Source organism: Pseudomonas sp. DF5 (genome assembly GCF_058148225.1).
Genome location: NZ_JBYVYM010000007.1, coordinates 55,511 through 113,181 on the forward strand (window position 1 = coordinate 55,511; position 57,671 = coordinate 113,181).

General features: G+C 57.5%; 53 protein-coding genes (2 of these 53 running past the window's edge). 31 read left to right on the plus strand and 22 right to left on the minus strand.

Features of this window, described 5'->3' with window-relative positions:
• From AC30D7_RS08605 to AC30D7_RS08640, 8 genes are all read left to right on the plus strand, one after another.
• Positions 1 to 517, plus strand: partial view of an RBBP9/YdeN family alpha/beta hydrolase gene (locus AC30D7_RS08605; protein WP_490133732.1) — the 3' portion only. 50 nt of this gene lie to the left of the window's left edge; 517 of the gene's 567 nt are visible here — the last part of the coding sequence; its start codon lies off the left edge, out of view; its stop codon occupies positions 515 to 517.
• Positions 518 to 646: 129 nt separating this feature from the next.
• Complete coding sequence (locus tag AC30D7_RS08610) at positions 647 to 2,659, plus strand: DUF1302 domain-containing protein (protein ID WP_490133733.1); 2,013 nt, start codon at positions 647 to 649, stop codon at positions 2,657 to 2,659.
• 41 nt (positions 2,660 to 2,700) lie between these two features.
• Positions 2,701 to 4,059 carry a DUF1329 domain-containing protein gene (locus AC30D7_RS08615; protein ID WP_490133734.1) on the plus strand — a complete coding sequence of 453 codons (1,359 nt, stop codon included), beginning with the start codon at positions 2,701 to 2,703 and terminating at the stop codon, positions 4,057 to 4,059.
• Positions 4,060 to 4,210: 151 nt separating this feature from the next.
• A complete protein-coding gene (locus tag AC30D7_RS08620) occupies positions 4,211 to 5,284 on the plus strand; it encodes a WD40/YVTN/BNR-like repeat-containing protein (RefSeq protein ID WP_490133735.1) in 1,074 nt (357 codons plus the stop codon).
• A 31-nt stretch (positions 5,285 to 5,315) separates the two neighbouring features.
• Complete coding sequence (locus AC30D7_RS08625; RefSeq protein WP_490133736.1) at positions 5,316 to 7,832, plus strand: efflux RND transporter permease subunit; 2,517 nt, start codon at positions 5,316 to 5,318, stop codon at positions 7,830 to 7,832.
• A gap of 7 nt (positions 7,833 to 7,839) precedes the next feature.
• A complete protein-coding gene (locus tag AC30D7_RS08630; RefSeq protein ID WP_490133737.1) occupies positions 7,840 to 9,618 on the plus strand; it encodes an acyl-CoA dehydrogenase C-terminal domain-containing protein in 1,779 nt (592 codons plus the stop codon).
• A gap of 31 nt (positions 9,619 to 9,649) precedes the next feature.
• Positions 9,650 to 11,293 (plus strand): fatty acid--CoA ligase, encoded by a 1,644-nt coding sequence (locus AC30D7_RS08635; protein ID WP_490133738.1) that lies wholly within the window; start codon positions 9,650 to 9,652, stop codon positions 11,291 to 11,293.
• A gap of 117 nt (positions 11,294 to 11,410) precedes the next feature.
• A complete protein-coding gene (locus tag AC30D7_RS08640) occupies positions 11,411 to 12,418 on the plus strand; it encodes an Ldh family oxidoreductase (RefSeq protein ID WP_490133739.1) in 1,008 nt (335 codons plus the stop codon).
• Between the two features lie 111 nt (positions 12,419 to 12,529).
• On the opposite strand, the gene AC30D7_RS08645 is transcribed toward AC30D7_RS08640, so the two are convergent.
• The 16 genes from AC30D7_RS08645 to AC30D7_RS08720 all read right to left on the minus strand — a co-directional run bounded on the left by AC30D7_RS08645 (position 12,530) and on the right by AC30D7_RS08720 (position 29,076).
• A complete protein-coding gene (locus AC30D7_RS08645) occupies positions 12,530 to 14,110 on the minus strand; it encodes an aldehyde dehydrogenase (NADP(+)) (RefSeq protein WP_490133740.1) in 1,581 nt (526 codons plus the stop codon).
• A gap of 207 nt (positions 14,111 to 14,317) precedes the next feature.
• On the minus strand, positions 14,318 to 15,715 hold the full coding sequence (abaF, locus tag AC30D7_RS08650; protein ID WP_490133741.1) for a fosfomycin efflux MFS transporter AbaF: 1,398 nt from the start codon (positions 15,713 to 15,715) through the stop codon (positions 14,318 to 14,320).
• A gap of 71 nt (positions 15,716 to 15,786) precedes the next feature.
• Positions 15,787 to 16,704 carry a dihydrodipicolinate synthase family protein gene (locus AC30D7_RS08655; protein WP_018928306.1) on the minus strand — a complete coding sequence of 306 codons (918 nt, stop codon included), beginning with the start codon at positions 16,702 to 16,704 and terminating at the stop codon, positions 15,787 to 15,789.
• Between the two features lie 112 nt (positions 16,705 to 16,816).
• Positions 16,817 to 17,845 (minus strand): trans-3-hydroxy-L-proline dehydratase, encoded by a 1,029-nt coding sequence (locus tag AC30D7_RS08660; protein WP_064616853.1) that lies wholly within the window; start codon positions 17,843 to 17,845, stop codon positions 16,817 to 16,819.
• Positions 17,846 to 17,978: 133 nt separating this feature from the next.
• Positions 17,979 to 18,701: an amino acid ABC transporter ATP-binding protein gene (locus AC30D7_RS08665; protein ID WP_019581950.1), complete on the minus strand. Its 723-nt coding sequence runs from the start codon at positions 18,699 to 18,701 to the stop codon at positions 17,979 to 17,981.
• A complete protein-coding gene (locus tag AC30D7_RS08670) occupies positions 18,694 to 19,344 on the minus strand; it encodes an amino acid ABC transporter permease (RefSeq protein WP_205890706.1) in 651 nt (216 codons plus the stop codon). Before AC30D7_RS08670 ends, AC30D7_RS08665 begins: the two co-directional genes overlap by 8 nt.
• Positions 19,345 to 19,354: 10 nt before the next feature.
• Positions 19,355 to 20,020 (minus strand): amino acid ABC transporter permease, encoded by a 666-nt coding sequence (locus AC30D7_RS08675; RefSeq protein ID WP_018928302.1) that lies wholly within the window; start codon positions 20,018 to 20,020, stop codon positions 19,355 to 19,357.
• Entirely contained in the window at positions 20,013 to 21,791 is a 1,779-nt protein-coding gene (gene lhpI / locus AC30D7_RS08680) for a cis-3-hydroxy-L-proline dehydratase (RefSeq protein ID WP_490133742.1), read from the minus strand. The genes AC30D7_RS08675 and lhpI overlap by 8 nt, the downstream gene beginning before the upstream one ends.
• A gap of 10 nt (positions 21,792 to 21,801) precedes the next feature.
• Positions 21,802 to 22,620 carry an ABC transporter substrate-binding protein gene (locus AC30D7_RS08685; RefSeq protein WP_433785829.1) on the minus strand — a complete coding sequence of 273 codons (819 nt, stop codon included), beginning with the start codon at positions 22,618 to 22,620 and terminating at the stop codon, positions 21,802 to 21,804.
• 457 nt (positions 22,621 to 23,077) lie between these two features.
• The gene (locus AC30D7_RS08690) at positions 23,078 to 23,437 is read right to left on the minus strand and encodes a DUF6124 family protein (protein ID WP_064616857.1); all 360 of its coding nucleotides are present in this window, start codon (positions 23,435 to 23,437) and stop codon (positions 23,078 to 23,080) included.
• Positions 23,438 to 23,945: 508 nt separating this feature from the next.
• On the minus strand, positions 23,946 to 24,695 hold the full coding sequence (locus AC30D7_RS08695) for an AraC family transcriptional regulator (protein ID WP_105347244.1): 750 nt from the start codon (positions 24,693 to 24,695) through the stop codon (positions 23,946 to 23,948).
• Between the two features lie 71 nt (positions 24,696 to 24,766).
• The gene (locus AC30D7_RS08700; RefSeq protein ID WP_490133846.1) at positions 24,767 to 26,020 is read right to left on the minus strand and encodes an FAD-dependent oxidoreductase; all 1,254 of its coding nucleotides are present in this window, start codon (positions 26,018 to 26,020) and stop codon (positions 24,767 to 24,769) included.
• A complete protein-coding gene (locus AC30D7_RS08705; protein WP_008074690.1) occupies positions 26,017 to 26,253 on the minus strand; it encodes a (2Fe-2S)-binding protein in 237 nt (78 codons plus the stop codon). The genes AC30D7_RS08700 and AC30D7_RS08705 overlap by 4 nt, the downstream gene beginning before the upstream one ends.
• The gene (locus tag AC30D7_RS08710; protein ID WP_477746003.1) at positions 26,246 to 27,361 is read right to left on the minus strand and encodes an NAD(P)/FAD-dependent oxidoreductase; all 1,116 of its coding nucleotides are present in this window, start codon (positions 27,359 to 27,361) and stop codon (positions 26,246 to 26,248) included. The genes AC30D7_RS08705 and AC30D7_RS08710 overlap by 8 nt, the downstream gene beginning before the upstream one ends.
• Complete coding sequence (locus AC30D7_RS08715; RefSeq protein WP_490133743.1) at positions 27,358 to 28,290, minus strand: 4-hydroxyproline epimerase; 933 nt, start codon at positions 28,288 to 28,290, stop codon at positions 27,358 to 27,360. The genes AC30D7_RS08710 and AC30D7_RS08715 overlap by 4 nt, the downstream gene beginning before the upstream one ends.
• 114 nt (positions 28,291 to 28,404) lie before the next feature.
• Entirely contained in the window at positions 28,405 to 29,076 is a 672-nt protein-coding gene (locus tag AC30D7_RS08720) for a GntR family transcriptional regulator (protein WP_007935506.1), read from the minus strand.
• A gap of 222 nt (positions 29,077 to 29,298) precedes the next feature.
• Between AC30D7_RS08720 and AC30D7_RS08725 the strand changes: the two genes are divergently transcribed.
• The 4 genes from AC30D7_RS08725 to AC30D7_RS08740 all read left to right on the plus strand — a co-directional run bounded on the left by AC30D7_RS08725 (position 29,299) and on the right by AC30D7_RS08740 (position 32,878).
• Positions 29,299 to 29,661 (plus strand): metalloregulator ArsR/SmtB family transcription factor, encoded by a 363-nt coding sequence (locus tag AC30D7_RS08725; RefSeq protein ID WP_490133744.1) that lies wholly within the window; start codon positions 29,299 to 29,301, stop codon positions 29,659 to 29,661.
• Between the two features lie 43 nt (positions 29,662 to 29,704).
• Positions 29,705 to 30,709, plus strand: coding sequence for an ArsJ-associated glyceraldehyde-3-phosphate dehydrogenase (locus AC30D7_RS08730; RefSeq protein WP_490133745.1), 1,005 nt, complete (start codon positions 29,705 to 29,707; stop codon positions 30,707 to 30,709).
• Between the two features lie 9 nt (positions 30,710 to 30,718).
• On the plus strand, positions 30,719 to 31,939 hold the full coding sequence (gene arsJ, locus AC30D7_RS08735; protein WP_490133746.1) for an organoarsenical effux MFS transporter ArsJ: 1,221 nt from the start codon (positions 30,719 to 30,721) through the stop codon (positions 31,937 to 31,939).
• 339 nt (positions 31,940 to 32,278) lie between these two features.
• Entirely contained in the window at positions 32,279 to 32,878 is a 600-nt protein-coding gene (locus tag AC30D7_RS08740; RefSeq protein ID WP_490133847.1) for a trypsin-like peptidase domain-containing protein, read from the plus strand.
• Between the two features lie 195 nt (positions 32,879 to 33,073).
• Here AC30D7_RS08740 and AC30D7_RS08745 read toward each other — a convergent pair whose 3' ends face one another.
• Complete coding sequence (locus tag AC30D7_RS08745) at positions 33,074 to 33,490, minus strand: hypothetical protein (RefSeq protein ID WP_490133747.1); 417 nt, start codon at positions 33,488 to 33,490, stop codon at positions 33,074 to 33,076.
• A 113-nt stretch (positions 33,491 to 33,603) separates the two neighbouring features.
• The gene (locus tag AC30D7_RS08750) at positions 33,604 to 33,840 is read right to left on the minus strand and encodes a hypothetical protein (RefSeq protein ID WP_490133748.1); all 237 of its coding nucleotides are present in this window, start codon (positions 33,838 to 33,840) and stop codon (positions 33,604 to 33,606) included.
• A gap of 193 nt (positions 33,841 to 34,033) precedes the next feature.
• Here AC30D7_RS08750 and AC30D7_RS08755 point away from each other — a divergent pair, with 193 nt between their 5' ends.
• On the plus strand, positions 34,034 to 34,870 hold the full coding sequence (locus tag AC30D7_RS08755) for an undecaprenyl-diphosphate phosphatase (RefSeq protein ID WP_019581965.1): 837 nt from the start codon (positions 34,034 to 34,036) through the stop codon (positions 34,868 to 34,870).
• Positions 34,871 to 34,943: 73 nt separating this feature from the next.
• Here the strand turns inward: AC30D7_RS08755 and rfaH are convergent, their stop codons facing one another.
• Genes rfaH through galU form a run of 3 tightly spaced genes read right to left on the minus strand, consistent with a single transcriptional unit; the run spans position 34,944 to position 36,761 of the window.
• The gene (gene rfaH, locus AC30D7_RS08760; protein WP_490133749.1) at positions 34,944 to 35,450 is read right to left on the minus strand and encodes a transcription/translation regulatory transformer protein RfaH; all 507 of its coding nucleotides are present in this window, start codon (positions 35,448 to 35,450) and stop codon (positions 34,944 to 34,946) included.
• The gene (locus AC30D7_RS08765) at positions 35,447 to 35,878 is read right to left on the minus strand and encodes a phosphomannomutase (protein ID WP_490133750.1); all 432 of its coding nucleotides are present in this window, start codon (positions 35,876 to 35,878) and stop codon (positions 35,447 to 35,449) included. Before AC30D7_RS08765 ends, rfaH begins: the two co-directional genes overlap by 4 nt.
• A 49-nt stretch (positions 35,879 to 35,927) precedes the next feature.
• Positions 35,928 to 36,761 (minus strand): UTP--glucose-1-phosphate uridylyltransferase GalU, encoded by an 834-nt coding sequence (gene galU, locus AC30D7_RS08770; RefSeq protein ID WP_490133751.1) that lies wholly within the window; start codon positions 36,759 to 36,761, stop codon positions 35,928 to 35,930.
• 510 nt (positions 36,762 to 37,271) lie between these two features.
• Here galU and AC30D7_RS08775 point away from each other — a divergent pair.
• From AC30D7_RS08775 to AC30D7_RS08860, 18 genes are all read left to right on the plus strand, one after another.
• Positions 37,272 to 37,766, plus strand: a complete 495-nt coding sequence (locus tag AC30D7_RS08775) for a low molecular weight protein-tyrosine-phosphatase (protein ID WP_490133752.1) — start codon at positions 37,272 to 37,274, stop codon at positions 37,764 to 37,766.
• 45 nt (positions 37,767 to 37,811) lie between these two features.
• Positions 37,812 to 40,037, plus strand: a complete 2,226-nt coding sequence (locus AC30D7_RS08780; protein ID WP_490133753.1) for a polysaccharide biosynthesis tyrosine autokinase — start codon at positions 37,812 to 37,814, stop codon at positions 40,035 to 40,037.
• Between the two features lie 211 nt (positions 40,038 to 40,248).
• Positions 40,249 to 41,520 (plus strand): DUF6369 family protein, encoded by a 1,272-nt coding sequence (locus AC30D7_RS08785; protein WP_490133754.1) that lies wholly within the window; start codon positions 40,249 to 40,251, stop codon positions 41,518 to 41,520.
• On the plus strand, positions 41,517 to 42,977 hold the full coding sequence (locus AC30D7_RS08790) for an oligosaccharide flippase family protein (protein ID WP_490133755.1): 1,461 nt from the start codon (positions 41,517 to 41,519) through the stop codon (positions 42,975 to 42,977). The genes AC30D7_RS08785 and AC30D7_RS08790 overlap by 4 nt, the downstream gene beginning before the upstream one ends.
• Positions 42,974 to 44,125, plus strand: a complete 1,152-nt coding sequence (locus AC30D7_RS08795; protein ID WP_490133756.1) for a polysaccharide pyruvyl transferase family protein — start codon at positions 42,974 to 42,976, stop codon at positions 44,123 to 44,125. Before AC30D7_RS08790 ends, AC30D7_RS08795 begins: the two co-directional genes overlap by 4 nt.
• A gap of 19 nt (positions 44,126 to 44,144) precedes the next feature.
• The gene (locus AC30D7_RS08800; RefSeq protein ID WP_490133757.1) at positions 44,145 to 45,008 is read left to right on the plus strand and encodes a polysaccharide lyase; all 864 of its coding nucleotides are present in this window, start codon (positions 44,145 to 44,147) and stop codon (positions 45,006 to 45,008) included.
• Entirely contained in the window at positions 45,009 to 45,551 is a 543-nt protein-coding gene (locus AC30D7_RS08805) for an acyltransferase (RefSeq protein ID WP_490133758.1), read from the plus strand. It abuts the gene before it with no gap.
• Between the two features lie 40 nt (positions 45,552 to 45,591).
• Positions 45,592 to 46,566, plus strand: a complete 975-nt coding sequence (locus AC30D7_RS08810; protein WP_490133759.1) for a glycosyltransferase family protein — start codon at positions 45,592 to 45,594, stop codon at positions 46,564 to 46,566.
• Between the two features lie 35 nt (positions 46,567 to 46,601).
• A complete protein-coding gene (locus AC30D7_RS08815; protein ID WP_490133760.1) occupies positions 46,602 to 47,057 on the plus strand; it encodes a polysaccharide biosynthesis protein in 456 nt (151 codons plus the stop codon).
• Positions 47,058 to 47,534, plus strand: a complete 477-nt coding sequence (locus AC30D7_RS08820; RefSeq protein ID WP_490133761.1) for a glycosyltransferase — start codon at positions 47,058 to 47,060, stop codon at positions 47,532 to 47,534.
• A gap of 54 nt (positions 47,535 to 47,588) precedes the next feature.
• A complete protein-coding gene (locus AC30D7_RS08825) occupies positions 47,589 to 49,016 on the plus strand; it encodes a mannose-1-phosphate guanylyltransferase/mannose-6-phosphate isomerase (RefSeq protein ID WP_490133762.1) in 1,428 nt (475 codons plus the stop codon).
• A 12-nt stretch (positions 49,017 to 49,028) separates the two neighbouring features.
• Positions 49,029 to 50,372 (plus strand): UDP-glucose dehydrogenase family protein, encoded by a 1,344-nt coding sequence (locus AC30D7_RS08830; RefSeq protein ID WP_490133763.1) that lies wholly within the window; start codon positions 49,029 to 49,031, stop codon positions 50,370 to 50,372.
• 414 nt (positions 50,373 to 50,786) lie between these two features.
• Complete coding sequence (locus tag AC30D7_RS08835; RefSeq protein ID WP_490133764.1) at positions 50,787 to 51,065, plus strand: hypothetical protein; 279 nt, start codon at positions 50,787 to 50,789, stop codon at positions 51,063 to 51,065.
• 86 nt (positions 51,066 to 51,151) lie between these two features.
• Positions 51,152 to 52,264, plus strand: coding sequence for a polysaccharide biosynthesis/export family protein (locus AC30D7_RS08840; protein WP_490133765.1), 1,113 nt, complete (start codon positions 51,152 to 51,154; stop codon positions 52,262 to 52,264).
• Positions 52,265 to 52,278: 14 nt separating this feature from the next.
• A complete protein-coding gene (locus tag AC30D7_RS08845) occupies positions 52,279 to 52,938 on the plus strand; it encodes a YjbF family lipoprotein (protein ID WP_490133766.1) in 660 nt (219 codons plus the stop codon).
• Positions 52,935 to 53,702 (plus strand): capsule biosynthesis GfcC family protein, encoded by a 768-nt coding sequence (locus tag AC30D7_RS08850; protein WP_490133767.1) that lies wholly within the window; start codon positions 52,935 to 52,937, stop codon positions 53,700 to 53,702. Before AC30D7_RS08845 ends, AC30D7_RS08850 begins: the two co-directional genes overlap by 4 nt.
• Positions 53,703 to 53,710: 8 nt before the next feature.
• Positions 53,711 to 55,801 (plus strand): YjbH domain-containing protein, encoded by a 2,091-nt coding sequence (locus tag AC30D7_RS08855; RefSeq protein WP_490133768.1) that lies wholly within the window; start codon positions 53,711 to 53,713, stop codon positions 55,799 to 55,801.
• Positions 55,798 to 56,157, plus strand: coding sequence for a VanZ family protein (locus AC30D7_RS08860; protein ID WP_490133769.1), 360 nt, complete (start codon positions 55,798 to 55,800; stop codon positions 56,155 to 56,157). The genes AC30D7_RS08855 and AC30D7_RS08860 overlap by 4 nt, the downstream gene beginning before the upstream one ends.
• 418 nt (positions 56,158 to 56,575) lie before the next feature.
• On the opposite strand, the gene AC30D7_RS08865 is transcribed toward AC30D7_RS08860, so the two are convergent.
• Positions 56,576 to 57,671, minus strand: partial view of an undecaprenyl-phosphate glucose phosphotransferase gene (locus tag AC30D7_RS08865; RefSeq protein WP_490133770.1) — the 3' portion only. 299 nt of this gene lie beyond the right edge of the window; only the last 1,096 of its 1,395 coding nucleotides appear in the window; its start codon lies beyond the right edge, outside the window — the gene reads right to left on this strand; the stop codon is at positions 56,576 to 56,578.

Genomic DNA, 57,671 nt, shown 5'->3' on the forward strand with positions numbered 1-57,671 from the left:
CGAGCACGTTGCCGAGCATTGGCAAACGCTGCTTGAAGCCAGGTTGTGCAAGGTGCGCAGTGTGCCGCCGCAGGCAACCGACAAGCTCGATTGCGCCAAGCGGGTCGAAGCGATTCAACACCAGCTGGAGCAGATCGATGGGCCGGTGATTCTGGTGGCCCACAGCGCGGGCGTGTTGATGGTCGCACACTGGGCTGCGCAACACAGCCGGCCGATCAAGGGCGCGCTGCTGGCCACGCCTCCGGATCTCGATGCTGATTGGCCGCAAGGCTACCCATCCGCTGAAACCCTGCGTACCCAGGGTTGGAACCCTCTGCCAAAAGGCCCACTGCCGTTCCGCAGCCTGGTGGCCGCCAGTACCAACGACCACCTTGCCAGCCTGGCCGCCGTCACTCGGCTGGCTGAAGGCTGGGGCAGTGAACTGCTCTACGTGGGCGATGCAGGTCATCTCAATCCGGCTGCAGGCTTTGGCCACTGGCCGCAAGCCGAAGCACTGATCCTGGAGCTGGATCGCTAGTTCAGGCACCGGTTGGCCCTCAGTCACCCGGCATTTGCCCTCACTCCTGAAAAACGCAAACCCCTGGAACAAGGGGAGGCGCGAGGGCGGCTGCGCTTAAAACAAATACAAAAAGGCGGAGACAACGCAATGCACAACAATAAGAGTCACGGGTTCGCACCCTCGCGATACACCTTGTTGGCCTCGGCCATCCTGGCCGCGGCCGTGCCGGTCGCCCAGGCGGTCGAGCTCGATACGGGTAACCCGGACTGGACCGCGCGCCTGGATAACACCGTCAAGTACAACTACGGCGTGCGCACCGAAAGCGCCGACAAGCGCCTGTTGGCGACGCCGAACAACAACGATGGCGACTACAACTTCCGCAAGGCCGGAACCAACATCACCAACCGCATTGACCTGTTGACCGAAATGGATGTGGTCTACAAGGACCACATGGGCTTTCGCGTCAGCGCCGCCAGTTGGTATGACAAGGCCTACGAGAACACCGGCTCCAATTCCAACCCGTTCGTCAATGGCAATGACGCAAGGTCGGGTCTGGTGGCCAACGATCCGCGCCTGGCCGGAGTCACCGGGGACAATGTCGGCAATGGCAGCCCCCACCTGAGCCACTACGCCGAGCGTTACTACACCGGTCCTTCCGGCGAAATCCTCGATGCCTTCGTGTTCTACAGCACCGAAGTGGGCGAGGAGTCGCTGTTAAGCGTCAAGGCCGGTCAGCACAACGTGTTCTGGGGCGAGACCATCCTCAACCCGGTGCACTCGATCAGCTACGGCCAGTCCGGGCTGGACCTGGCCAAACTGGCCGCCTCGCCGGGAACTGAAGCCAAGGAATTGTTCGTTCCGCGCAACCAGCTGTCGATGTCGTTCACCGTCAATCCCGAGTTGACTGTGGCCGCTCAGTATTTCCTCGATTGGGATGCCGCCCGCCTGCCTGAAGCCGGTACTTACTATGGCGGCTCCGATCTGGTCGGCTTCGGTGCGCAGTCGTTCCTGCTGGGCAACACCAATGGCGTGGTGCCGGGCAGCCCGTTGGGTTGTGGTCTGGCGCCCTGCAACAGTTTGACCAATGTGCGTCGCGGTCATGACCTGACGCCGGACAAGCGCGGCGACTGGGGGGTAATGGCCAAGTGGTCGCCGGCCTGGCTGGATGGCACCCTCGGTGTTTATTACCGCAATACCTCGGAAATCCTGCCGCAAGCCTGGCTGAACGCCACCGGGCTGACGTCGGCCAATCCCAACGGCACCCCGCCTGCCGGCATGGTACCGGCGGTGGTCAACACCCTCAATTCGTTGAGCACCAGCACCTATCAACTGGCCTATGCCGACAACATTCAGATCTTCGGCCTGAGCCTGTCCAAGGATGTGGGCGGTATCAGTGTGGGGTCGGACCTGAACATTCGTCACAACATGCCGTTGGCCAGTATTCCGGCGATTGTCAGCTCGACCGGGCCGCAGGGTTTCGGCGCCGGTCTGGGCCTGCTGCCGGCCCGTACGGCGGCCACCGGTGTGATCTATGACACCCCGCAAAAGGGCGACAGCCTGAGTGCCACCGGTGACACGTTGCACTGGACGCTCAACGGCCTGATGACATTCCCGAAAACACCAGTGTTTGATTCGGCCAGCCTGCTCGCCGAGTTGTACTACAGCAACCTGCTCAAGCTCGATAGCAAGAACGAAGCGCTCTACAAGGGCCAGGACACCTATCGCGGCATCGACCAGCCGACCCGGGACAACTGGGGCATCGCGGTCAACTTCACACCGACCTGGTACCAGGTATTCCCGGGGGTCGATCTCAACGCCCCGATGTCCATCAACGTCGGCCTCGCCGGCGTGTCACCGGTGTCCGGTGGCGGTGCCAAAGACACCGGCAACTATGCCGTGGGCGTGGGAGCCGTTGTGTACAACAAATACTTCATCGACCTGAAGTACGTGGACTCCTTCGGCAAGACCGACAAGTGCGACGTCAGTGGCTTGAGCACCGGCGCGGCCAATGCCGGCAGCGGAGACGGTTCCACACCCAATGCCTTTAGCGGCAATGAAAACTACGCGTGTTACGGCGGTGGCTACTCGGCCTTCTCCGGTGGTGGTGCCACGACTGAGGACCGTGGCGCCGTTTACCTGACGATGAAAACCACTTTTTGATTCACCACTGGCTTACGCAAAGTAAGCAGGAGAATAACAAGATGAAATGTGTGCAAACCGTGTTAGCCGCCTCGTTGGCGATGGTTATTGCCAGCCAGGCACAGGCCGCTGTATCGACTCAGGAAGCCGCCAGGCTCGGCACCAGCCTGACCCTGGTCGGGGCTGAAAAGGCCGGGAATGCCGACGGGTCCATCCCCGCCTATGACGGTGGCCTGACCACGCCGCCGGCCAGCTTCAAATCCGGTGACAGCATGCGCCCGGATCCCTTCGCCAACGAAAAGCCGCTGCTGGTGATCGACGGCAAGAACATCGATCAGTACAAGGGCCTGCTCAGTGCAACCACCGCGGAACTGGCCAAGCGTTTCCCAAGTTTCCACGTCAATGTCTACCCAACTCACCGTACCGTCTCTTTGCCCAAGGCGGTGCTGGACAACGGGGTGAAAAATGCCACCGGCGCCAAGTCCCTTGAAGGCGGGTTGGCCGTCGATAACGTACTGCCCGGCGTGCCGTTCCCGATTCCGCAGACGGGTAACGAGGCGATGTGGAACTTCCTGTTGCGTTTTCAGGGCGTCAGCATCAACTCCAAGTACGACTCCTGGAACGTCGACTCCGCAGGCATTCCGAGCCTGGCGACCACCGGGCAGGCGTTCATTTCCTATCCGATCTACGAGAATCTGGCGCAGCCGATCAGCAGTACCGACGTGTACTACCAGATGAAGCTGTCCTACACCGGCCCTGCGCGTCGGGCCGGTGAAGCGGTAATGCTCAAGGACGCCGCCAACCCGCTGCAGCAACCGCGCCGTGCCTGGCAATACTTGCCTGGCCAGCGTCGGGTCAAGCTGGCACCGAACCTGGCTTACGACACGCCCAACCCCGGCACCGCTGGCGCGGGCACCTACGACGATGTTTTCGTGTTCAACGGTGCACTGGACCGCTACGACTGGAAGCTGGTGGGCAAGCAGGAAATGATCGTGCCCTACAACACCTACAAGCTGACCTACGCCCAGGACCCCAAGTCGCTGACCACCGCCAATCACCTGTCACCGGACTACGTACGCTGGGAAAAACACCGGGTCTGGGTGGTGGAGGGCACACTCAAGTCCGGTGCCCGGCACATCTATCAGAAGCGCCGGTTCTACCTGGATGAAGACAGCTGGACCGCTCTGGCCTCCGACCAGTATGACGCCCGTGGTCAGCTGTACCGTGGCTCCTTCGCGTTCCTCAGCCAGAGCTACGACAAGCAGACCCCGGATTCCACGCCCTTCATGATCTACGACCTGGTGGGTGGTTCCTACAACATCAATGGCGTGGTCGGGCCTTACGGCGGGATCAAGTACATCGAGCCGCTCTCCAAGGCGCAGTGGTCGTCGGAATCCCTGGCAGGTAGCGGGATTCGCTAAGCAAACCGTGACAACGCGTCCGTGCGTTCCGTTGCCCGCAAGGCAAGGGAGCGCACGACGGTCGGCGCATGCCGATCGTTTCGCACGCCCAGGTTGGAACGTCAGGCACACGGACGTGTGTCCCGGCGCGGTTATCCGAAGAGGACGCGGTATGTGTTCGTACAAAAATTATCTGCGGCTGGCGCTCGGCGCACTGCTTGCAATGTTGCAGGGCTTGAGCCAGGCCTCCGGTTATGTCGACGTGTTGGATCTGCCGGCCAGGGTCAGCGCCCTGGCTATCAACAGCCCGCTATCGGGCATGGCCCGCGCCGGCGACCGTCTGATTGCAGTCGGGCAGCGTGGGCACATTCTGTATTCCGATGATGCCGGCAAACACTGGCAGCAGGCCGCCGTGCCGGTCAGTGCCGACCTCAATGCCGTCAGTTTTCCTTCCGCCACCCAAGGCTGGGCAGTGGGCGGCGACGGTGTGGTGTTGCACAGCAGTGACGCGGGTGCGACCTGGCGCAAGCAACTGGATGGCCGCGAGATCGGCGCCTTGCTGGTCAAGCATTACGGCGCGTTGGCCGGTGCAGAACCGGGCAATGAACAATGGGCACTGCTGGTCGCCGAAGGTGAACGCCTGGTGGCGCAGGGCGCCGACAAACCGTTGCTCGATGTCTGGTTCGCTAACGACCGCCTCGGCTATGTGGTCGGGGTGTTCAACCTGATCCTGCGTACCGAAGACGGCGGCCAGAGCTGGACGCCGTTTCAGGATCGCACCGACAACCCGCAGGGATTTCACCTCAACGCCATCGCCTCCACCGGCGATGCGTTGTACATCGCCGGTGAGCAGGGCCTGTTGCTCAAATGGAACAGCGCCAATCAGCGCTTCGCCGCCGTACCGACACCCTATCAGGGCAGTTTTTTCGGCGTGCTTGGCAAACCCGGCGAAGTGATTGCCTACGGCTTGCGCGGCAACGTGTTGCGCAGCACCGACGGCGGTCTCAACTGGATCCCGCTGGACAGCGGCCTGCACGTCAGCATCACCGCTGGCCTCGTCGATAGCCGTGGCAACTACCGCTTGTTCACCCAGGGCGGGCAAATGCTGGTCAGCCAGGGCACAGGCGCGCAATTGCACCTGGTTCAGCGACCGGTGCCGACACCGGTGACCGGCGCCACGCAGTCCGTCGACGGTGCGCTGGTGGTGGTTGGCAGCCGTGGTGCACGGACGCTGTCCGTTGAATAAGTCCTCGAACCCTTAGAGCGAGAACCCAGACATGGGCCATACCAAACAAGAAACCATGCCGGTGATCCGCGATCTGCGGGACTTCGACCGCCATTCCGGCAATCGGCTGGAGCGGCTGGTGTTCAACTATCGTCCGCTGTTCATGCTGCTGATGGCGCTGGTCACCCTGATGCTGGGCTACATGGCCGTGACTCGCCTGGAGCTGCGTCCAAGCTTCGAAAAGATGATTCCGCAGAGCCAGCCGTACATCCAGAACTTCCTGGAAAACCGCCAGTCGCTGCGCGGTTTGGGTAACTCGGTACGGGTAGTGGTGGAGAACACTCAGGGCGATATCTTCGACCCCGGTTACCTGGACGTGCTCAAACAGGTCAACGACCGGTTGTTCCTTGCCGAAGGTGTCGACCGTGCCTGGATGAAGTCGTTGTGGAGCCCGGCGGTGCGCTGGACCGAAGTCACCGAGGAAGGTTTCCAGGGCGGCCCGGTGATGCCCGATACCTACCAGGGCAAGCCGGCAGAAATAGAACAGCTGCGCCAGAACATTTCCCGTGCCGGTATCGTCGGCAGTCTGGTGGCCAGCGACTACAAATCGAGCATGCTGATCGTGCCGCTGCTGGACAAGGCCACAGCCAGCGGTCAGCGCATCGACTACCACGCCTTTTCGCAAATGCTCGAAGAGCAGTTGCGCGACCAGATCGAGTTTGCCGGTGACAGTGCTGCACGCAAGGCCGGAGAGGAGGGCAAGGGCCCGTACAAAGTCCGGGTGATCGGTTTCGCCAAACTGATGGGCGACCTGATCGACGGGTTGATCCAGGTGATGATGTTCTTTGGCCTGGCCGTCGTCACTTCGCTGATCATCATTTACGCCTACACCCGATGCGTGCGCAGCACCTTGCTGGTGGTCGGCTGCTCGCTGATCGCGGTGGTCTGGCAGCTGGGCATCGTCGCCTGGCTCGGCTATGCCATCGACCCTTACTCGGTGCTCGTGCCTTTCCTGATCTTCGCCATCGGCGTGTCCCACGCGGCGCAGAAGATGAACGGCATCATGCAAGACATCGCCCGTGGCACCCACAAACTGATCGCCGCACGCTACACCTTCCGCCGCTTGTTCATCGCCGGCGTCACGGCGCTGCTGGCCGACGCCGTCGGCTTCGCGGTGCTGATGCTGATCGATATTCCGGTGATCCGGGATCTGGCGATCACCGCCAGTATCGGTGTGGCGGTGCTGATTTTCACTTCGCTGTTGCTGATGCCGGTGGCGCTGTCCTATGTCGGCGTGGGCGCCAGGGCTGCCGAGCGTGCGCTGAACATCGACACGCGCGCCGAAGGGCACAAAGGCTTCGGCAAACTGTGGGACTTGCTCGACCGCTTCACCACGGCCAAATGGGCCACGGGGGCGGTGGTGGTCGCGGTACTGATGGGCATCGGCGGTTTCATGATCAGCCAGCAGCTGAAGATCGGCGATCTGGAAAGTGGCGCACCGGAGTTGCGTGCCGACTCTCGCTACAACCGTGACAACGCCTACATCACCAGCCACTACGCGTTGTCCAGCGATCTGTTTGCGGTGATGATCAAGACCGCGCCGGAAGGCTGCCTGAGCTACAAGACGCTGATTCTCGCCGATCGCCTGGCCTGGGAGCTGCAGCAGTATCCGGGCGTACAGGCCACGACTTCGCTGGTTAACGCGGTGCGCCAGATCACCGCCGGCACCTATGAAGGCAACCCCAAGCTCAACAGCATCCAGCGCAATCAGGACGTATTGAATTACGCCGCGCAGCAAGCCTCGGTCAACTCCCCGGAGTTGTTCAACACTGATTGTTCGTTGATGCCGGTGATCACGTTCCTCAAGGACCACAAGGCCGAGACCCTCGATGCCGTGGTGGGCATCGCCGAAAAATTCGCCCGGGACAACAACAGCGACGATCGCCAGTTCCTGCTGGCGGCCGGGTCGGCCGGGATTGAGGCGGCGACCAACATTGTGGTGCGCGAGGCCAATCGCACCATGCTGCTTTACGTCTATGCGGCGGTGACGCTGTTCTGTCTGATCACCTTCCGCAGTTGGCGCGCAACCCTGGTCGCCCTGTTGCCATTGGTCCTGACCTCGATCCTGTGCGAGGCGCTGATGGTGGCCATGGGCATAGGCGTGAAGGTCGCGACCCTGCCGGTGATCGCCTTGGGCGTGGGCATCGGCGTGGACTACGCCTTGTACCTGCTCAGCGTGCAGCTGCATTTTCAGCGTCAGGGTCTGCCGCTGAGTCAGGCCTACCGCAGCGCCGTGTCGTTTACCGGCCGGGTGGTGGGCCTGGTGGGCATCACCCTCGCGGCGGGCGTGGTGTGCTGGGTCTGGTCGCCGATCAAGTTCCAGGCCGACATGGGCATCCTGCTGACCTTCATGTTCCTGTGGAACATGCTCGGCGCGCTGATCCTGATCCCGGCCCTGTCGTACTTCTTGCTGCGTCACCCCGTTGCGCAAGCTGATGTGGCGCAAACCGCTGAAACCGATACAACCCAACGTCAGGCCATGTCGCATGCCCTGACCACTTCTGAGTAAGCCAACTATGTCTGATTACAAAGCTCCCTTGCGCGACATGCGCTTCGTACTCAACGAGGTCTTCGAGGTGTCCCGGCTCTGGGCCAGATTGCCTGGCCTGGCCGAGGTGATCGATGAAGAAACGGCTGCCGCGATCCTTGAAGAGGCCGGCAAGATCAGCGCCGAGGTGGTCGCACCGCTGAACCGCAGCAGCGACGAGCAGGGCTGCACCTGGAGCAATGGCATCGTCATCGCTCCCGAAGGTTTTGTCGCGGCTTATCAAGCGTTCGCCGCAGGCGGTTGGGTGGGCGTCGGCGGTGATCCACAGTTCGGTGGCATGGGCATGCCCAAGGCCATTTCGGCTCAGGTCGAGGAGATGGTCAACTCGGCAAGTCTGTCGTTCGGTCTGTACCCGATGCTGACCGCCGGGGCGTGCCTGTCGATCAATGCCCACGCCAGCCAGGAACTCAAGGAGCGCTATCTGCCGAACATGTATGCCGGCACCTGGACCGGCTCCATGTGCCTGACCGAGGCGCATGCCGGCACCGACCTGGGCCTGATTCGCACCCGAGCCGAGCCTCAGGCCGACGGCAGTTTCAAGATCAGTGGCAGCAAGATTTTCATCACCGGCGGCGAGCACGACCTGACCGAAAACATCATTCACCTGGTGTTGGCCAGACTGCCGGATGCACCCGCCGGCCCCAAGGGCATTTCACTGTTCCTGGTGCCCAAGGTGCTGGTGAATGCCGATGGCTCGCTGGGTGAGCGTAACGCGCTGTCCTGCGGTTCAATCGAACACAAGATGGGCATCAAGGCGTCCGCGACCTGCGTGATGAACTTCGACGGGGCCACTGGCTGGATCGTCGATGCGCCGAACAAGGGGCTGGCGGCGATGTTCACCATGATGAACTACGAACGCCTGGGCGTGGGTATCCAGGGCCTGGCGTTGGGTGAGCGCTCGTACCAGAACGCCGTCGCATACGCCCGTGACCGTCTGCAAAGCCGTTCGCCGACGGGCGCGCAGAGCAAGGACAAGTCTGCCGATCCGATCATTGTGCATCCGGATGTACGGCGGATGCTGTTGACCATGAAGGCCTTGAACGAAGGCGGGCGGGCGTTTTCCAGCTACGTGGCCCTGCAACTGGATACCGCCAGGTACAGCGATGACGCGCCAACCCGCACCCGCGCCCAGGAACTGGTGTCGCTGCTGACCCCTGTGGCCAAGGCGTTCCTCACTGACATGGGGCTGGAAACCACGGTGCACGGCCAGCAGATCTTCGGCGGCCACGGCTACATCCGTGAGTGGGGCCAGGAACAATTGGTTCGCGATGTGCGCATCACTCAGATCTACGAAGGCACCAACGGCATCCAGTCACTGGACCTGGCCGGGCGCAAAGTAGTTGCCAGCGGCGGGGCGCTCTACCGTTTGTTCGCCGCCGAAATTCGCAACTTCACCGCCAACGCCGGCGCGGACCTCGGCGAGTTCTGCAAGCCATTGAACGCCGCCGTGGACACCCTCGACGAACTGACTGCGTGGCTGCTGGATCGGGCCATGAACAACCCCAACGAAATCGGCGCCGCCTCGGTCGAGTACCTGCAGGTGTTCGGCTACACCGCTTATGCCTACATGTGGGCACTGATGGCCGAAGTGGCGATGGGCAAACAGGCGGAGGATGACTTCTACGCCAGCAAGCTGGGCACTGCACGTTTCTACTTCGCCCGCCTGCTGCCGCGCATCCACTCGCTGAGCGCGTCGGCCAAGGCTGGCAGCGAATGCCTCTATCAACTGGACGCGGCGCAATTCTGAGCCCACGTAAATAGGACCGGGAACCCCAACCATGATGGCGACAAAAATAATTCCGCCCGCCGATGGCGCCTATGCCTATCCCTTGCTGATCAAGCAATTACTACTGTCCGGCGTGCGCTACGAACCGGGCCGTGAAATCGTCTACGCCGACAAACTGCGCTACAGCTACCAGACCCTCAACCAGCGGATCCGCAAGCTGGCCAACGCCTTGACCGCTGCCGGCGTCAAGGCCGGGGATACGGTGGCCATGCTCGACTGGGACAGCCATCGCTACCTGGAATGCTTCTTTGCCGTACCCATGATCGGCGCGGTACTGCATACCGTGAACATTCGTCTTTCGCCGGATCAGGTGCTCTTCACCATGAACCATGCCGAGGACGATCTGGTGCTGGTGCATGATGATTTCCTGCCGCTGGTTGAACAGATTCAGGGCCGGCTTGAAACCGTCAAAGGTTACCTGCAGCTCACGGACGACACAGCAAATGATACGTCTCTGCCGATGCTGGGGGAGTATGAAAATCTGTTGGCCGGGGCCGCGGACCAATACGACTTTCCCGATTTCGATGAAAATTCGGTGGCGACCCTTTTCTACACCACGGGCACCACTGGCGACCCTAAAGGCGTGTATTTCACCCACCGCCAATTGGTCCTGCACACCTTGAATGCCGTGGGCACTTTGGGCGTCTATCAAGGCCTGCCGTTACTGCGTTCCGATGATGTGTACATGCCCATCACGCCGATGTTTCACGTGCATGCCTGGGGTGTGCCTTATGTCGCCACCCTGATGGGGCTCAAGCAGGTGTACCCCGGCCGCTACGAACCCAACAGCCTGGTCAGGCTGTATCGTGAGGAAAAGGTCACTTTTTCCCATTGCGTGCCGACCATTTTGCAAATGATCCTGAACTGCGAGGAAGCGGCACAGACCCGTTTCGATGGCTGGAAAATGCTTTTGGGTGGCAGCGCACTGACGCTGGGTATTGCCAGCGAAGCGAGCGCCAAGGGTATTCAGGTGCACAGCGGTTACGGCATGTCGGAAACCTGCCCATTGCTGTGCCTGACGTATCTGCGTGACAAAGACCTTGAACAATCCATGCAAGCCCAACTGGCCAAACGCATCAAGACTGGCACACCGGTGCCGATGGTCGACCTGAAAATCATCGATGCCAATGGCAATGACGTAGCCCATGACGGCGAGTCGCTGGGCGAGATCGTGGTGCGCGCACCCTGGCTGACTCAAGGCTATTTGAAGGAGCCCGAAAAGGGGGCCGGGCTTTGGCACAACGGCTGGATGCACACCGGTGATCTGGCCTCTATCGACGCCTTGGGAGGAGTGGAAATCAAAGATCGAATCAAGGACGTCATCAAGACGGGGGGGGAGTGGATCAGCTCCCTGGAACTGGAAAGCCTGATCAGCGAACACGCGGCGGTGATGTCGGTCGCGGTCGTGGGCATTGCCGATGGGCAATGGGGTGAACGGCCGATGGCGCTGGTGGTGTGCGAGCCTGGACACTATCTCGACAGCAAGATCCTGGAGGCGCACCTGCAAGGGTTTGTCGAGCGTGGCCGCATCAACAGATGGGCGATCCCCAAGCAGTTCAAATTCGTCGCGCAGATTCCCAAAACCAGCGTCGGGAAGATTGATAAGAAGCAGATCCGGCAAAGCGAATTGGGGTGAAAGGCGTGGCGTCCTCTTGCCAACCCTGTGCCAATTTCGTCATCCCTCGCGCCCAAACCCATCAAGCCATGCCTCTGCGGATGGACCACCCTGATCGGTCTGTCCAAGGAGATGAGCATGATCCGACTGAACCTGATCGAAGCCCGTGAACTGGCCGAATCGATCCTGTTGCACAACGGTTTTAACCTGGCCCATGCGCAAGCGGTGGCGGCGACAGTGATCGCCGGCGAGCGTGATGGCTGTGCCTCCCACGGTTTGTACCGGATTCTGGGCTGCGTGAATTCCCTGCGGGCCGGCAAGGTGTCGGCCAACGCCGAGCCACGGGTGATCGACCAGGCACCGTCGATTGTGCGGGTGGATGCTGGCGGTGGTTTTTCGCAGTTGGCATTCCAGGCGGGTCTGCCGCTACTGGCGGAGAAAACCCGGGCCAACGGGATTGCGGCGTTGGCGATCAATCGCTGCGTGCATTTCTCGGCGCTGTGGGTGGAGATCGAGCAGTTGACCGCCGCCGGGCTGGTGGCGCTGGCGTGTAATCCGAGTCATGCCTGGGTAGCGCCGGCCGGGGGACGGGTGCCGGTGTTCGGCACCAATCCCATTGCCTTTGGCTGGCCACGCATGGGGCAGGATCCGTTTGTGTTCGACTTCGCCACCAGTGCAATTGCCCGTGGCGATATCGAGTTGCATCGGCGTGCCGGCAAGGCAATTCCCGAAGGTTGGGGCGTGGACGCGGAGGGGCGACCGAGCACCGATGCCAACGTGGTGCTCGATAGCGGCGCGATGCTGACGTTCGGTGGGCACAAGGGCTCGGCGCTGGCGGCGATGGTGGAGTTGATTGCCGGGCCTTTGATTGGAGACCTGACCAGTGCCGAGTCGCTGGCTTACGACGCGGGCAGCAAGTCATCGCCGTACCATGGCGAGCTGATCATTGCGCTCGACCCTCAGCGTTTTCTGGGGGCGGCCACTGAGGAGCACTTGGCCCGGGCCGAAGTGTTGTTTCAGGGAATTGAAGGGCAGGGAGCGCGCTTGCCGTCGCAACGGCGTTATGCGGCGCGGGCACGCAGTGTGGTGGAAGGCGTGCAGATTCCCGAGGCGCTGTACAATGATCTGAAAGCACTGCTGACTTGAATGCGATGAACATCCTGTAGGAGCGAGGCTTGCCCGCGAAGAACGATGACGCGTAATACCTGAAAATCGCGGTGCATTCTTCGCGGGCAAGCCTCGCTCCTACAGATTGTGTTACAGCGAGGCGTGCTGGATGTTGCCATCAACCAGGCGGGCAATGCCCAGCGGGTTGGCGTTTTTCAGGGCGTCGGGCAGCAAGGCATCCGGGCAGTTCTGGTAGCACACCGGGCGCAGGAAACGCTCGATGGCCAGGCTGCCGACCGACGTGCCACGGGCATCGGAGGTCGCTGGATAAGGGCCGCCATGCACCATCGCATCGCACACTTCAACGCCGGTGGGGTAGCCATTGAACAGTACCCGGCCGACCTTTTGTTCCAGCAGCACCAGCAGATCGGCGTGTTCGTGCAGGTCCTGCGCTTCGCCGATCAGGGTGGTGGTGAGTTGCCCGTGCAGGCTGTGCAGTGCCTGTTGCAGCTGCGCCTTGTCGGCCACTTCGACGACGATAGTGGTCGGGCCGAACACTTCTTCCTGCAACAGCGGATCACCCTTCAGCAGCAGGCTGACGTCGGCCTTGAACAGTTGCGGCCGGGCTTGATTGCCGTGCTGGTCCTGGCCTGCCAGATGGCTTATCCCTGGATGGTCGACTAACGCCTGCACACCTTTTTCGTAGCTGGCGAGGGTGCCGGCGTTGAGCATGGTTTGCGCCGGTTGTTCGGCCATCAAGGCGCTGAGTCGCGCGGTGAATGCGCTGAACTGCGGTGAGCGGATACCGATCACCAACCCCGGATTGGTACAGAACTGACCGCACCCCTGAACCACCGACGCCACCAGTTCACCGGCGATTTTTTCGCCCCGTGCGCGCAGGGCTTCAGGCAATACCAGCACCGGGTTGATGCTGCTCATTTCGGCGAATACCGGAATCGGTTGTGGCCGTGCGGCGGCCATGTCGCAGAGGGCGCGACCGCCTTTGAGCGAGCCGGTGAAACCGACGGCCTGGATCGCCGGATGCTTGACCAGCGTTTCACCGACGCCCGCGCCGTAGATCATGTTGAACACGCCTTCAGGCATGTCGGTTTGCTTGGCGGCGCGGATGATTGCATCGGCCACGCACTCGGCGGTCGCCATGTGTCCGCTGTGGGCCTTGAACACTACCGGGCAACCGGCGGCCAGAGCCGCCGCGGTATCACCGCCAGCGGTAGAAAAGGCCAGCGGGAAGTTACTGGCGCCGAACACGGCCACCGGGCCGACGCCGATCCGGTATTGGCGCAAGTCGACCCGTGGCAGTGGCTGACGTTCGGGCAACGCGCGGTCGATACGCGCCCCATAGAAATCGCCCCGGCGCAGCACCTGGGCGAACAGGCGCATCTGGCCGCTGGTACGGCTGCGTTCGCCCTGGATGCGTCCGGTTGGCAGGGCGGTTTCGCGTGTGACCAAGGCGACGAATTCGTCATCCAGGGCATCCAGTTGCGCGGCGATGGCCTCGAGAAATTCTGCACGGCGCGTCGCCGGCAAGTTACGAAAGGCGGGGTAAGCGGCAGCGGCGGCTTGGGCTGCGGCATGCACTTCCTCGGCGGTGGCTTGCATGAACGAATAAGGCAGCGCTGCGCCGGTGCTGGCGTCATGGCTCTGCATCGCGATGTTGCCAGCGGCGCTGCGGGCACCGCCGATGTAGTTGTGGCCGAGGATCTCGGGCATGGGAAAAACTCCTGTCGAAAAAGGTGGGGCAGGACCCTTGTAGGTCAATCAAGGGTATGGAGTCGTGCGCTGTTTTGTGGCGAGCGAGCTTGCTCGCGTTGGGCTGCGTAGCGGCCCCAAAATAGTGGCAACCATTGCCTATTTTGCGAGTGCTGCGCACTCGAACGGGAGCAAGCTCCCTCGCCACAGGGTTTGCAGGTACAGGGCTCAAGCCAGCGAATCACCCCGGCGCGCAGCGGCCGGCACGGCGTTGTCCAGAGCAGCAATACGCGCAGCGGATTCGGCATCCACCTGGTGCAACGATTTGCCACGGGTTTCCCGGGTCAGGCCGACGGCCACGATGGAGATCAACGCGGCGCCCACCAGGTACCAGGCGATCGGTGTCGAGCTGTGGTACTTGTTAAGCAGGGTGATGGCGATCAGCGGCGCGAGGGATCCGGCGAAGATCGGTGCCACCTGGTAGCACAGCGAAAGGGCGGTGTAGCGCACATGGGTCGGGAACATTTCGGCCATCAGCGCCGAGTAGGGCGCATAGGTCATCGACTCGATGGCCAGGCCAAGGGTGATGGCGCCGATGATCAGCCAGTTGTTGCCGGTGTCCATCATCGGAAAGCCTATGAAGCCCCAGAACGCAGTGAGCACCGCGCCGATCAGGTACACCGGTTTGCGGCCCACGATGTCCGACAGATAGCCCATCAACGGGATCAGGAAAAAGTGCAGCAGGTGTGCGCCGAACATCAGCAACAGAATCTCTGAGGTGTCCTTGTGCACCACCAGTTTCAGGTAGGTGATCGAAAAGGTGACCACGGTGTAATAGAGGATGTTCTCGGCAAACCGCGCGCCGATCCCCACCAGCACCGAGCGCCAGTGATGACGCAGCACTTCTACCACGCCCAGTTGTTGCTGCTTGGTCTGCGCTTGCCGGGCCTGGGCCTCCTTGAAAATCGGCGCGTCATCGACGCTGGTGCGAATCCAGTAGCCGATCAGCACCACCACTGCCGAGAACCAGAACGCCACGCGCCAGCCCCAGGCGAGGAATTGTTGTTCCGACAGGTTTGACGACAACAGCAGCAGGGCGACGGTCGCCACCAGGTTGCCGGCCGGCACCCCGGCTTGCGGCCAACTGGCCCAGAACCCCCGGCGATTGTCCGGGCAGTGTTCGGACACCAGCAGAATCGCGCCACCCCATTCGCCACCGAAGGCAAAGCCCTGGATCAGGCGCAGCAGCACCAACAGCACCGGCGCGGCATAGCCGATGCTGTCGAAGCCGGGCAGGCAACCCATCAGGAACGTGGTGACACCGACCACCACCAGGCTCAGTTGCAGCAGGCGCTTGCGGCCGAATTTGTCACCGTAGTGACCGAACACCAGACCGCCCAACGGACGGGCGAGGAAGCCGACGGCGTACAGGGCGAAGGCGGCGATGATGCCGTCGATCGGACTGTCGGTCTGACGGAAGAACAGCTGGCCGAAGACCAATGCCGAAGCGGTGCCGTAGAGAAAGAATTCATACCACTCGGCGACAGTGCCGGCCATGGCGGCGGCCACCACGCGTTTGAGTCCCGAGGGTGTGGTTGCGCTGGAGGTGCTGTGAGGATTGGACATGCTGACGTTTCCTGTAGAGGCGCGAAAACAGGTAGCCGGGCCGGACCCGCAAGGATCCGCCCGGCAATCACTCAGAGACCGACGTCCGGCAACTCCGGACGATTGGCCATGGCCTTGGCCATGATCTGCTCGACGAACTCCCGATCCGCTTGCGGCAGTGCCAGGCGTGGCGGACGGGTCAGGGCGCTGCCGCGACCGGCGATGGCTTCGCAGAGTTTGATGCACTGCACCAGGTCGGCACGGGCATCGAGGTGCAGGATCGGCATCAGCCATTCGTAGATCGGCATGGCTTCGGCGAAGCGACCGGCCTTGGCCAGGCGGAAGATGGTCTCGCCTTCTTTCGGGAATACGTTCGACATGCCCGAGACCCAGCCTTCGGCACCCACCGCGATGCTTTCCAGCACCACGTCATCGAGACCTGCGAACAGCACGAAACGGTCGCCGACTTCATTGCGCACGTCGATGAAACGACGGGTATCGCCGGAGGAATCCTTGAAGCACACCACGTTGTCGCAGTCGGCCAGGGAAATCAGGATGTCCGGGGTGACGTCGTTTTTGTAGATCGGCGGGTTGTTGTAAACCATCAGCGGTACGTCGGCGTTCTTCGCCACGTAGCGGTAATGCTCGGCGGTCTCGAACGGCTTGGAGCCGTAGACCAGCGCCGGCATCAGCATCACGCCGTCGACACCGACCCTGCGCACCGCGTTGGCCACCTTGGCCGCTTGCACGCTGGTGAATTCAGCCACACCGCAAATCACCGGCACGCGGCCGCGAGAGGCGTCGACCGCAACTTCGGTCACGGCGATTTTTTCTTCGGCGGTCAATGAGGTGTTTTCCCCCACCGAACCACACACCACCAGGCCTGATACGCCATCACGGATCACGTTGGAAATCACCTGGTGGGTTTTTTCCAGGTTGATGGAGAAGTCATCGTTGAATTGAGTGGTCACCGCGGGGAAGACGCCACTCCAGTTAATGCGCTTGCTCATTGTTGCCTCCGGTTCGTTTTTGTATTTCGTATACGATATTTTAAATGCCGATACTCGGCCAGTGGTTTTTTCAATCAATCAGGGTTTTGGGTAGCCGTTGGTCTGGGATGTTTCAGGCACCGGGCCAGGTGTCTGACAGGCGATAGCCCTGTGGCCAGGGATCGCTGGGGTCGAGCAGCAATTGGTGGGTGCCGGTGATCCAGGCCCGGCCGGAAATGCACGGGTAGATCGCCGGGCGGCCGGCCACTTCGGTCATCGAATCGATGCGGCAATGGAACTCGGAACCGAGGATCGAACGGCCGATAAAGCGCTCGCCAACCTGCATCAATCCCTTGGCTTGCAACACTGCCATGCGCGCCGAACAACCAGTGCCGGTGGGCGAGCGGTCGATCTTGCCGGGTTGAATCACCACGGCGTTAGCCCCGGTGGCGATGCCGTTTTCAACCACGATGGGCGCGGCAATCTGGCAGAAGGAAATATGCGACCACTCGGGGTTCAGCGGATGGACGAAGCCCAACTGTTCATTGGCCGCGCGGGTGATTTTCAACCCGACCTCAACCAGCTCGGCCGCCTCGTCAGGGCGGATGGAAAAGCCCAGGCTTTTGGCGTCGGCGATGACAAAACTGTCGCCACCGTACGCGGTGTCGACTTGCAACGAGCCGAGGCCTTCGACTTCGATCCAGGCGTCGAGGCGGTCAGCGAAGGAGGGCACGTTCTTGATTTCCACCCGTTCGACCTTGCCGTCGCGGCAATCGGCCACGGCCTCGATCAAGCCGCCGGGCGCTTCGAGCACCAGCCGGGTTTGCGGTTCGGTCATCGGCAGGATGCCGCTGTCGAGCAGCACCGTGGCGACGCACAGCGAGTTGGAGCCGGACATCGGTGGCGTGTCGGCCGGTTCCATGATGATCCAGGCCATTTGCGCCCGAGGGTCCTTGGCCGGCACCAGCAGGTTGACGTGGCGGAACACGCCGCCGCGAGGTTCGTTGAGGACGAAGTTGCGCAGGGTTTCATCCTTCGCGATCCAGCGCGATTGCTCCCAAACGGTGGCGCCGGGCGGTGGGGCGACACCGCCGACGATCACATCGCCGACTTCGCCTTCGGCGTGGCAGCTGACCACATGAATGACTTTCGATGAACGCATTGCCTGCTCCTTGTTTTGTCTGTTCGGGCCTCATCGCGGGCAAGCCCGCTCCCACAGGTATCTGTGTCGGCCACCAATTTTGTGTACACCACAAACCCTGTGGGAGCGGGCTTGCCCGCGATGAGGCCAGTCGTTATTTCACTGATTTGAGAAACGCCGCTGTTTCCGCATGCACCGGATTGCCAATCACCTGATCCGGCGAGCCAATCTCATGCACCAGCCCATTGCGAAAGAACGCCACGCGGTCGGACACATCGCGGGCAAAGCGGATTTCGTGGGTCACCAGCACCATGGTCATGCCGTCTTCGGCGAGCATGCGCATGGTGTCCAGCACCTCGCCCACCAGTTGCGGGTCGAGGGCCGAGGTGGCTTCGTCGAACAGCATGTAGTCCGGCGACATGGCCAGGGCGCGGGCGATGGCCATGCGTTGCTGCTGGCCTCCGGACAACTTGCCGGGGAAGGTCTTGAGCTTGTCGCCAAGGCCCACGTGGGTCAGTTGCTGCACCGCCAGCTCTTCAGCTTCGGCCTTGCTTTTGCCCAGCACTTTGCGCGGCGCCAGCATCACGTTTTCCAGCACGGTCAGGTGCGGGAAGGCATTCCATTGCTGGAACACGATGCCGATTTTCTGCCGCAGGCGGTTGAGGTCGGTGGCGCTGTGATGAACCTCGACGCCATCGACCCGGATGTTGCCTTTCTGGATCGGCTCCAGGCCGTTGATGCACATCAGCAGGGTCGATTTGCCGGAGCCCGAGCCGCCGATGATCGACACCACTTCGCCCTTGTCCACCGTCAGGCTGACACCCTTGACCACGGCCAGATCGCCGAAGGATTTATGTACGTTGTCGATCTCAATCATTTTCTTGCCACCTTCTTTCCAGACGAGCGCCCAGGCGTGCAACCACCAGGCTCATGACGTAATAGATAAGGCCCGCGACGCACAGCACCAGCAACGGTTCCTGAATGCGGGTGACGATGGTTTGCGAGGCGCGCAGCAGTTCGACGATGCCGATCCACATCACCAGCGCAGTGTCTTTCATCACCCCGAGCACCAGGTTCAGCCAGCCGGGGAAGGCCACGCGGGTGGCCATCGGCAGGACGATCCAGCGCAGGTCCTGCAAAAAGCTCAGGCCCAGCGAACGACTGGCCCGCCGCAAGGTGAACGGCACCGACAGCACGCCGCTGCGCACGATCTCGGTGAAGTACGCGGCGGTGTAGACCCCCAGCACAATGCAGCCGACGCTGAAGGCGCTGAGGTTCAAGCCGACGATGCTTTTGAGCGAGTTGAACAGCACGAACTGGATCAACAGCGGCACGCTGCGAAACACGTCCAGCACCCAGGCCAGGGGCAGGCTGGCGCGGGGCAACAGCGCCCGCAGCAGACCAAACAACAGCCCGGCGACGGAGCCGAGGATGATCGACCAGAACGTCAGTTGCAGGGTGACCCAGGCGCCATCGAGCAGGAACAGCAGGTCATTCCAGGAAAAACTGGTGGAAAACATGGTCAAGCCCTCAATAACGGAACAACCGCCAGGCCATCAGCCGGGCTGACGCGACGATCGCCTTGGCAATCAGGTAATACAGCGCGGCGGCGATGGCGAAGTATTCGAAGGTGCGGAACGTTTTGACGTTGTAGTCCTGGGTCACCCCGGTCAGGTCATTGTTCAGTCCGACAATCACCCCCAGCGACGTCATCAGCACCGCCCAGACCATCTGATTGGTCAGCGGGTAGAAGACGATCCGCAACAGCTGCGGGACGATGATCATGCGGTAGGCCTGGAAGGCACTCATGCCCAGCGAACGCGCGGCGCGCACTTGCGTGTCGGGGACGGCCTTGAGGCCGCCGCGAAAGTTCTCCGCCAGATACCCGGCATTGTTGAAGGTGATCCCGGCGAGCAGGGCGAACCATGAGCTGACGTGCAAGCCCAGCGAGCCGAGGCCGAAGTAGAGGACGTAGATCTGGAACAGCGACGGGGTGTTGCGCGCGATCGATACCCAGCCGTTGCCGATACCACGCAGCAGCGGGGTTTTGCTTTCGCGCATCACCGTCAGGGCCAGGGCGATCAGCACGCCGAAGATCATCGACAACGCGGCGGTCTCGAAAGTGACCCAGGCGCCAGCGAGCATGTCCGGCAGGGCGCGCAGGGTGGCGCGCCATTGGAAGGTGTAATCAAACATGCGCGAGCGTCTCCAGAGGGGGGGCAATGTTCAGCCAGGCCGGCAGACGACCGCTGGCCGTGGCACTGCAAGCGGTATCGACACATTCAGCCAGGCTGGCGAAATGCACCTTGCGACCCACCAGGCCGGGTGCGTAATGGGCGTATTTGCCGGAGTTGGTCATCAAGGTTGTTGCACCCGGCGGGATCACCGGTTCGCCGAGCATGCACCAGCAGGTATCGGTGACCAGGGTCGCGCCGAAGGCTTCGATCACGGCGATATGCCCGGCTTCGCGAGCCTGCTCCAGCACGGCGCGGCCGCAAGTAATGGCGAGGACCACGTCGGGGTGTTTGTGCCGACCGAGGCAAAGTCGCGCCAGGTGAGCGAACTCGCTGAGAGAGAAATGCGGGTTACCCAGCGAGACCACATCCACCTGGCTGTCGCGGGCACTGTTGAGTTCGCGCCAACTGACCAATAGATCCTTCAGGCGGATTGTTTCCACGGGTAGGGCTACATCTCCCTCCAGCACCTGCGCCGGGTCGATAGCTTCCGGGGTGATCCCGGCGATATGGAATAACGGGGCGGCGGAGGTGGTGGCAAACGCCGCGCCGAACGCCTTGAGGTCGTCCAGGCTCGGCTTGCGGTTTTCCAACCCGCGCACCAGTGGAATCCGGCTGCCCGCCAGCGCGCCGATGTGGTAACCGAGCAGCGGGTAGAAGGCATCGTCCAGTTCACCCAGGGCGGGCACTTCGACCTGCAATCGGGCCTTGCGTTGTGCGTCCAGGTGGCAGCCGATCAACGGGGCGCGGCCGGTCAGGGCGATGCAGATATCCAGGTAGTCCGGGTACTTCAGGGTGCGTGCACCCAGCACGCTGTTGGCGTAGACCACCGCGTTGGATTCGGCCCAGACGATCTGCTCGCCCGCCTTGGGTGCGCTGTCGAGCAGGTAGGGCGCGCAGGTGAAACTGAGTTGCGCACCCATCGCCATATAGGCATCGCCCAAGGCACTGGCCGGTTCGCCAAGCGCCGGGTCGATGCCCAATTCACGCCAGCGGCGCTGGTCCACGGAAATCGAATTGAGGGTGGTGGGCACCCGCACGTTGGCGCCCCATTGCACCAGTTGTTCGGCAAAGCGCAGGCTCGCAGGTCCGGTGTAGATGCAGCCGTCGATATGTGCCTGGGTGACATCCACCAGGCGGCGGGCACCTTGCAGCTCGGCCATGCGCAGAACAATCTGCATGGCCACTTGCGCAGCCTTGCCATGCTGGCCGTCGAGCAGCGCCCGATCGTGTTCGGTGAGTTCGATCGGGGCGCTTGGGTCTTGCGTTTGCAATGGGCTGTCGAGTGCCTGCCAGGCATCGCCCGGCAGGTGTTCGAACACGCTTACCGAGGCGCCGTCGACCCGAGCGAAGGTCTTGCCGCGCAACGCGGCGAAGGCCTCCCGGCCGATGCACAGCACCGGCAGGGAACGCTCGAAAATGGTCTGCGCCACCAGCACGCCCAAGGTCAGGATCTCATCGGGTTCGGCCAGCACCAGTGCTGCCGGTGCGTGACCGTTGCTGATCAGTTCCATCAACACGCTACTGCCGGTGCACGAGCCGCGACCGCTGGGAATGGCCAGCACGCGGCCGGCCAGGTATTCGCCGCTGAGCGGATGGTGACGGTCAATGATCTCGCCGCTAAACGGATCGACCCCGCCCCAGAAACTCAACCCGATATCGGCGAACAGCAGGGCGCCCTCGGCGGCGCCCGCGACCAAGCTGCGACCGGTCAGAGAAGTGGGCCTAGGCATGCCGGACACCTCAGTAGTAGACCTGTGGCACGGTCAGGTTGGTCGGCGGGATTTCAGTGCCGACCCATTTGACGAACAGCTCTTTGTAACGACCGGTGCGCACCTGTTGGTTGACGAACAGGTTGAGGTAGTTGAGCAGGCCATACTCGTTACGCTTGGCGCCGAGGGAGACGTAGTCGATCACGTACGGCGCGTTACCGGCGACTTTCAGGTTTTTGTATTTGCCCGATTTGAGGGTGGCGGCGGCCACGGTGTTGGTGACCACGGTGGCGTCGATGTGGCCCTGGGCGACGGCCAGTAGGGTGTCGTTCTGCGACTGATAGGCGCGGAAGGTGCCGGTGCCCCAGTTCTTCACGTCTTTCTCCAGGGCAATGGCTTCATAGGTGCCGCTGGTGTTGCCCACGGGTTTGCCCTTGAGGTCATCGAAGTTGTTGATGCCAGTGTCGTCGCGGGTCAGCACCACCATCTGGAAGGCGAAGTAGGGCACGGTGAGGCCCACGGTTTTGGCCCGTTCGAGGGTGTCGGAAGTGGAGGCGACGATCACATCGGCCCGCCCGGAGACCAGTGCCGGAATGCGGTCCGGGAACGGCGTCTCGACCACTTCGGCCTCGACCCCGAGGATTTTCGCCAGGTCACGGCAGTAGTCCACGTCGAAACCGGCCGGGTTGTTACCGGCATCGCGAAAACCCATGGGCGGGAAGTCCAGGGTCACGGCGCAGCGCAGCTTGCCCGAACCGATGATGTCGTCGAGCTTGTCGGCCTGGGCGGTGGCAATGAAGGAGGTACTGAGAACAGCGCTGAGGGCTACGGCAAATGCGGGGTTTTTCATAGAGGCCTCGTTGATGTGAAGTGCTGTTGGATATCGTATTGGGGATTTCGTATACGATATTAAATATAGCAATCAACGTGCCCGTTTCCAGGCCGGGGCGTGAATTTGTTGGCAGGCCTTGGAGTAGAGGTGTTGCGGTGCGTCAGAGTGACGCCGTGAGGGGCGGGGGCCGCGATGGTGGGTGTTACAGATGGGAGCAATGGTTGTGCGGGGCGCCCCTTTAGGGAACATCGGCGCCCTGCGATCACCCCGTGCTCTGACACACCCATGTGGCGAGGGAGCTTGTCGGATCGCCGCACCGTCCCGCTGGGTTGCGAAGCGACCCCAAATCCTGCGACTGCTTTTTTACAGGCACACCGCATAAGCCGGTTTTGCGACTGCTGCGCAGCCGAGCGGGACGGTGCGGCGATCCGACAAGCTCCCTCGCCACAATAAGTGCTCTCACTACAGACTTTCGTCAGCCCTGCGGATCGAGGTTATCCAGCACTCGATTCACCGCCAGCTCCCCGAGCATGACCACCGATTGAATCCCCAACATGATGTTGCGATGGGGCATGTCCATCAACCCGGCGAACTCACTGAGCATCATGCTGGCTGACGCCAGGGATTCGCAGGCGTTGACCAGCAGGGTTTCGTTATCGACCTTCGCACCCACATGGTAAATGGTGCTGGGTTTGCGCTGGGTGTCTTTGGGGGTGGGCGGTTTGAGGTAATGATCGAGGGCGCGGTCGGCGGCTGCGTGGAGCTTTTTCGAATCGAGGGATTCGTAGGGGGAAACGTCGTCGGTTTCCGGTGGATTTGGCGTTGGTTTGAACATAGATAGAACTCCAGATATTAAAAGTGGAGCCATCACCTTCGCTACCAAACGAAGAGGTGGTGGCCATACGCAGGTTGGTAGACCGGTCATCTGGCAACCCGGCGCGCCCGAGAGCGCCCTACGCATAGCCACCATAAAAACAGGAGACGAAAACAGTCTCTGCATTAGGTCGCGCTATGCGCCAGAAAACCGGGCTACCAAACCCGATCGCTGTTTTTCAGCGACAGGGAAACGATATAGCTCCGGTCACAGGCGCACTAGCCGGCGGATTCTGGCGTAGTCGTAGGCAGAGGCGCAAGAATGTGTAGCCTGAGTGAGTGTCTGGAAGTGTCATTTAAACAGTGCTTGTTTAGCGATCTGACACCGAGCCTTGTGGTGGCTGTACCGGCCTCATCGCGGGCAAGCCCGCTCCCACAGTGATTGGTGTCGTTCACAAATTCCTTGGCCAACGCAGATACCTGTGGGAGCGGGCTGCCCGCGATGAGGCCCGAAAGAACACCCACATTCCCTAACGCTGAGTATCGCGATACTGACTCGGTGATAAACCGGTCAACGCACGAAACTGCCGGCTAAACGCACTGTGGTCGGTGTAACCGCAGCGCAGGGCGATCTCGGTGATCGGCAGGTCGCTGTGCAGCAACAGCCGCGAACCTTCTTCCAGGCGCGCCTTGTTGATCATCTGCCGTGGCGTGAGCTGGAACACCCGCTTGCAGTGACGCTCCAGTTGCGCCACGGAGTAACCGGCGATGGCGGTCAGTTCGGCAAGGCTCACGGGGCGGGCGAAGTGGCTGCGGATGTGCGCGTCCACGGCGGCGAGTTTCTGGAATGCGGGGTGATTGGACTGTGGCGATTGCAGGTCGCGGGAGATCCCGGCCAGGCCCACGATGTGACCCTGTTCATCCTTCAAGGCGAGTTTGTGGGTCAGGCACCAGATCGGCTGGTTGCCGTAATACAGGTGCAGCTCCAGTTGGTCAGCCAGTTCGCGGCCGCTGGACAGCACCCGCCGATCCTGTTCGGTGTACAGCGGGCCGAAGCGTTCCGGGAAGACCATTTCAGCGGTGAGCCCCAGCAGATCCTCGCGATGTTTGAAGCCGCAACGCCGGGCCAGGGTCTGGTTGACGAAGGCGTAGCGGGCTTCGCGATCCTTGATGAAAAACACCACGTCCGCCAGGGTGTCGAGCAGCGGCGCAATCGGCTGCAGGCTGTTCAACAGCGTGGGCAGGTCGCAGGGTTTGAAGGTGCTGAGCGAGGGGTACATGGCGCTGGGGTCTGAGGGCGACCCCGGGATCATAGAGGCTCGACAGCGCGGCTGAAACCCCCGAGGGGGTTTCAGGTTGGCGGGGTGTCGTCCAGGCACATCAAGGTCTCGATTCGTGCCGGGCTGAAGGGCGGGCGGGGGGCCGAGGGTTGCCAGCCAAACAGGTGCTGCACCGCGCCACCACACACCCGGCCCTGACAGGCGCCCATGCCACAGCGACTGGCCAGTTTGGCTTCACGCCAGTCGGTGTGCCCGGTCAATGCGCCGTAGGGCACGTCTTCGCAGCGGCAGACCAGGGTGTCGGGGCGGGCCAGGGATTTGAGTTGCGGGTCGAGGGCGAAGGCCTGATTCAGTGCCTTGGCGAAACCCTGCCAGCGCGCCCGACGTGGCCACAACTGGCGTGCCGCTTCAAGGTCACCGACCGCCGCGTGCCCAGCAATGGCACCTTCGACCAAGGCCAGTTCACTGCCACCAAACCCGGTGCATTCACCCGCCGCATAATGATCGACGCGACTGGCCTGCCAGGCATCCACGGCCAACGCCTGACCCTCGATGGCGTAACCCAGTGCCTGGCCCAATTGAATGTTCGGGATCAAGCCGAAACCACAGGCCAGCCGATCACAGGCCAGTTCGATGATTTTGCCCTGCTGTTGCAGGCGCACACCTTCCAGCCGGTCAGTGCCAAGGGCGGCCAGCACATGCGTCGCGGTGCGGTAATGGCGGTCGAACAGGCTGAACGATTGCAGCCATTTGCCAGGCCAGCGGGGCAGTTGCGCGGCAAAACCAGCGACAGCGGTGCGCGAGGCTTGCTCGGCGATGCGCTGGATCTGCGCGCCGTGTTTTTTCGCGGTGGCGGCACTGGCCAGTAACAACGGGCCGCTGCCGGCGATCACCACGTGCTCACCCTGCACCGGCAGGCCCGCCTTGACCAGCGCCTGCAAGCCACCAGCGCCGGTCACGCCGGGCAACGTCCAGCCGGGGAAGGGCAGCAGCAACTCGCGGGCGCCGGTGCACAGAATCAGTTTGTCGTAACTGATCAGCCAACCGGCATCGTCATTTTCGACCAACAGTTGTTTCGGACCGGGACTGGCGATCACCCGGGTGGCGGCGTGACGGCGGATGTTGCTGCACGCCTGCAAACGTTCACGCAGGCGACGGGCCTGATCGGGCACATTGGCTTGCGGACCATCACGCCAGATTTGCCCGCCCGGCAGCGGATTGTCGTCGAGCATGACGATGCGTGCGCCACTGGGGGCAGCGGCAAGAGCAGCGGCCATGCCAGCGGGGCCGGCGCCGATGATCAGCAGATCGGCGTATTCGTTCATGGGCATGTCTGCACCTGCATGCCGTCACGGCACAGTGTCTGGCAGGCCAGGCGTCGCCGGCCGTCGATGGTCACCCGGCATTCCTGGCAAATGCCCATGCCGCACAGCGGTGCGCGGCGTTGGCCACTGACCGAAGTGCGTGTGCATCCGTCGCTGCCCAGCGCCAAGGCTGCGGCGACGCTGGTGCCCTCGGCCACCTTCAAGGCGCGGCCGTCCAGCAATAATTCAGGCATAGACAGGTTCTCCGAGGAAACGCTGGGGCAGATAGGGTTGCGCGGCCAGTGGCGGGGTTTCGTTGAACAGCTGCGCCACCAGCAAGTCGGCCGTGCCGGGGGCCGTGGTGACGCCCAACCCTTCGTGCCCGACCGCCAGCCACAAGCCCTGCTGCTGTGGGTGCTGGCCAACCAGCGGCAGGCCGTCGGGGCTGGCGGCGCGAAAACCGGTCCAGGCGCGGATGCCGTTGAGCCGGGCCAGCCCTGGCATGTACTCGGCGGCACGCTTGAGCATTTTCGCCAGCATCCAGCCTTCGACCTGCGGGTCGGTGGTGCCGAATTGCCGCGAGGCTCCGATGAACAATTGCCCGGTCGGGCGCGGCTGAATATTGCAGGCGGTCGATGGCCCGGTGGCGTTGTGCGCGCTGGTGACGTAACCCAGCTCCACCAAGGTGTGGGTGACGGTGCCGGGGTAGCGGTCGGTAATCAGCAGGTGACCTTTTTTCGGCTCGATGGGTAACTCCGGGCACAGGTCGCTGGCCTGAATGCCGTTGGCCAACACCACCGCTTCGGCCCGCAACCACTGACCGTCGTCAAGGCAGACGCGATTACCATCGACCGCGCTAACCCGCGCCCGATGCTGACGGATGTTCGGTGTGTCGAGCATCCAGCGGGCCGTCGCCGGCGCATACAGAATGCCGTCGCCATTGATCAGCAAGCCGCCTTCCAGATCCTCCCGCAGTTCCGGTTCACGCTGACGCAAGGCGCTGGCACTGACCAGTTCGCACGCCACGCCCTGGGCTTTCAGGTTCAGGTATTTGCTGTGGGCGACTGCCATTTCCTCGGCGTTGGCTGCCAGCCACAGTGTGCCGTTGTTGCGGTAAGCGCAGCCGTCGGGCAGGTCCGGCGCCAGTTCACGCCAGCGTTGCAGGGAATATTGGCTCAGGGCCAGTTCGGCCGGGTTGTCATCGAGCACCAGCAGGTGGCCCATGCCTGCCGCCGTCGCACCGTGCAGGCCGGCGTCCAGCACCAGCACCTGCAAGCCACGACGGGCCAGCGCCTGGGCGCAGGCGGCGCCGATGATGCCGGCGCCGATCACGATCACATCGGCCACCAGGCCCTCGCTCATGGGCGAATGCCCCAGGCGAACGGGTCATCCTGTTCGATGATCAAACTGGCCTCGGCGCTGATAAAGGCACGGCCACGAATGGTCGGCACGATGCGCTCGCCTTGCCATTCATAAGAGCCTTCGAACTCGCTGCCGATGACACTGGCCTGGCGCCAGATCTGCCCCGGTTGCAACTTGTCGTCGGCCGCCAGGCACGCCAGTTTGGCACTGGTGCCGGTGCCGCACGGTGAGCGGTCATAGGCTTTGCCGGGGCATAGGACAAAGTTGCGGCTGTCGGCTTGATCGTCATCGGCGAACAGTTCGATATGGTCGATCAACCCGCCGTCTTCGCCACGAATGCCCTGGGCTTCCAGCGCTTGTTGCACGGCGTAGGTATAAGCGGTCAGCGCGTCGAGGTTGTCGCCGGCGACCCTCAGGCCATGCTCGGCGATCAGGAAAAACCAGTTGCCGCCCCAGGCAATATCGCCGACCACCTGGCCGATGCCCGGCACCTGCAACGCCAGCGCCTTGCGGTAACGGTAAGCCGGCACATTGCGCACGCTCACCGAATGGTCTTCGTGCAGGGTCGCCTGCACCGTGCCCACCGGCGTCTCGATGCGGTGCACGCCGGGGCCGATTTTGCCCAGGTGCGCCAACGACGCCACCAGACCGATGGTGCCGTGGCCGCACATGCCCAGGTAACCGCTGTTGTTGAAGAAAATCACTCCGGCACAGGCGCTCGGGTCTACCGGTGTGCAGAGCAGGGCACCCACCAGCACGTCGCTGCCTCGTGGTTCCAGCACGCAGGCGGCGCGCCATTGATCGTGATGGTCGGCCAGCAACTTACGCCGTTCAGCCATGCTGCCGGTGCCCAGGTCAGGAAAACCGGCGGTCACCAGGCGGGTCGGTTCGCCGCCGGTGTGGGAGTCGATCACGGTGATGCGTTTCATGGGAGGGCCACGTCCGTTCAGATGAGTGAACGCAAGAGTGGCCTGTGCGGCGGGGTGCCGGCTTGATGGATTTATCCTGTGCCGATGACGAAATCGGCACAGCATCCTGAGCCGTCAGTGGGCGTGGGGCAGGTGTTCGAACAGGGTCTTGCAGACCCCGGCTATGTGCTCGTCCAACAGCTTCACCGCCAGCTCCACATCGCCGGCACGGCAGGCTGCGAGGATTTCGCGATGCTCGTGATCGGCCCGTTCCTTGCCGGCCGACAGGCTCATCTGCATGCGCAGGTAGCGCTCCAGCTTGTCGTTGACCGATCGAATCAGGCTGACCAGAAACGGCCGTTGTGCCGGTTCGTAAAGGCAGGCGTGCAGCTCCCAATTGAGCTCGGCCCAGCGGCCCACGTCGTCCTCGCCGATGAATTCCTGACAGATACGCTCGGCGCGGGCGAAAGTTTCTTCGGTCATGTTGGGAATGGCCAGGCGCAGTATTTTGTCTTCCAGCAACATGCGCACTTCGAACATCTGCGCCAACTCGGCATCGGACACCCGCGTGACCATGGCCCCGCGATTGCGCTGGAACATCACCAACCCTTCGGCTTCCAGCCGCTTGAGGGCCTCGCGCACTGGAATCTTGCTGACGTTGAACTGGCGGGCAATGTCGTCCTGGCGAATCGGCTCATCTTCGGCGAAATGCCCGGCGACGATGGCGTCGCGCAGATGGCGGGTGATGATTTCCGAAGTCGAAGGCGTATTGCCAAGGTCGGGAGCGTTGAGTTTGGGTAGGTTCACGGCGGCGATCGTTTGGAGTGAGATAGCGATAGGGTATACGAAATCCTTTCGCTGATCTTCCCGGGACCGCACGAACGTCAGGACGCTGGTTGTGTTGGTCGAAGATTTGCTGCTTTACCGCATATACGGAAAAACATATATTCGGCAAAACGCATATTAATGAGGCTTGCCTGTGTCGCGAAGCCCGTGTTGCTGTATGAAACCCAAACGCCGAGACCCGAAATGGACTCTCTGACGCCGACTACTGTTTTCAAATGCCTGGCTGACGACAACCGGGTCCGCATGATGCTGCTCATCGCCCGCGAGGGAGAGTTGTGTGTCTGTGAGCTGACCTGTGCGTTGGACGAGAGTCAGCCAAAAGTCTCCAGGCACCTGGCGCAATTGCGCACCAGCGGATTGCTGTCGGACCGTCGACAAGGCCAATGGGTCTACTACCGGTTGCACCCGAACCTTCCTGACTGGGTGCTTCAAATGCTGACTGTCGTGCTGGAAACCAACCAGCATTGGCTAAGCGCGGATGCCAAACGTCTTGAAGACATGGGTGAGCGCCCTGAACGGGCAGCCGCCTGCTGTCCGGTTCGATAATTTCAAAAGCCTATCCCTGACAACAGATACAGAGCACACCAACATGACTATCAAAGTGGGCATCAATGGTTTTGGCCGCATCGGTCGTCTCGCCATGCGCGCCGCCTGGCACTGGCCGGAGTTTGAGTTCGTGCAGATCAACGACCCGGCAGGCGACGCGGCGACGCATGCGCACCTGCTGAACTTCGATTCGGTGCATGGTCGCTGGAATGATCAAGCCAGCGCCGAGGGCAACTGCATTGTCATCGACGGCAAGCGCATCAAGGTTTCTGCCAACAAGGCGATTGCCGATACCGATTGGTCGGGCTGCGATCTGGTGATTGAAGCCAGCGGCAAGATGAAGACTGTCGCGGTGCTTCAGGCGTACCTCGACCAGGGCGTCAAGCGCGTGGTGGTCAGTGCTCCGGTGAAAGAAGAGGGCGCGCTGAACATCGTCATGGGCGTCAACCATCAACTGTTCAATCCGGCGGAACATCGCATCGTTACCGCGGCGTCGTGCACCACCAATTGCCTCGCGCCAGTGGTCAAGGTGATCCATGAAGCGCTAGGCATTCGCCACGGCTCGATCACCACCATTCACGACTTGACCAACACCCAAAGCATTCTTGACCAACCCCACAAGGATCTGCGCCGTGCGCGGGCTTCGGGCATGAGCCTGATCCCGACCAGCACCGGTTCGGCCACCGCCATCGCGGAAATTTTCCCGGAGCTGCGCGGGCGTCTCAATGGTCACGCAGTGCGCGTACCGTTGGCCAATGCTTCGCTGACTGATTGTGTGTTCGAGGTCGATCGCGTCACTACGGTTGACGAAGTGAATCGGTTTCTCAAGGACGCGTCCGAGAACGAACTCAAAGGTATTCTCGGTTTCGAGGAGCGTCCGCTGGTGTCCATCGACTACCGCACCGACCCGCGCTCATCGATCATCGATGCGCTGTCGACCATGGTCATCAACGGCACCCAGGTCAAAATCTATGCCTGGTACGACAACGAATGGGCTTACGCGAACCGCACCGTCGAATTGGCCAGGATGGTCGGTCTGGCCGTTTAAGGAGCGTTGATGAAAGCCTTGTCAGCCCTCGCGCCGTCAGTGCGGCAATACCTGCTTGTTACGGGCAATTACTGGGCTTTTACCCTCACCGACGGTGCCTTGCGCATGTTGGTGGTGCTGCACTTTCACGGGTTGGGCTACAGCCCGTTGCAAATCGCGGCGTTGTTTCTGTTCTACGAACTCTTTGGCGTGATCACCAACCTGCTGGGCGGTTATCTCGGCGCGCGACTGGGGCTGAACCGGACCATGAACATCGGGCTGGGAATGCAGGTTGTGGCGCTGTTGATGCTGACGGTGCCGGTGGCCTGGCTGACGATTCCTTGGGTGATGGGGGCGCAGGCACTGTCGGGGATCGCCAAAGACCTGAACAAGATGAGCGCCAAAAGCTCGATCAAGCTTCTGGTGCCCGACGGGCAACAGGGCACGCTTTATCAATGGATAGCCATCCTCACCGGCTCGAAGAATGCCCTCAAGGGCGTCGGTTTCTTTCTCGGCGGGGCATTGCTCGCCCTGATTGGTTTCAGAGGGGCGCTGCTGGCCATGGCCGGCGTTCTTTCGCTGATCTGGCTCGGCAGCTTGATCCTGTTGAAAAAGGACCTGGGCAAGGCGAAAGCCAAGCCCAGGTTCCGCGACATTCTCTCCAAGAGCCGGGCCATCAACATTCTGTCGGCAGCACGGATGTTTCTGTTCGGTGCCCGGGATGTGTGGTTCGTCGTAGCTTTGCCGGTGTACCTGAGCAGCGTGTTTGGCTGGGACTTCTGGAAGGTCGGTGGATTCCTGGCGGCCTGGGTGATTGGCTACGGCATTGTGCAATCGCTCGCGCCGCGGATCACCGGCAAGCAACGAGGGCATGTCCCGGATGGCCGCGCGGCGTTTCTTTGGGCGCTTGCCTTGGCAGGCCTGCCAGCGGCAATCGCGCTGGGGCTGAACACCGGGTTGTCGCCGCAGTGGGTGCTGTTGGGCGGATTGATGGTCTTTGGTGCGTTGTTCGCGGTGAATTCCTCGCTGCACAGCTACCTGATCGTGTCCTACGCCAAGGAAGACGGCGTATCGCTGGATGTGGGCTTTTACTACATGTCCAACGCCATGGGACGGTTGATCGGCACCGTGCTCTCCGGTTGGGTTTTTCAGGTCTTCGGGCTGGAAGCGTGCCTTTGGATATCCAGCGCATTTGTTATTTTCGCGGCGCTGATTTCTGTTAGGTTGCCGAGGCATTCCAACGTGATCTAAATCGCTCTAAATGTGCTGTTTCACGGGTTTTACGCTTATTAAGCGCAACTTCCAATTTTGTTTATGTTGATGTGGCTGACATTTTTCAGGCGCCAAATATTTGAAGTTCTTTATATGTAACGAAAAGCGATTGTTCTTAGCACAATTCATTCATACACACGCTTGCAACCTAAGCCATACATTACCCACCAGACCAGGCGGCGAGGAAACACTACAACAACCTGATCACTAAAGAACTGACACAACAAAAACTAAAAACCTCCTTATAAGTCGGTGAACATCATGATTAAAATCATGACCTACTTTTTAATAGGAGCTGGTATTGCAGGATGCAACGGTATGGTAAAACCCGACTTGTCGGGACCTGCCAACGATTCATATTTCTCAGTCTTCTCAGGCTTTCCCTTGCCTTATCTGTACACAGCCTCGGCTGTGCAATGGAACGAAGACTATGCCGTCACCACCCGCCACACCCCACTCATCCGCAACGTGAAATACAGCTGCAGCACCGGTTGCGACCTGGTCTTCATCAAGCACAAGGCCGACGGCCACTATCCGTCATGGCGCGCACCGCGCGTGGGTGAGCACATCACTGCCGTGGGGACGAGTCCGTATATGACAACGGTCACCGGGCAAGGCAAGGTGTATCCGGCGCCTTTCATCAACAGCGACGAAGGCAGCGGCGAACGCTATGCCATCCATGATGCCCCGATGATCAAGGGGATGTCGGGTGGGCCTGTCATCGCCAATGATGGCAGCATTGTCGGTATTAATGTCGGCTACTTTTCCACCACACTTCACGATGTGAGTTTTCACCCTGGGTTAAAAGGCGCTGAGCGGATCAGTATCTTTATTCCTTACTCGATCATTCAACGTGAGTGGGGGCTGATGCAGGCACAGCTTAATGATCAGCACAATGCGAAATATGCCCAGAAGTAGTGTTGGGTTGTAATGCAAAGCGGAACTGCACCTGCTGCACGCCTGTGATCTATCACAGACGGATATATCCGATGAGGCGCAGGTGCAGTAACGATGCCAGGCTTGAATAGTAACGTGTGCAAATGTCTACATAAGTCATTCATCGCACTGGCCGACCACTTTGGGCAAAATTTTCGCAGTCACGGAGCCAGCGGATCAGTGAATCGATTCATTGTTAAATGACTCGGAAGGGACGTTTCGGCGACCGTGCCGGGACTTTTTGAGGGCGCGTGCCGAGATATCCTGGAAGGTGTCGCAATCGGTTGCTGCCAAGAGTTTGCCCCCGTCCTTCAAGGTGGCCATGAAGGTCACCTCAGTGTTCTTGCCGGCGAGCAGATAGCCGGCGATGGCTCCGACCGGACCCAGCAACATAGCGCCGGCAAGGCCCAGGCCTATGGCGCTCTTGATGTTTTTATTGCAGTCGGTGTTCTGGACCGTCAGATCTTTAAATTCCGAGACCGAGAAACTCCTCCCCAGTCGTGGTTTAAGGGCGGTTTTTAGCGTGATGGTTCCCGAGTGATATTCCCCGTTGCCCTGAGGGAAATCGCCGGCGAGCACTATGATCTTTGCCATGTGGAGGATTCTCTGGGCGATCATTTTTTGGGGTAGACATTGCGCGCGCCGAACCCCAAAACGTCAACGATCCGACGATGAGTGGCAACCCTGGGCGCCGAGAGGCGCAAGTATCAATCTTCCGGGTCAATTTCTTCTTCGGGCGTCCATCGGGCGATGAGGTCAGCCATCAGCCCGGCAATGGCGTCGGTGTTGCCTTCCAGCACTTTAAGCTGATCGGCTATCCGGTCTGACACGTCAGTCGCACCGCTCTTGGCAATCCAGATACCAATCTCATTAATCGCACCGCCCAGAGCGGTGATGTTCTGATTGACGCGGTCGAACAGGGCGGGGGTAGGATCGTCCGGCATGATTATTCCTCCAGGCATGAAAACAAAGCGTAGCAGGCGTGTGGGGTCGTAGCGGTGGTGGTGGCACTGGTCATGGACGTTTTATAACGTTTGGTTCAAGCAAGCGGGTAATGCGTTTTAATTCTCCGTTGACCCGACAGATGCTCGGAACCAACAACGGACCTTTCAGTCGAGAGGGGCTAACGGGGGATTAATGGACTTCTGGACCACCACACAAGTATCGATTCTAGGGCTGGTTGAAGGACTCACGGAGTTTTTGCCGATCTCCAGTACCGGTCACCAGATTATTGCCGCGGACTTGCTCGACTTTGGCGGTGAGCGAGCGATGGCGTTCAATATCATTATTCAGTTGGGAGCGATTCTGGCGGTCGTCTGGGAGTTCCGTCGCAAGATTCTGGACATCACCACCGGCTTGCCGACCCAGCGTAATGCGCAACGTTTCACTCTGAATTTGTTGATCGGTTTCTTGCCGGCGGTGGTCCTGGGGGTAATGTTCGCCGACAAAATCCATCAGTATCTGTTTAACCCGATCACCGTGGCCGTGGCGCTGGTGATCGGCGGAATCATCATGTTGTGGGCTGAACAACGCGAGCATGTGGTAGTGGTCGATCACGTGGACGAGATGCGCTGGACCGATGCCTTGAAAGTCGGTTGCGCACAATGCCTGGCGATGATTCCCGGCACTTCGCGTTCGGGATCGACGATTATCGGCGGGTTGCTGTTTGGACTGTCACGCAAGACGGCTACCGAGTTTTCGTTCTTCCTGGCGATGCCGACCATGGTGGGCGCCGCGGTGTACTCGGGCTATAAATATCGTGACCTGTTCCAGGCTGCCGACTTACCGGTGTTTGCCCTGGGATTTGTCGCCGCGTTTGTCTTTGCGATGATTGCCGTGCGCGGCTTGCTCAAGTTCATCGCCAACCATAGTTATGCGGTGTTTGCCTGGTACCGGATCGCCTTCGGTTTGCTGATTCTGGCGACCTGGTTTTTGGGTTGGGTCGACTGGAATCACCTCTCGGAAGGGGCGTAGGTTTTCCTGTGCTGATAAAAAACGCCGCTGGTTGGTTGAGCGGCGTTTTTGTGTGAGCAGCTAAAAGAAAAATCTAAAGCTTGTTGACCCGCGCCAGTGGCAGGCTGATTTGCTGTTCACGCTGCAGCAAATTCATCATCAGCAGCACCCGTTCTTCGCCGTCCATGGCCAGGAACACCGCTTCGAGATCGCAGAACGGACCTTCAGTGATGCGCACCGCATCTCCCTGTTTCAACAACGTGGTCACGATCGCCTGGCTGTCCCGTTCCTGGAGTTCGTCGATCAGCGCATCGCGAATCGGCAATGGCTGACCGCCGAACCCGACGACCCGCGAAACGCCGCGCGTCGAGCGCAGCGGCCCCCAACTGTCCTGAAGGCTCAGTTGAATAAACAGATAGCCCGGAAACAGCGACTCGCTGATCACTCGACGCTGCCCGCGCAATAGGCGTTCACGTCTGTAGGTCTTGCGAAAGCAGGCATAGCCCTGGCGCTGCAAATGTTCTTCAGCGCGCTCATCTTGTTTGGGCTTGCACTGGAGCAGATACCAGGCTTTGGTGGCGTGATCCGCAATCGCGTTCATTCAAATGCCCTCCCTGCATCGATCTGCTCCAGCAGTTCGGCGGTTTTGCGCTGCAGGAGCGAGCTGTCGCCGCGACTTTCCACGGTCAGGCACGCTACGCAACCCTTGCCCGAGAGGCGCAAGCTGAAGCGCCAGTCGGCAAAAACCAGGTTCAGCCCATCGCCCTCGTTGAGATCGAGGGCATCGTGGGCGTAACGCTGCTTGATGCTCGTCAGCAGCGCCGGGCCATCCTTGACTTGGCGGCAGATTTCCCCGGAGGAGGGAAACGCACCGATGCGTTCCACCAGTAGTACCGGTGGTTTTCGCACGCGGGGGAAAATCAGTTCCGACGCATAGGCGCGCACGATACGGTACGCGAGATTGTGCTTAAGGTCCGCGCTATACGGGTGGCGACTGTCATCTGCCTTGAAACCGCTCAACGTATTCATAGAGGCTTCGTCCATAAGGTAATAAAGACCATATCGGGGGACAGCAACATCACAGGGCGTTCTGGTGCAGGTTCTCGAAGCAGAAGTTGGTGGCTTCGATATAACCTTCGGCACCGCCACAATCGAAGCGTCGGCCCTTGAACTGGTAAGCCAGTACGCAGCCGTTCTGGGCCTGTTTCATCAGCGCATCGGTGATCTGGATTTCACCGCCCTTGCCAGGTTCGGTGTCGGCGATCAGGTCAAAGATATCGGGAGTCAGAATGTAACGACCGATGATCGCCAGGTTGGACGGTGCGTCTTCCGGACGGGGCTTTTCGACCATGCTGTTGACCCGATAAATACCCTCGCGAATCAACTCGCCGGCAATCACGCCGTACTTCTGAGTCTGCTCGCGGGGGACTTCCTGAATCGCCACGATCGAACAGCGGAACTGCTCATAAAGCTTGAGCATTTGCGCCAGAACTCCATCACCCTCCAGGTTCAGGCACAGGTCGTCGGCCAGCACCACGGCGAATGGCTCATCACCGATCAACGAGCGGCCGCTGAGAATGGCGTGCCCCAGGCCCTTCATCTCTACCTGACGGGTATAGGAAAAACTGCAGGTGTCGATCAGCTCGCGCGTGCCGTGCAGGAACTTTTCCTTATCGGTGCCACGAATCTGGTGCTCCAGCTCGTAGCTGGTATCGAAATGATCTTCCAGCGCGCGCTTGCCGCGGCCGGTGACGATGGCCATGTGTTGCAGGCCGGCATCACGTGCCTCCTCGACGGCGTACTGGATCAGCGGCTTACTGACGATCGGCAGCATCTCCTTCGGCATGGCCTTGGTGGCGGGTAAAAAGCGGGTCCCATAACCGGCGGCGGGGAACAGGCATTTACGAATCATGGAAACGTCCTTGAAAGTAGACTGATGGAGTGGCTAATGGCAGGAGGAAAGATGGCGGAGCCGGTCACGCTGGGAGTGCAGGCTCGAAACGGCCCGGTCACTCGAGAAACATGTTATGGCGGCGAGCATGCCGGTTGCCTCACGGCATGTTCCTGACGTAACCCGCGGTAACTAAAGTTATTGCCCAAGGTATCTCTTACCCAACTGCTAACCGAATGTTCGACACCCTGGCAATGCATTAGCGGAACGGCTATACATTAGCCATTCGCTATTTCGGTGTAATTTAGATTGAACGATCACCGGAAAACGGTAACTGTTAGAAAATGTCTGGATAAATTCGCGGGTTGTTATTTTCAGATTTCGAAACGTGAAGTGTTATTTTTTGTCTGGAGAAAAAGTTGGGGGCTGTTCAAACGTCATGGTAATAAATACGCACTGATTGTTTGAAAGTTTCAGCTGCAGTTACCGGTCATTATAAGTGTCCGGGCTTATTCGTAGTTTAAAGCTCTTATGTTCGGCAAGTGCTATGTCACCGCCAATGTTGACAAGACGGGGAAGGTTATCTTGCTTAAAAGGGTTTTGATCGTCTGCGTCGGCAATATTTGCCGCAGCCCCACCGCGGAGCATTTGCTGCGCGGGGCGCTTGTTCATTCCGATATCCAGGTCAGCTCGGCTGGCCTGGCTGCCTTGACAGGCAAACCCATCGAGCCCACGGCACATGCTGTACTCAAGGAGCATGGTCATCTACCCCATGAGCACCAGGCCGTTCAACTGACGTCTCAAGCCGTCAGCGAGGCGGACCTGATTCTGGTGATGGAGCGGCGGCATGTCCACGGGGTGCTCGACATTGCCCCCGAGGCGCGAGGCAAAGTGCTGCTCCTGGGCAAGTGGCAGGACGATCGCGAAATCAGCGACCCCTACCGTCAAGGCAAACCTGCTTTTGTGCACGCTTATGCGTTGATCGAAGAAGCCGTACACGCATGGGCACAGCGTCTCGCACGCTGATGGCCACTCCTTTTTGAATTGTAATCAAGGCAAAGAATCCGACTTATGCAGCAAGCACCGGTAGTCAACGTGCGGGACGACGACAATGACGAGATTGATCTTCTCGGCCTGTTTGGAACACTCATCGACCATAAATGGCTGATTGCCGCGATTACGGGCGCCTTCATGGTGGCCGGGGCCGCGTATGCGGTGCTGGCGACACCGGTATACCAGGCGAATGCGTTGTTGCAGGTTGAAGCGAAGAAGAATGATTTGCTGGGTTTCTCCGATATCGGCAGCATGCTGGGCAAGGAGTCTCCTTCGGCGACCGAGATCGAGTTGATCCAGTCCCGCTCCGTGATTGGTAAAACTGTCGACAACTTGAAACTTGATATTGTCATACAGCCGAAGTACTTCCCGGTGGTCGGTGAGTTCCTGGCGCGTCGATTCCAGAATAAAAATCCCGGTGAAATAGCCGACCCCTTGTTGGGATTGAACAGTTTCGCCTGGGGAGGAGAGTCGCTGAAGATATTCAAGCTGGATCTCCCTGACTCGCAACTGGGCAAGAAATTGACCCTGACCGCGGGTGAAAATGGTCATTTCACGTTGGTGGATGAAGATGACAATCTCTTGGCGTCTAGCCGGGCCGGAGAGCTTTTCGAGCAAAATGGCGTAACGTTTCAAATAGAGGAAATGCACGCCAATCCTGGAACCCGCTTCCGCATTATCCGTAACTCCCGCCTGACCAGTATCCTCGACTATCAAGAGTCCCTGGATGTGGCCGAGCGTGGAAAAGAGTCGGGCATGATCGGTCTGGCACTGGAAAGCACAGACCCGGACCAGGCAATTAAAATACTCAATGAAATTGCCGCTATATATGTTCGGCAAAACGTGGAGCGTACTTCAGCAGAGGCTGCGCAGAGCCTGGCGTTTCTCAAAGAGCAACTTCCTGAGGTCAAGAAGGACCTGGAAAAAGCCGGAAATGCGTTGAATGAATACCAGACGCGCAGCAAGTCCGTGGACATCACGCTCGAAACCAAAGCCATACTCGATCAGATAGTCGGGCTCGATACCAGCATTTCCGAATTGAAGCTGCAGCAAGCCGAGATGGACCGCAAGTTCACCCGCCAACATCCTGCCTATCGCGCATTGCTGACCCAGATCGGGGAGTTGAGCAGTAAGCAGAAAAGTCTGGCGTCCAAAGTGGAGAGCCTTCCCTCAACCCAACAAGAACTGCTGAGCCTTACCCGGGATGTAGAGGTCGGTACGGCCATTTACACCCAGCTGCTGAACAAATCTCAGGAACTGGATGTGATGCGCGCGGGTACTGTCGGTAACGTACGCCTGATCGACACTGCGGACGTCAATTACCTCAAACCGGTCAAGCCGAAAAAAATCCTGATTGTATTGATCGCCACAATGCTTGGCGGCTTCCTGGCGGTGGCGCTGGTGTTGCTGCGCAAGGCGCTGAACCGGGGGCTCGAAAGTCCGGAAGCTATCGAGCAACTTGGGTTGTCGGTTTACGCATCGATTCCCTACAGCATTCTGCAGAAAGCCGAAGAAGATAAAGCCTCCCGCGGACGAGGACGTTCCGGTGGTACTTCATTGCTGGCCGTCAGTCATCCCACCGATCTGGCCGTCGAGGCGTTGCGCAGTTTGCGTACCAGTCTGCACTTCGCCATGCATGAAGCCGACAATAACCGCCTGATGATTTCCGGGCCCAGCCCTCAGGTGGGTAAAACATTTGTGTCGGTCAACCTTGCGGTGGTGATAGCGCAAACCGGGCTGCGGGTATTGCTGATCGATGTCGACATGCGCAAAGGTTATTTGCACAAAGTGTTAGGTGTTTCCTCAGACAATGGGCTCTCCGATATTCTGGCCCGGCGCTGTGATGTGGCCACCGCTGTCCATAAGACTGAAGTTGAAAACTTCGACTTTATCAGTCGAGGTCAGATCCCACCCAATCCTTCCGAGTTACTGATGCACGCCAATTTCAGCGCGCTATTGGAGCAGGCGAGCGAGCTCTACGATCTGGTGATTCTCGATACGCCGCCACTACTGGCGGTGACAGATGCGGCGATCGTCGGACGCCTGTCCGGAACCAATCTGATCGTGACGCGCTATGGCCTGAACCCGGCGAAAGAAATCGAGTTGACGGTCCGTCGATTCTCCCAGAATGGCGTGGTCATTAAAGGTGCCATTTTCAATGGCGTGGAGAAAAAGGCCTCCAATAAGTATGGCTACAGTGATTATGGTTACTACCACTATGCCTATGCCTCCGACAAAAACTGATGGGTATTGATCAGGTCGCATCATAAGTTCAGATGTTCGATAGCGCTGTTGTCGTGCTTGAGTTTTTATCGTTATTGCTGCACCGGATCATTAGCCAATGGGCATGATCAAACCGATATTTCATGGAAACACTACGTCCTGAGGAAGATGACGAAAAATCCTGGGGCGGTAGCGTGTCAAATGACAACATCAGCATAAAGAATATCAAACTATGTTTTACCTATTGTCTCTTATGGCTTTGTCGGCGGGTTTGCTTGCAGTAAAAAACCCAAAATACTCGATTGTATTTTTTGGTGTAATGCTGTCTGTAGTTCCTACCGGAAATTCCTACAGCGAAATAATATCCTTAAAAGGCATCTATTTTTTCGACTTCTATATAGCGGGCGGGTTGGGGGCGCTGTTGATAAGGCAGGTCGTGACACAAAAAACTCAATTGACAACGCCTGCCGGCCTTCTTTTTGGATGTGGGCTTTATGTGGTGTTGCTCGCCTGTGGCTTAATAGGATCCCCGAGTAAATACCTATTAAAAGACACCCGGCCATTTATAATGATCCTGTCATTTATTGTGCTCACGAATATTGCCACGCTGGCAGCGAAAACGTTGACACTACAAACAATACTGAAACTATTGATTGCGATGACCGCGTTCAATATATTGGACATCGCTTGGCTGCGATTGGGGTTGTACAGCTTTCAGGACGTCTACTATGAAGAAAATGCCTACAGGTACCTTGACGGCGGTACATACGCAGCGGTTGCATATCTAATCTATTATTTTATAGATCCTCGGTTGTTTGAAGATAAGAAAAAACTGGCGAGGATCTGTTTGGTGACCTCGTTTCTCTGCCTGTTCATCGCCAATTCGAGATTCATCTTCGTTTCTGTTTTTGCAGCCATCATCATTCACCAATATACAAAACCTGCCCGAATGATGGGCGTCATACTGTTAGGTTCGGTAGTGCTATTGGCCTTTATTGAAGTCAGTAACATGATCGGTGCTGATCGAATCAATGATGCTTTGTCATCTGAAGGCTTGGCAGTTCAGCTAACCACTCGTTTCAGCCCTGCGCTGGACTTGATAAGAAATATGAACCCCATGCACTACTTTGTCGGGCTAGGGGCCGGAACCCCTTTCGAAATTCCCTGGTTTGAATACCGTGGTCTCGATGACAAAAACTCGAATATCGACAGTGCCTATTTAACGTACTTTGTCAAATACGGGATCATCGGTTTTTACTTACTATTCGTATTCACGACGTCCATGACTCATCACTTGAAAACCCGGGTAGCGGTATCAATAGCCACCTTTCTGGCGCTGATGTTCATCGTGTCGGCCACACCTTATCAGCCGTACGCTATCGGAATCGCTTATAGCGCAATCATTTTACGCGTCTTTTCGGAACACACTGCCAGGCAACGTAAAAAGGTAATGACACTTCATCAACCGCTGATAACTCCACCTTTACAGGTTGAAGCCAGATGAACAATATGCTGTTGAGAAAATTTGTGTCCCGCACTGCGTGGAGTTTCATATCAGCAGTGGCTACGAAAGTCTCGGTTGTCATTACGGGCATACTGGTCGCCAGAGTACTGGGTGCACAATCATTTGGAGAATATGGCCTGATACAAAGCGCCATTGTCATGCTCGCCAATGTGGCCGCGCAAGCCACAACGACGGCGACGGCTAAACATATTGGTCAATTTAAAGAGACCTCCCCGGAAAAAACGGGCAGGGGTATCGCTTTAACGCTGATTTTTTCCTTATCCTTTAGTTTAATGATCATTGGCGTCGCCCTGTTTTTTCCGCTTTTCTTCTCCACCATCATTCTTGGCTCCGACAATCTGAAATATGTGTCGCTGATTGTATTGAGCACCATCACCTTCATCATTTTGTCTGGATGGACCCAAGGGTGTTTAACCGGCTGGGGGCAATATCGGTCTATTGCGACGATCAATGGAATTATCGCCATCGTCGGGATTCCGGCAACTTACTTCCTGACGACAAAATTCAGACTCAATGGTGCGCTGCTGGGGTTGGCGTGCTCTCAACTGTTAATCGTGTTCTTTAGCGCGCTTGCATGCTGGAAAACATTGAAGGCAAAGAATACGGCGCTCAGCTTCAAAGGTGCAATGACTGAAAAGCATACTGTTCTTTCGGTCGGACTCCCGGTCTTGCTGACAGGGCTGATGGTCGCTCCAATGAATTGGTTCGCGAATAAATTGCTGGCGGAAACAAGTAACGGGTTCGCCGCGTTAGGCATGTATGCAGCCGCCATGCAATGGAATGCAATATTCTCACATGTCTCCGTGGTATTAGGCTCCGTACTTGTCCCGATGCTGGCTGCAACGCTAGGAGGTAAAAGCCGGAAATTAGACGCCTTGAATTTTTTGTCCGGCTGGCTAATCGTATTGATCATTATACAGCCAGTCATCATGTTCCCCGAACTGCTGGCAAAACTCTATGGCAATAGCTTTCTCGGTCGGGATTTTGAAATAACGTTGATTCTGGTCATTCTGGGCTCGCTGCTAAGTGCATTTAAATCCGGCGTTTCAAGAAAAATGATCGTGATGGATTTAGCGTGGTACAGCGTCATGAGTAATATTTTATGGGGCGTATTGTTCATATCCGGGGCCCTGCTCCTGAGGGAGGAAGGCGCCGTCGGAATTGCCAAAGCATTCATTGGCTCGCAATTGATACACTTCCTGCTAGGCTTACCGTATTTCATATACAAAAAAATATTGCCCTTGGAGTTGCTTGTCACCCCGAGAATATTGATTTTGTGGACATTGCCTTTTGTCAGTTTCATCTCAAGTGCTTACGTTGAAAGTGTCCTGTACCGATTGATGATAGTGGTCGTGATTTTCATCTACATTCTAGCGACGACATTGACCTTGAATACTATGTTTAATGAACCCGTAGAGATTGGAAGCCCAGCATGAATTCCAGTAAAGTTTATATCCGTGGTGCTTACGGCCCAGGCAATCTAGGTGATGACATATTGATGCTGTGTGTCATCAATATTCTGAAAAAAAGATACAAAGAGTCGGACATTGCCGTGGGGGTGGATCATCCAGCTGTCGCCAAAAATTTTAACCCGCGCATAAAATGGTTGCATATCAAGGAGCCCGTCAAAGCAGACTTGGTGGTTTTAGGCGGGGGCGGTCAGTTTTTCTCGTTCATTCCTCCCGCCAGGAAGGCGTCCTCAATTCAACTTAAAGTGTCAAAACTCTACAAAAGCATAAAAGCCCAAACGGATTTGAAATCCACTCTTTTACGTTTGTATGTAGGGATGCGCGGCGGGGTAGACAAAATATTCTTCCATCGTCGTCTTGCTGCATTCTGTATCGGTTTAGGCCCGTTTGATGGTGGCGGCAAGCCGCTGAATCGCGCAGTCAATGTCATTAATCGTTGTGACTATATTTCTGTCAGGGATGGTACAAGCCAAAAGCATTGCAATGCTTTTGGGAAATCGGATGTCGACGTGTACACCGATCCGACCTTGCTTTCTGACCTATGGATCTCTAATACCGATCTGAAGATAAACAGCGTAAATAAGAATAAATACCTGTCATTTATCCTGCGGGATTGGCCGCATGATGCGAATGGGCAAAAATTCATCGAGGCTATGGTTCAGGCCGCTCATGAACTGTCCAAGCGTGGAGAGCATGTACGTCTGGTGTCACTGTATAAAGAGCGCGACCAGCATCTTATCGATAAGCACCACACGTTTGAGTGGTTGTGCTGGGATGCCGCCGTGGATACGCCAGAGACGTTCATGGCGAAATTGATAGTTGAATCCGACGTCATTATCAGCGCCAGGGCGCATGGCGTACTTTTGCCTGCTTCCTTAGGCTATCCAACCATCGCAGTTGAAATCGAAAACAAGCTAAAAAAAGTACATGAGATGCTCCCTCGCGGCACCAAACTGGTCAGCGCCCCTGACCATAACCTGATCATGGCAACCATTGGCGAGTTCAGACAAACCAGAGAGCACATGGCAGAGCACCTCAAACAAGAGATTTCGCAGAGGTCATCCATCGCGCAAAATGCTGTTGATGATTTTCTGGCATGGGTCGATAAGAAATAAAATCAGAGGGGCAACTGACGTGAAAAAAAAAGCCGCGACGTTAATCACTTTGGCCTTCTCTCTGCATGTGGCTACGAGCAGTGCATCCGATATAAATGACCGCTGTGAACAAAATGTTGAAAACATCTATCCAACACTTCCAGATGTTTCACAGGTGTTCAACAGCCGTCATCGAAACAGTCGCGCACAGGACAATATAAAAGGCAGCGCTAATTTAACAAACAAAACCTACAGTCATGAAATAAAAGACATTACGGTGCATTATCCCGCCGGGTCGTACGATCCAGGCTCGATGGTCCGGTTGGGATTGCCCTATGGGGGGATTGAGTTCAAATCTGGCCTCAAGCAGCCGGGAAGGGAATGCCTGATTCTTACGTATGAATTGAAATTCGATAAGAATTTTAATTTTGTAAAAGGTGGAAAACTTCCAGGGCTCTACGGCGGCACAGGCAATACAGGTGGGAAAATACCTAATGGCCATGATGGTTTTTCCACTCGCTACATATGGAAAGAAAACGGTGTCGGCGCAATCTATGCTTATTTACCCACCAGTAAAACATGGGGGACAGCGATCGGCCTGGGTTCCTGGACGTTTAGTGTCGGCCAGTGGCATACATTAGAACAACTCGTAAAGTTGAATACGCCGGGTCGCGCCGACGGTGTGATTTCTATTTGGTACGATAAAAAACTGGTGCACTCCGAAACCGGGTTGACGTTCAGAGACACTAAGAGCCTGACGATCGATGGATTGCTATTTTCTACGTTCTTCGGTGGAAACAATGCATCCTTCGCCACACCTGCCAGTACCAATATACAGTTCAGAAATTTCGTAATGAGTTCACATCGCATCGCTAATACATCAGGGCAGAGTGCAGGAAACTAGATGAAGAACGTGAAGCTCAATATCAAGAAGGTCGCCGTGGCCTTGTTTAATACGGCACTTAACCTGGTTTTCTTTTTCAGTTTGAGACGCTCACTGCTAAGGGCAGCGGGATGCCGTATTGGCGTTAAAACCACTGTTCATAGGAAAGTCGTTTTTTTTTCATTCGGTAAGTTCTCAGTAGGAAAAAACTGCACCATAAATTACAACTGTTATATGGATAATAGAGCTGGAATTCGCATCGGCGACAATGTCAATATTTCTCATGGCACGAAGATTTATACACTGGGGCACGATATCGACGACCCCATGAGTCACACGGTCGGGAAGCCGGTTGTCATTGAAGATAACGTCTGGATCTTTCCCAGTGTGATGATTATGCCGGGCGTCAAAGTAGGAAAAGGTGCAGTCATTTATCCTGGTAGCGTCGTCACACGTAATATTGAAGAGTATTCGATTGTGGGAGGGAATCCGGCTAAACATATTCGCTTCAGAAATAAACGCATTCAGTACAGTGCGGACTTTCCTATTTGGTTTGCATTGTAGTGCCCAGTTTTTCTTTACTATTCTTACGCAGGATTCAGAAGTGAAATCATTAATGATCGCATGGGTCGGCTATCAACGACGCGCCGACACAATGAAAAAATATTGGGCGTATGACATTCTGCATCTACCTAATAAATTCAAAAAAAAATATGCACGTCCATTGGATTATTTGATTAAGGCTTTTAAAACCATTAAATCACTTTTTGTCGGTGCGCCGGAAGTTCTTTGGGTCCAGTTGCCACCGAGCCCTGTGTTGCATATAGCACTGGTCTACAAATTTTTTATTAATAGGCGCCTCAAGATTATCGCTGATGTGCATAATAGTTTGTTACGCAAGCAATGGATAACCTTTCCGGGCACAGTGTCCTTGCTCAATAAGATCGATGCCGTTGTGGTTCATAACTTCAAAGTCAAAGAGGAGTTGTCCCGCTCAGGCGTTAATGTGGAAAACATTTTCATCCTGGAGGATTTGCCGTGTGATTTTAATACTCCTCCTGCCAGTGATCATCAGACACCCTACGTGCTTTTTCCCTGTTCTTTCGATGTCGACGAGCCGATAGAAATCGTTATCAAGGCAGCCAGAGAAATGCCGAATGTAGACTTTTATATCACTGGGAGGTACGGAGGAAAGTTGTCCGGAGCTCTCATCGCGTCAATGCCAGACAATATAAAGCTTACGGGTTTTCTGAGTAAATTGACTTTCGAACAACTGCTGTGCAACGCAAACGTCGTTCTCGGCCTGACAACGCGCGACAATGTCCAGTTGAGTGTGGCAAACGAAGCGGTTAGCGCCGGCAGGCCGATGGCACTTTCGAACACACCAGTGCTGCGATCATTGTTTTCGGACGCCGCTGTGTTTGTTGATACGTTAGACCCCCTGTCAATAAAGTTTGGGCTTTCTCAACTCCTCGAAAATGAAGAGTTGTATAAAGAAAAGTCAGCGTTGTTGAAAGCCAAGCGAATAACACGTTGGGAGGGGCAGGCGGAGTTATTGAAAGCAGCTGTTGTTATCTAATGATGTCTATTAATCCTGACAGAAAGGGATCCGTCATGAATCAATCGTATGATGTTTTACTGATTTGTTCTGGAGGTGGGCACTGGGTACAAATGAGCAAACTGCTTCCAGCGTTTGATGGCCAAAAAGTCAACATTGCCACTGTTGATACAAGCGTTCACTCACAGTACCCACTTCACCATTTTGTTAAAGTCCCCGATTTTAATAGAAGTGAGCCCTTCAAGATAATTAAGGGGTTCTGTAATATTTTCAATATCGTTTACCAAAGCAAAGCGAAATATGTCATCTCTACGGGGGCTGCACCGGGTCTGCTGGGTTTGATCACAGCAAAGATCATGGGAAAAAAAACGCTCTGGATTGATAGTATCGCGAACCCTAAAAAAATTTCTCTGTCCGGCAGAATCGCTTCCTACTTTGTAGATGAATTACTCACGCAGTGGCCCACTCTTTCGGAAAACGGCAGGGCTCAGTATAAAGGGAGGGTTGTATAAATGATATTCTGCAGCGTTGGCACTCAAGCACCCTTTGAGAGAATGCTCAGTTATTTAAGTGAATGGAGTCATGCAAATCCTGATGTCCCTATTGTTGCCCAGGTCGGCAATGATGAAAGGGATTTGGGTCGCATTAACGCATTCAAGACAATAGCCGAACCTTTATTCTCCGAAAATTTCAACGCCTCAACAGTCGTCGTCTCTCATGCCGGCATGGGTAATATCATTCGTTCGCTTGAATTGGGAAAGCCAATAGTTGTGGTTCCCCGGGATAGCGGTCGCGGTGAGCACATTAATAACCATCAGTACGACACTGTCGAGAATTTTTCGGGGTTTCCCTCTGTTTTCATTGCCCATGATAAAGACCAGTTTTTTTCAGCTATCGATTCGGCACTCAATTACAGCAACACTGAAATCCCTTTGGATTTCACAGAAAGAGATCGTTTGATCAGTTATATAAAGTCTTTCACGTCTTGAGACTTCGCTGTTTGTCGGCACTCTCTTATTACTTTTAATTATTGAGTAATCGCTATGATTCCAGTTATTTTGTCCGGTGGCTCAGGCACACGTCTGTGGCCGCTTTCAAGAGCACTCAAGCCCAAGCAATTTATGTCGATACACGGTGATTTGAGTTTGTTTCAAACTACGTTGGATAGAATAAAAAATCTATCCGCAGAAGGGGATAGCTTAAGTTCTCCGATAATAGTTTGTAACGAAGAGCATCGCTTTATCGTGGCTGAGCAAAGCAGGTCACTGGATATAAAACCACAAAAAATCCTATTGGAACCCTCTGCGCGAAATACCGCGCCCGCCATAGCGGCTGCGACACTGGCAGCCTTGGAGGGCGGAGATGATCCTGTCTTGTTGGTTTTGGCTGCAGACCATGTAATAGCCGACGTTGATGCTTTTAAGGCTTCCTTGGCGTTGGCTAAGTTGGAAGTCAATAAAGGTAGAATTGTTACTTTCGGGGTTGTACCCACTAAACCAGAGACCGGTTACGGCTATATTCGTACTCAAATGGGTACTGCCGACGGTACTGCGCACGTCGATGCTTTTATAGAAAAGCCCGATCTGGAAACAGCGCAAAGCTACCTTGCGCAAGGAAACTATTTCTGGAACAGCGGAATGTTTATGTTCCGGGCTTCCGTCATGAAGTCCGAACTGGAGCGCTTGAGTCCTGACATCATTGTTGCAGCAGAACTTTCTCTTGCTAACGCAACGCATGATCAGGACTTCACAAGGCTCAGTCAGGTGGACTTCGTGAATGCACCCAACGTGTCCATTGATTATGCGGTCATGGAAAAAACCGACATCGCTTCAGTCGTTACCCTTCACTCCAGTTGGAGCGATCTTGGTGCATGGGATTCGGTATGGGAGGCGGGAGCGAAGGATGAAAATGAAAACTGCACACAAGGGGATGTGTTGCTGCATGGCGTGACCAACAGTTATGTGCACTCCAGTCATCGTCTAGTCACTGTTCTAGGTATCAGTGATGTCGTTGTCGTCGAGACGTCGGACGCGATATTGGTGACGACCAAGGACCGTTCTCAAGACGTCAAGAAAATAGTGTCTGAGCTCACCAAAAACAATCGAGTCGAGGGTGCTAGTCATCGTGAAGTCTATCGGCCCTGGGGGAAATATGACTCAGTGGACCAAGGTCATAGATACCAAGTGAAACGAATCACCGTCAAACCGGGGCATAAACTTTCCGTTCAGCTTCACCATCATCGGGCAGAACACTGGATCGTGGTCTCAGGAACCGCAAATGTGCAAATCGCTGACAAACAGGTGTTGTTGACCGAAAATCAATCTACTTTCATACCCATCGGGGTTGTGCACTCCCTTGAAAACCCGGGGAGAATTCCTCTTGAATTGATAGAAGTTCAATCAGGTTCCTACCTGGGTGAAGATGACATCGTTCGCTTTGAAGATCGCTATGGTCGCCTCGAGCTCGTTTAAAGGATTATTAAAATGAATGTTACGGTTTTTGGAATAGGTTATGTGGGTCTCGTGCAGGCGGCTGTACTTGCTGACGCAGGTCATGACGTATGTTGCGTAGACGTTGACGCTATTAAAGTCGAAAATCTGAAGAATGGAATTATTCCTATCTACGAGCCTGGGTTAAGTGCCCTTGTAGAAAAATGCCATGAGGCAGGACGTTTACATTTCACAACGGATGCAGCACAAGGCGTGCGTCATGGGGAAATCCAATTTATTGCGGTGGGTACGCCTCCAGACGACGATGGCAGTGCTGACTTGAAATACGTGCTGTCCGTGGCCGCGACCATCGCACTCAATATGACCGAGGCTAAAATTATTGTTAACAAGTCTACTGTGCCTGTTGGGACAGCAGATAAAGTAAGAACGAAAATTTCCGAAGTGTTGAAATCTCGGGATCTAGAGGTGGAGTTTCACGTTATCTCCAATCCCGAGTTCCTGAAGGAAGGTTCTGCGGTAGCCGACTGTACTCGTCCCGATAGAATCATCATAGGCAGTGACAGCAGTTACGCTGTGGACCGTATGAGGCAGCTCTATGAGCCTTTCAACAGAAATCATGAAAAAATTATCACAATGGACATCAGAAGTGCCGAACTGACGAAATATGCTGCCAACTGCCTATTGGCAACAAAAATTTCATTCATGAATGAAATGGCCAATTTCGCCGAACGATTAGGCGCCGACATTGAGGCCGTTCGTAAAGGCATTGGCTCTGATCCAAGGATTGGCTACGATTTTATCTACCCCGGCTGCGGCTACGGCGGCTCCTGTTTCCCGAAAGATGTACAAGCCCTGGAACGTACCGCGTCCTCGATCGGCTATAAAGCAACGCTGTTGTCTGCCGTAGAGGAAGTCAACAAGCGACAAAAGGAACATCTCTTCGAGCATATTCAACATCACTTCGATGGGCATCTGGAGGGAAAAACATTCGCGATTTGGGGCTTGGCTTTCAAGCCCAATACAGACGATATGCGAGAAGCATCCAGTCGCGTCCTGATTGAACAGTTGCGTAGCGTTGGCGCCAGAGTACAAGCCTTCGACCCCGAAGCGATGGCTGAAACACAACGAATTTACGGGATGAATGAAGACTTGCTTTTAATGGGGACCAAAGAAGCCGCGCTTCAGGGTGCTGATGCCTTGATCATTGTTACGGAATGGCGCGAATTCAAAGCTCCCGACATGGATCTTATAAAGGAAAAATTGAGCGCTCCTGTCATATTTGACGGTCGTAACATATTTGATCCTCACCGCATGAAAGCCAATGGATTCGACTACTATGGTATCGGTCGCGGTCTATCGGTAAGGCCTGTCATTTAATTTTGCCCTGATCACAAACACCATAAAGGCGCTTCCCTACTTGTCCGTGTGCTGACGCGGACAAGTCCGGTAGTCAGAAACTTGGATAATGCTGACCATTAATAACAGTGCTTCAGCGCGCCGGGAGATTTTTGTACAAAAATCTGCAGTGAAAAATAGTAAAGCTTCGGTTAATTTCGTAGAAAATCAGCAGAAATCGCGTCCCGGTCCCTCGTTAGCGAGCAGTCTATGTCAGCCTTTCGAGGAGTGTTGGCCACTGGTTTACGTTACCAACGAGTGAGATGATTCCCAGGAGGCGACGTGCGTGATCTGACAAGATCTTTGTGAAGTGATCATTGCCTCTTCATCTCCGTTCCATTCCTGCTCCCTTATTATGAAGTTATATAAGGGTTTAATATCGAGAAGGAGTCTGATATGAAGAAACTACTTACCGCCAGCTTGCTGGCTGTCATGAGCACCGCAGCATTGGCAGCGGATGAACCGGCGGTCGAACCGGCGGCTGAAACGGCTAGCGAGCCACTGTCCCTGAGCACTCCGCTGGTTGGGGGAGTGACGGTTGCCGATACCATGTTGGTCGGTGCAGCTATTATTGGCGCTGCAGCAGCTGCTTCAAATTCTGGTGGCAATTCCAATGGCGGTACCTCTGGAACAGGTGGCACAACCGGTACAGGTGGTACGACCGGTACCAACTAAATCCCGCGAAGTATGTTGTTCAAGATCACTCAGAACTTTCTGGGTGATCTTGTTTTAGATTTGCCCTCGACTAGCGTAGTGCCATTATGATCCGTAGATTATCTGTTGTTATGCTGGCAAGTATCAGCTTGCACGGCTGTATGTTTTCGCCTGGTCAACACATGGACACCAGTCAAATGGTCAGTGACGGCTCTGCGGAAAGTAGCCGGGTGGAACTTATTCCCATCACACCTAAATTGATTGCCATGGATGCCGCCACGCAAGTTCGCGAATCCGTTCCCCCGGCGCTGTTGTCCTATGTTCCAGGCGGTTATCGCGTAGGGGCCAACGACCTGTTGTTCATTACGGTCTGGGACCACCCCGAGTTGACGGCACCTTCGGGACCGCAACAGCAACTCGATGCCAACGGTCGTCTGGTGCGTCCGGACGGTACTTTGTTTTATCCCTACATCGGTAATGTTCCGGCCGCCGGTAAAACCATCGAAGAGTTGCGGGCCTTTATTGCCGAGCGGTTGTCGCAATTTGTCGAAAGCCCTCAGGTTGACGTCAGCGTATTGCGCTTCGCCAGTCAGACGGTGGTGATTTCCGGTGCGGTGCTCAAAGCCGGGCAGCAACCGATCACCACCAACCCGCTGAGCGTGGTGGAAGCCATTGGCGCGGCGGGTGTGGACCCCACGAACGCAGACCTGTCAGGCCTGACGCTGACCCGGGACGGGCGCGAATACAAGCTCGATCTGGACACCCTCAATCGCCAGGACTCTCAGCTGCAAGGCATCTACCTCAAGGGCGGCGACCGGTTGTACTTGCCCTACAACGACCAAAAGCGGATTTACGTCATGGGTGAGGTCAACCAGCCTCGTGCGTTGAGCTTCAAGAGCAAGTCGATCAACCTGACCGATGCGCTGGGCACTGTGGGGGGCTTGAACCAGACCACCTCCAACGGCAATGCGGTGTACGTAATTCGCGGCGCGGACCACCTGGAAACCGAACCGGCCAAGGTGTTCCAGCTCGATGCCGAATCCCCGTCGGCCCTGGTACTGGCTACCCGTTTTGACTTGCAGCCGCAAGACATCGTCTATGTCGGCCCGGCCGGTGTGACGCGCTGGAACCGTCTGATCAGTCAGCTTCTGCCTACGGCCTCCATCCTGGGGACCGGTGCCCGCTCACTTAACGATCTCAGCGAAGCCAACAGCAGATAAGGCTCAATCCCGCCGTGAAAAAATTGCCTACCAGCGCCACTCTGACGATGGCGCTCTTGCTGTGCGGGTGTAATCCGTTGATGCAGGCTTCCATGGACACTCTCGAAGCGTCTGTCGCGGGGCCTGCCTCCATCAACGTGACCCGGGCTCAAGTCGACGCCGTGCCATACCCGCAGATCCTGGTCACCACCACCTCCAGTGAGGGGGTGATGGCCATGGCTCGTCGACGGGGCGACCTGCAGTTCTGGGTCGCTTCCGGCAAGCAAGTGCTGATGATGCGCGATGGTCTTGTGGTGCGCACTGTCGGGCTGGGCGTTTCCCTGGATGGCACTCGCTTCAATGAAGAGTCGCCCTTCAAGCGCGGCCTTCAGCATTTGCCCGACGGTTATACCAGCACACGCTGGATCGACATTTACGCCGGCAACCGGATCGGTATCGCGGTCAACAGCCGTTTCAGCCCCCACGGTATCGAGACCATCAGCATTCTGGACAAGGATTACGCCTTGCTGCGCATCGACGAGCAGGTGGATGCACCCACCCTGAATTTCCGCGCCACCAACCGCTATTGGGTCGACCCCAAGGACGGTTTCATCCTGCGCAGCGAGCAACACCTGACGCCGCGGCTGTTTCTGAAAATCGTGCAACTGCGCCCCGACAGGGGAGCTGCCCGGTGAAGTGTTCAAACCTTTTCTTGCTTGGCCTGCTGTTGATCGGCCCGGGTGTGGGGCAGGCGGCCGTCACGGTCAGCGGTGACGTGCGCAGCCCAGGCCAATTCGATATCAAACCCGGTGCACGCTTGCTCGATGTCATTCACAAATCCCAACCCAATGCCGAAAGTTACTGGCTGGGCGCAGCGTGGCTGCACCGTTCATTGGTGGATAAGCAGGCGCGTTTGAAAGCGGGTGTCTTGTTCGATCTGAAGTTGCTGCAGCGGGGTGCCTTGCTCGATGGCAAAAACACACGAGCAGAGTTGAGTGCGCGTCTGTATGAACAGGTCGAAAAACTGCCAGTCACCGGACGCCAGGTCGCGGTGCTCGACCCGATCGCCGTGGAAACAGGGTTCGCCCGCAACGCGCTGCTGGATGATGGCGATCATCTGATTTACCCCCCGCGGCCGTCCACCGTGGAAGTTCTGGGGGCGGTCGCGCAACCCTGTCAGGTGCCTTACCGCGCTCTTCAGGAGGTGCGGGCCTATGCCCGTGACTGCGCCATTGTTGGCGACGCTGAAGGCGATTATCTGTGGCTGATCCAGCCCGACGGCCAGGTCCGGCGCGTGGGCGTGGCGGCGTGGAATCGTGAGGATGGCGTCGTGGCGGCGCCCGGCAGCAGGATTCTGGTGCCGATCAGGAGCGACGATCTCGAGACGCCGACCCCTGAGCTCAATCAACAACTGGCCGAGTTTCTTGCCACTCAACCGCTGGCTGAGGTGGCCCCTTGAAGTGCCCGTTGAAGTTACATTTTGCTGCTGTATTGCTCCTGCCCTGCGGATTGGTTCATGGTGAACCGCGCTACACCCAGAGTGATTTTGGTGGCGTCGGTCTGTTACAGACCCCCACCGCGCGCATGGCCCCGGCGGGGGAGTTGAGCGTCACGGCCAGTCGTACCGACCCTTATTCGCGCTACAGTTTTTCCTTGCAGCCACTTGATTGGCTGGAGGGCTCGTTTCGTTACACCGCAATCTCCAACCGCAGGTACGGCACCGAAGAATTGAGCGGTGATCAGAGCTTCAAAGACAAGGCTATCGACGTCAAGGCGCGGCTTTGGGAAGAAAGTCACTGGGCACCGCAGGTCGCCATCGGTGCGCGGGACATCGGTGGTACCGGGCTGTTTTCCAGCGAGTATTTCGTCGCCAACAAACGTTATGGCGACCTCGATTTCAGCCTGGGCGTTGCCTGGGGCTATCTGGGTAATCGAGGGGATTTCAGTAACCCGCTTTCGGTTTTCGGCAGCCAGTTCAACGACCGCCCGCAGAGCTCCGCAGTTGTTGCCAGGGCAGGGGACGTGAATACCAATGCTTACTTCAGGGGGCGCCCTTCGTTATTTGGCGGGATTGCCTATCAAACGCCGTGGGATCCGCTGAGCCTGAAGATCGAGTACGAGGGCAACGACTACAAGAACGAGCCACTGAACAACCCGCTCAAGCAAGACCTGCCGATCAACGTCGGCGTGGTCTACAAACTTGCCGATAGCGTCGACTTGAGCGCCGGCTGGGAACGCGGCAATACGGCAATGTTCGGGATCACCCTGCACACCAACTTTGTCAGCCGCAAGGCACCGGTCAAGACCTATGACCCTCCCGCCGAGCGGCTGCCGGCGCAGGCACCCTCGACCCCGCCCGATCAAGTGAACTGGGCCGATGTCTCCAACCGGCTGCAGCAAAATGCCGGGTACAAGGTCAAGCGAATCACTCAACGCGGTTCGGAGTTGATGGTATATGGCGAGCAGTCCCGCTATTTTTATCCGTCCAAAGCCGTCGGGCGGGCCAGCCGGATTCTCGATAACAGCGTCAATCAGGACATCGACTGGTTCACCCTGGTCAATCAGCGTTATGACATGTCTATCGAAGAAACCAGCGTGCCGCGAGAAACCTTCCGTGCGGTGGTGAATAACGACCAGCCGCTGAAGGATCTGCACCGTACGACCGAGGTCAATCCGGCGACTGCACACCGGGAAACCACGCTCTACACCCAGGCGCTGGAGCCATTCACCTATGGCTTGGGCCTGGGCTACAAACAGAACATCGGCGGCCCCGACGGACTGCTCTATCAGTTCACCGCCGATGCCGACGCGGAGTACCGTTTCACCCGCAATACCTGGTGGAGCGGCCTGCTCAGTGCCAACCTGCTGAACAACTACGACAAGTTCACCTACGATGCACCGAGCGGTTTGCCGCGAGTGCGCACCGATTTGCGTCAATACCTGACCACCTCCGATGTGATGATGCCGACATTCCAGTTCAACCATGCGGCGCAGCTGGATCGGGACTGGTATGGCATGGTCTATGGCGGCTATCTGGAATCCATGTATGCCGGGGTCGGCAGCGAAGTGCTGTATCGACCGAACGGGAAACGCTGGTCGGTGGGTGCCGATCTGAATTTCGTGCGTCAACGGGATTTTGACCAGGGCTTCGGCCTGCGCGATTACCAGACCATAACGGGTCATGTCACCAGCTATACTGAATTGCCCAATGACATGCTTGCAGCGGTCAGCGTCGGGCGTTATCTGGCACGGGACTGGGGCACTACCATCGACTTGTCGCGGGAGTTCAAGAACGGCGTGAAGTTTGGCGCCTGGGTGACTCTGACCACTGCGTCGAAGGCGGAATATGGCGAGGGCAGCTTCGACAAGGGGATCTATGTTTCCATCCCGTTCGACGAGTTGATGAGTACCTCGACCATGCGCCGTGCCAATATCGTCTGGGCGCCACTGACCCGTGATGGCGGTGCACGCCTGAACCGTTCCTACTCGTTGCAGACCATGACCGACGGGCGCAACAGCGACCTGTTCTACAACAACTTCGAGAAAATCACCGAATGATCACACGGCTCAAAGGCTTGGTCGAGTTGCCATTCTGGCTCCGGAGCCTGGCCTTTGCCGCTGTGACGGTGATCCTGTTGTACGCAGGTTTGCGCCCTCAGCCGATCCCTGAGCTGTTCGTCGAAGAGGACAAGCTGCATCACTGGATCGGCTTTCTGGTATTTGCATGCAGTTGCCGTTTGGCTTTCCCCAATGTGAAGTTTACCTGGACAGCCTTGGGGTGTTTGCTCGCAGGCGTACTCATTGAGCTCGCGCAAGGTATGATGCCGCTGCGTACGGCCTCGCCCTACGACATGCTGGCAAATAGTATCGGCGTGTTAATGGGGTTATTGATTTCAAGGTACTGGGTACGTTGAAAAGGCGTTAGGCACCTTGCAGTTTGTCGGCATGTTGTAACCGTTGACCCTCGCTATATCCCCCCCCCTCCAGCAACACCTCTCTTGCCACTCCATCCGGCATATGTTCCGTAATGCAATCTGTAGCAGCTGCCGAGCCTGCGAGGCTGCGTTCGGCTGCGCAGCAGTCGTCAAACCAGAACTTGCGGTGCATCAGGCAAACCACGTCAGCCGGATTCACGACTGCTGCGCAGCCGAACGCAGCCTCGCAGGCTCGACAGCTGCTACGGGCGAACGCAGCCGTTGGCAGCTGCTACAAAACAGAGGGCGAATGGGGTGAGGCGGGGGAGAGAGGCTCGGGCAGTCAGAGATCTGACTGCCCGGATTGTGGCGTTGTTAGCCACAAGCTGAAGAAAAGGCGGGGGGTGAATCGCAGCGGTTAATAAATGTCCTTGGAAAAGAGCGTGAAGGGAGTCTTGATCAGGATCTTGATGTCGAGCCACAACGACCAGTTGTTGATGTAGTTGAGGTCGATCTCCACGCGCTTTTGCATTTTGTCCAGTGTCTCGGTTTCGCCACGGCAGCCACTGATCTGGGCCAGCCCGGTGATGCCCGGTTTGATTCGATGACGGGCCATGTAAGCCTGGATCTTGCCGGTGTAGTAGTCGTTATGGGCAATCGCATGTGGCCGCGGGCCGACCAGTGCCATATGGCCTTGCAGCACGTTGAAGAACTGCGGCAGTTCATCGATGGAGGTGCGTCGAATGAAACGGCCGACCGGAGTAATGCGCGGATCTTCACGGCCGGCCTGACGGACCTGGTGGTCGTCGTGCAGGCGCATGGAGCGGAATTTCCATACCTTGATGATCTTGCCGTTCCAGCCGTGCCGTTCCTGTTTGAAGATGATCGGGCCGGGGGAGGAGATCTTCACCGCGACGGCGATCACCAGCAGCAGTGGACTGAAGCCGATCAGCGCGAGGGCGGCGAGGCCTCTGTCTAACAAGGTCTTGCTCAGCGCCGCCGTCGGATAACTGGTCAGCGGGCTTTCGTTGAGGTGAATGGCAGGCAGGCCATCCAGTTCGCTGACGGAGTGATTGAGCAACGTCATGCTGCCCAGGTCGGGGACCCAGACCACATCCACATTCGAATCGAGGAGGTCGATGTACAGCGCCTCGACCTGTTTGGCTTCGCTCAAGGGTAGCGCGATGTACAACCGCCGGACATCGTGCACCCGGATCAGCTCGCGCAGCTCCTGCAACTGGCCCACGATCCGGTGGGTATTGACGTTGGTCGACAGCTCGTTGGGTTTAGAGCTGATCAGGCCCACCAGCGGCGGAAACTCGGTTTTGGCCAGCTTGTCCGCCAGATTCACTGCCAGTTGGTCGGTGCCAATGATCAGGGTGTTGTATTGGCTGTGCAGTTGCCGATGGTAGTGCCTGGAAAAACTGTGCAAAGGCAGGTACAGCAGAGCCTGCACGCAATAACCGGCCACCGCCCAGACCAGGATGATTTCCCGGGAGAACAATTCGCTGGTC

What these genes read in the sequence shown, in the direction of transcription:
- AC30D7_RS08610 (WP_490133733.1), top strand. Translation starts at nt 647, where the DNA reads ATGCACAACAATAAGAGTCACGGGTTCGCACCCTCGCGATACACCTTG.
- AC30D7_RS08615 (WP_490133734.1), top strand. Translation starts at nt 2,701, where the DNA reads ATGAAATGTGTGCAAACCGTGTTAGCCGCCTCGTTGGCGATGGTTATT.
- AC30D7_RS08620 (WP_490133735.1), top strand. Translation starts at nt 4,211, where the DNA reads ATGTGTTCGTACAAAAATTATCTGCGGCTGGCGCTCGGCGCACTGCTT.
- AC30D7_RS08625 (WP_490133736.1), top strand. Translation starts at nt 5,316, where the DNA reads ATGGGCCATACCAAACAAGAAACCATGCCGGTGATCCGCGATCTGCGG.
- AC30D7_RS08630 (WP_490133737.1), top strand. Translation starts at nt 7,840, where the DNA reads ATGTCTGATTACAAAGCTCCCTTGCGCGACATGCGCTTCGTACTCAAC.
- AC30D7_RS08635 (WP_490133738.1), top strand. Translation starts at nt 9,650, where the DNA reads ATGATGGCGACAAAAATAATTCCGCCCGCCGATGGCGCCTATGCCTAT.
- AC30D7_RS08640 (WP_490133739.1), top strand. Translation starts at nt 11,411, where the DNA reads ATGATCCGACTGAACCTGATCGAAGCCCGTGAACTGGCCGAATCGATC.
- AC30D7_RS08645 (WP_490133740.1), bottom strand. Translation starts at nt 14,110, where the DNA reads ATGCCCGAGATCCTCGGCCACAACTACATCGGCGGTGCCCGCAGCGCC.
- abaF (WP_490133741.1), bottom strand. Translation starts at nt 15,715, where the DNA reads ATGTCCAATCCTCACAGCACCTCCAGCGCAACCACACCCTCGGGACTC.
- AC30D7_RS08655 (WP_018928306.1), bottom strand. Translation starts at nt 16,704, where the DNA reads ATGAGCAAGCGCATTAACTGGAGTGGCGTCTTCCCCGCGGTGACCACT.
- AC30D7_RS08660 (WP_064616853.1), bottom strand. Translation starts at nt 17,845, where the DNA reads ATGCGTTCATCGAAAGTCATTCATGTGGTCAGCTGCCACGCCGAAGGC.
- AC30D7_RS08665 (WP_019581950.1), bottom strand. Translation starts at nt 18,701, where the DNA reads ATGATTGAGATCGACAACGTACATAAATCCTTCGGCGATCTGGCCGTG.
- AC30D7_RS08670 (WP_205890706.1), bottom strand. Translation starts at nt 19,344, where the DNA reads ATGTTTTCCACCAGTTTTTCCTGGAATGACCTGCTGTTCCTGCTCGAT.
- AC30D7_RS08675 (WP_018928302.1), bottom strand. Translation starts at nt 20,020, where the DNA reads ATGTTTGATTACACCTTCCAATGGCGCGCCACCCTGCGCGCCCTGCCG.
- lhpI (WP_490133742.1), bottom strand. Translation starts at nt 21,791, where the DNA reads ATGCCTAGGCCCACTTCTCTGACCGGTCGCAGCTTGGTCGCGGGCGCC.
- AC30D7_RS08685 (WP_433785829.1), bottom strand. Translation starts at nt 22,620, where the DNA reads ATGAAAAACCCCGCATTTGCCGTAGCCCTCAGCGCTGTTCTCAGTACC.
- AC30D7_RS08690 (WP_064616857.1), bottom strand. Translation starts at nt 23,437, where the DNA reads ATGTTCAAACCAACGCCAAATCCACCGGAAACCGACGACGTTTCCCCC.
- AC30D7_RS08695 (WP_105347244.1), bottom strand. Translation starts at nt 24,695, where the DNA reads ATGTACCCCTCGCTCAGCACCTTCAAACCCTGCGACCTGCCCACGCTG.
- AC30D7_RS08700 (WP_490133846.1), bottom strand. Translation starts at nt 26,020, where the DNA reads ATGAACGAATACGCCGATCTGCTGATCATCGGCGCCGGCCCCGCTGGC.
- AC30D7_RS08705 (WP_008074690.1), bottom strand. Translation starts at nt 26,253, where the DNA reads ATGCCTGAATTATTGCTGGACGGCCGCGCCTTGAAGGTGGCCGAGGGC.
- AC30D7_RS08710 (WP_477746003.1), bottom strand. Translation starts at nt 27,361, where the DNA reads ATGAGCGAGGGCCTGGTGGCCGATGTGATCGTGATCGGCGCCGGCATC.
- AC30D7_RS08715 (WP_490133743.1), bottom strand. Translation starts at nt 28,290, where the DNA reads ATGAAACGCATCACCGTGATCGACTCCCACACCGGCGGCGAACCGACC.
- AC30D7_RS08725 (WP_490133744.1), top strand. Translation starts at nt 29,299, where the DNA reads ATGGACTCTCTGACGCCGACTACTGTTTTCAAATGCCTGGCTGACGAC.
- AC30D7_RS08730 (WP_490133745.1), top strand. Translation starts at nt 29,705, where the DNA reads ATGACTATCAAAGTGGGCATCAATGGTTTTGGCCGCATCGGTCGTCTC.
- arsJ (WP_490133746.1), top strand. Translation starts at nt 30,719, where the DNA reads ATGAAAGCCTTGTCAGCCCTCGCGCCGTCAGTGCGGCAATACCTGCTT.
- AC30D7_RS08740 (WP_490133847.1), top strand. Translation starts at nt 32,279, where the DNA reads ATGGTAAAACCCGACTTGTCGGGACCTGCCAACGATTCATATTTCTCA.
- AC30D7_RS08745 (WP_490133747.1), bottom strand. Translation starts at nt 33,490, where the DNA reads ATGGCAAAGATCATAGTGCTCGCCGGCGATTTCCCTCAGGGCAACGGG.
- AC30D7_RS08750 (WP_490133748.1), bottom strand. Translation starts at nt 33,840, where the DNA reads ATGCCGGACGATCCTACCCCCGCCCTGTTCGACCGCGTCAATCAGAAC.
- AC30D7_RS08755 (WP_019581965.1), top strand. Translation starts at nt 34,034, where the DNA reads ATGGACTTCTGGACCACCACACAAGTATCGATTCTAGGGCTGGTTGAA.
- rfaH (WP_490133749.1), bottom strand. Translation starts at nt 35,450, where the DNA reads ATGAACGCGATTGCGGATCACGCCACCAAAGCCTGGTATCTGCTCCAG.
- AC30D7_RS08765 (WP_490133750.1), bottom strand. Translation starts at nt 35,878, where the DNA reads ATGAATACGTTGAGCGGTTTCAAGGCAGATGACAGTCGCCACCCGTAT.
- galU (WP_490133751.1), bottom strand. Translation starts at nt 36,761, where the DNA reads ATGATTCGTAAATGCCTGTTCCCCGCCGCCGGTTATGGGACCCGCTTT.
- AC30D7_RS08775 (WP_490133752.1), top strand. Translation starts at nt 37,272, where the DNA reads ATGTTCGGCAAGTGCTATGTCACCGCCAATGTTGACAAGACGGGGAAG.
- AC30D7_RS08780 (WP_490133753.1), top strand. Translation starts at nt 37,812, where the DNA reads ATGCAGCAAGCACCGGTAGTCAACGTGCGGGACGACGACAATGACGAG.
- AC30D7_RS08785 (WP_490133754.1), top strand. Translation starts at nt 40,249, where the DNA reads ATGTTTTACCTATTGTCTCTTATGGCTTTGTCGGCGGGTTTGCTTGCA.
- AC30D7_RS08790 (WP_490133755.1), top strand. Translation starts at nt 41,517, where the DNA reads ATGAACAATATGCTGTTGAGAAAATTTGTGTCCCGCACTGCGTGGAGT.
- AC30D7_RS08795 (WP_490133756.1), top strand. Translation starts at nt 42,974, where the DNA reads ATGAATTCCAGTAAAGTTTATATCCGTGGTGCTTACGGCCCAGGCAAT.
- AC30D7_RS08805 (WP_490133758.1), top strand. Translation starts at nt 45,009, where the DNA reads ATGAAGAACGTGAAGCTCAATATCAAGAAGGTCGCCGTGGCCTTGTTT.
- AC30D7_RS08815 (WP_490133760.1), top strand. Translation starts at nt 46,602, where the DNA reads ATGAATCAATCGTATGATGTTTTACTGATTTGTTCTGGAGGTGGGCAC.
- AC30D7_RS08820 (WP_490133761.1), top strand. Translation starts at nt 47,058, where the DNA reads ATGATATTCTGCAGCGTTGGCACTCAAGCACCCTTTGAGAGAATGCTC.
- AC30D7_RS08825 (WP_490133762.1), top strand. Translation starts at nt 47,589, where the DNA reads ATGATTCCAGTTATTTTGTCCGGTGGCTCAGGCACACGTCTGTGGCCG.
- AC30D7_RS08830 (WP_490133763.1), top strand. Translation starts at nt 49,029, where the DNA reads ATGAATGTTACGGTTTTTGGAATAGGTTATGTGGGTCTCGTGCAGGCG.
- AC30D7_RS08835 (WP_490133764.1), top strand. Translation starts at nt 50,787, where the DNA reads ATGAAGAAACTACTTACCGCCAGCTTGCTGGCTGTCATGAGCACCGCA.
- AC30D7_RS08840 (WP_490133765.1), top strand. Translation starts at nt 51,152, where the DNA reads ATGATCCGTAGATTATCTGTTGTTATGCTGGCAAGTATCAGCTTGCAC.
- AC30D7_RS08860 (WP_490133769.1), top strand. Translation starts at nt 55,798, where the DNA reads ATGATCACACGGCTCAAAGGCTTGGTCGAGTTGCCATTCTGGCTCCGG.